The organism is Kitasatospora sp. NPDC004614, assembly GCF_042873675.1.
Classification (GTDB): domain Bacteria; phylum Actinomycetota; class Actinomycetes; order Streptomycetales; family Streptomycetaceae; genus Kitasatospora.
In genome coordinates this window covers 559,782-614,505 of the sequence record NZ_JBIALR010000002.1, presented here as the reverse complement: position 1 = coordinate 614,505, position 54,724 = coordinate 559,782, and the positions used below count along the sequence as shown (strand labels likewise).

At 68.8% G+C, this 54,724-nt stretch carries 69 protein-coding genes, 1 tRNA gene and 2 pseudogenes (2 of these 72 only partly in view); 41 read left to right on the top strand and 31 right to left on the bottom strand.

Translation table 11 applies throughout. The features are described from left to right. From ACFYST_RS08420 to ACFYST_RS08365, 12 genes are all read right to left on the bottom strand, one after another. Window positions 1–820, bottom strand: the 5' end (the start) of a protein-coding gene (locus ACFYST_RS08420) for a DEAD/DEAH box helicase family protein (RefSeq protein WP_387860913.1). The gene continues 2,672 nt to the left of window position 1, outside the view; only the first 820 of its 3,492 coding nucleotides appear in the window; it begins with the start codon at window positions 818–820; its stop codon lies off the left edge, out of view. A 64-nt stretch (window positions 821–884) separates the two neighbouring features. Then, window positions 885–2,099 carry a restriction endonuclease subunit S gene (locus ACFYST_RS08415; RefSeq protein ID WP_387860912.1) on the bottom strand — a complete coding sequence of 405 codons (1,215 nt, stop codon included), beginning with the start codon at window positions 2,097–2,099 and terminating at the stop codon, window positions 885–887. Then, entirely contained in the window at window positions 2,096–3,616 is a 1,521-nt protein-coding gene (locus ACFYST_RS08410; RefSeq protein ID WP_387860911.1) for an N-6 DNA methylase, read from the bottom strand. The genes ACFYST_RS08415 and ACFYST_RS08410 overlap by 4 nt, the downstream gene beginning before the upstream one ends. Window positions 3,617–3,712: 96 nt before the next feature. Next, complete coding sequence (locus tag ACFYST_RS08405) at window positions 3,713–4,093, bottom strand: NUDIX hydrolase (protein WP_387860910.1); 381 nt, start codon at window positions 4,091–4,093, stop codon at window positions 3,713–3,715. A 123-nt stretch (window positions 4,094–4,216) separates the two neighbouring features. Then, complete coding sequence (locus ACFYST_RS08400; protein WP_387860909.1) at window positions 4,217–4,783, bottom strand: ATP-binding protein; 567 nt, start codon at window positions 4,781–4,783, stop codon at window positions 4,217–4,219. A gap of 149 nt (window positions 4,784–4,932) precedes the next feature. Beyond that, a complete protein-coding gene (locus ACFYST_RS08395; protein ID WP_387860908.1) occupies window positions 4,933–5,667 on the bottom strand; it encodes a class I SAM-dependent methyltransferase in 735 nt (244 codons plus the stop codon). Between the two features lie 35 nt (window positions 5,668–5,702). After that, complete coding sequence (locus ACFYST_RS08390; protein WP_387860906.1) at window positions 5,703–6,389, bottom strand: class I SAM-dependent methyltransferase; 687 nt, start codon at window positions 6,387–6,389, stop codon at window positions 5,703–5,705. A 43-nt stretch (window positions 6,390–6,432) separates the two neighbouring features. After that, complete coding sequence (locus ACFYST_RS08385; RefSeq protein WP_387860904.1) at window positions 6,433–7,800, bottom strand: hypothetical protein; 1,368 nt, start codon at window positions 7,798–7,800, stop codon at window positions 6,433–6,435. Between the two features lie 2 nt (window positions 7,801–7,802). Continuing rightward, on the bottom strand, window positions 7,803–8,567 hold the full coding sequence (locus ACFYST_RS08380; protein WP_387860902.1) for an HD domain-containing protein: 765 nt from the start codon (window positions 8,565–8,567) through the stop codon (window positions 7,803–7,805). 43 nt (window positions 8,568–8,610) lie between these two features. Further along, on the bottom strand, window positions 8,611–9,195 hold the full coding sequence (locus ACFYST_RS08375) for a hypothetical protein (RefSeq protein WP_387860901.1): 585 nt from the start codon (window positions 9,193–9,195) through the stop codon (window positions 8,611–8,613). 150 nt (window positions 9,196–9,345) lie between these two features. Further along, window positions 9,346–9,645 carry a hypothetical protein gene (locus ACFYST_RS08370; RefSeq protein ID WP_387860899.1) on the bottom strand — a complete coding sequence of 100 codons (300 nt, stop codon included), beginning with the start codon at window positions 9,643–9,645 and terminating at the stop codon, window positions 9,346–9,348. A gap of 80 nt (window positions 9,646–9,725) precedes the next feature. Next, window positions 9,726–10,235 carry a nucleoside-diphosphate kinase gene (locus tag ACFYST_RS08365; protein ID WP_033346890.1) on the bottom strand — a complete coding sequence of 170 codons (510 nt, stop codon included), beginning with the start codon at window positions 10,233–10,235 and terminating at the stop codon, window positions 9,726–9,728. Between the two features lie 426 nt (window positions 10,236–10,661). Between ACFYST_RS08365 and ACFYST_RS08360 the strand changes: the two genes are divergently transcribed. The 3 genes from ACFYST_RS08360 to ACFYST_RS08350 all read left to right on the top strand — a co-directional run bounded on the left by ACFYST_RS08360 (window position 10,662) and on the right by ACFYST_RS08350 (window position 12,532). Then, window positions 10,662–11,327 carry an NUDIX hydrolase gene (locus tag ACFYST_RS08360; RefSeq protein ID WP_387861112.1) on the top strand — a complete coding sequence of 222 codons (666 nt, stop codon included), beginning with the start codon at window positions 10,662–10,664 and terminating at the stop codon, window positions 11,325–11,327. Then, a complete protein-coding gene (locus tag ACFYST_RS08355; protein ID WP_387860898.1) occupies window positions 11,324–11,737 on the top strand; it encodes an NUDIX hydrolase in 414 nt (137 codons plus the stop codon). Before ACFYST_RS08360 ends, ACFYST_RS08355 begins: the two co-directional genes overlap by 4 nt. A gap of 165 nt (window positions 11,738–11,902) precedes the next feature. After that, the gene (locus tag ACFYST_RS08350) at window positions 11,903–12,532 is read left to right on the top strand and encodes a GNAT family N-acetyltransferase (protein WP_387860896.1); all 630 of its coding nucleotides are present in this window, start codon (window positions 11,903–11,905) and stop codon (window positions 12,530–12,532) included. 509 nt (window positions 12,533–13,041) lie between these two features. Here ACFYST_RS08350 and ACFYST_RS08345 read toward each other — a convergent pair. Then, a pseudogene (locus ACFYST_RS08345) lies at window positions 13,042–13,386 on the bottom strand (helix-turn-helix domain-containing protein); the annotation flags it as partial. Between ACFYST_RS08345 and ACFYST_RS08340 the strand changes: the two are divergent. After that, window positions 13,361–14,698: a tyrosine-type recombinase/integrase gene (locus ACFYST_RS08340; RefSeq protein ID WP_387860894.1), complete on the top strand. Its 1,338-nt coding sequence runs from the start codon at window positions 13,361–13,363 to the stop codon at window positions 14,696–14,698. The pseudogene ACFYST_RS08345 and the gene ACFYST_RS08340 overlap by 26 nt on opposite strands. 81 nt (window positions 14,699–14,779) lie before the next feature. Here ACFYST_RS08340 and ACFYST_RS08335 read toward each other — a convergent pair whose 3' ends face one another. The 5 genes and pseudogenes from ACFYST_RS08335 to ACFYST_RS08315 all read right to left on the bottom strand — a co-directional run. After that, window positions 14,780–15,862, bottom strand: a complete 1,083-nt coding sequence (locus tag ACFYST_RS08335) for a hypothetical protein (RefSeq protein ID WP_387860892.1) — start codon at window positions 15,860–15,862, stop codon at window positions 14,780–14,782. Continuing rightward, window positions 15,859–16,446, bottom strand: coding sequence for an RNA polymerase sigma factor (locus ACFYST_RS08330; RefSeq protein WP_387860891.1), 588 nt, complete (start codon window positions 16,444–16,446; stop codon window positions 15,859–15,861). The genes ACFYST_RS08335 and ACFYST_RS08330 overlap by 4 nt, the downstream gene beginning before the upstream one ends. Further along, window positions 16,443–16,694: a hypothetical protein gene (locus ACFYST_RS08325; protein WP_387860889.1), complete on the bottom strand. Its 252-nt coding sequence runs from the start codon at window positions 16,692–16,694 to the stop codon at window positions 16,443–16,445. The genes ACFYST_RS08330 and ACFYST_RS08325 overlap by 4 nt, the downstream gene beginning before the upstream one ends. Before the next feature lie 373 nt (window positions 16,695–17,067). After that, window positions 17,068–17,141, bottom strand: a tRNA-Thr gene (locus tag ACFYST_RS08320). A 107-nt stretch (window positions 17,142–17,248) separates the two neighbouring features. After that, a pseudogene (locus ACFYST_RS08315) lies at window positions 17,249–17,482 on the bottom strand (LysE family transporter); the annotation flags it as partial. A gap of 43 nt (window positions 17,483–17,525) precedes the next feature. Between ACFYST_RS08315 and ACFYST_RS08310 the strand changes: the two are divergent. Next, window positions 17,526–19,253, top strand: coding sequence for a recombinase family protein (locus ACFYST_RS08310; protein ID WP_387860888.1), 1,728 nt, complete (start codon window positions 17,526–17,528; stop codon window positions 19,251–19,253). A gap of 58 nt (window positions 19,254–19,311) precedes the next feature. Here ACFYST_RS08310 and ACFYST_RS08305 read toward each other — a convergent pair whose 3' ends face one another. Next, a complete protein-coding gene (locus ACFYST_RS08305; protein WP_387860887.1) occupies window positions 19,312–19,500 on the bottom strand; it encodes a hypothetical protein in 189 nt (62 codons plus the stop codon). A gap of 118 nt (window positions 19,501–19,618) precedes the next feature. Then, on the bottom strand, window positions 19,619–20,011 hold the full coding sequence (locus ACFYST_RS08300) for a hypothetical protein (protein ID WP_387860885.1): 393 nt from the start codon (window positions 20,009–20,011) through the stop codon (window positions 19,619–19,621). Window positions 20,012–20,414: 403 nt separating this feature from the next. Here ACFYST_RS08300 and ACFYST_RS08295 point away from each other — a divergent pair, with 403 nt between their 5' ends. From ACFYST_RS08295 to ACFYST_RS08255, 9 genes are all read left to right on the top strand, one after another. Then, window positions 20,415–20,717, top strand: coding sequence for a hypothetical protein (locus ACFYST_RS08295; protein WP_387860884.1), 303 nt, complete (start codon window positions 20,415–20,417; stop codon window positions 20,715–20,717). Beyond that, window positions 20,714–21,145, top strand: coding sequence for a hypothetical protein (locus ACFYST_RS08290; RefSeq protein WP_387860883.1), 432 nt, complete (start codon window positions 20,714–20,716; stop codon window positions 21,143–21,145). The genes ACFYST_RS08295 and ACFYST_RS08290 overlap by 4 nt, the downstream gene beginning before the upstream one ends. After that, window positions 21,142–21,330, top strand: coding sequence for a hypothetical protein (locus ACFYST_RS08285; RefSeq protein WP_387860882.1), 189 nt, complete (start codon window positions 21,142–21,144; stop codon window positions 21,328–21,330). Before ACFYST_RS08290 ends, ACFYST_RS08285 begins: the two co-directional genes overlap by 4 nt. A 289-nt stretch (window positions 21,331–21,619) precedes the next feature. After that, window positions 21,620–22,549 (top strand): mucin-2, encoded by a 930-nt coding sequence (locus ACFYST_RS08280; protein WP_387860880.1) that lies wholly within the window; start codon window positions 21,620–21,622, stop codon window positions 22,547–22,549. Beyond that, entirely contained in the window at window positions 22,546–23,226 is a 681-nt protein-coding gene (locus ACFYST_RS08275) for a hypothetical protein (protein WP_387860878.1), read from the top strand. The genes ACFYST_RS08280 and ACFYST_RS08275 overlap by 4 nt, the downstream gene beginning before the upstream one ends. Further along, window positions 23,223–23,669, top strand: a complete 447-nt coding sequence (locus ACFYST_RS08270; RefSeq protein WP_387860876.1) for a hypothetical protein — start codon at window positions 23,223–23,225, stop codon at window positions 23,667–23,669. Before ACFYST_RS08275 ends, ACFYST_RS08270 begins: the two co-directional genes overlap by 4 nt. Window positions 23,670–23,824: 155 nt before the next feature. Continuing rightward, window positions 23,825–23,959 (top strand): hypothetical protein, encoded by a 135-nt coding sequence (locus ACFYST_RS08265; RefSeq protein WP_387860874.1) that lies wholly within the window; start codon window positions 23,825–23,827, stop codon window positions 23,957–23,959. Then, window positions 23,956–24,399: a hypothetical protein gene (locus tag ACFYST_RS08260; RefSeq protein WP_387860872.1), complete on the top strand. Its 444-nt coding sequence runs from the start codon at window positions 23,956–23,958 to the stop codon at window positions 24,397–24,399. Before ACFYST_RS08265 ends, ACFYST_RS08260 begins: the two co-directional genes overlap by 4 nt. An 85-nt stretch (window positions 24,400–24,484) precedes the next feature. Continuing rightward, on the top strand, window positions 24,485–25,321 hold the full coding sequence (locus ACFYST_RS08255; protein WP_387860870.1) for a hypothetical protein: 837 nt from the start codon (window positions 24,485–24,487) through the stop codon (window positions 25,319–25,321). A gap of 176 nt (window positions 25,322–25,497) precedes the next feature. Here ACFYST_RS08255 and ACFYST_RS08250 read toward each other — a convergent pair whose 3' ends face one another. The 3 genes from ACFYST_RS08250 to ACFYST_RS08240 all read right to left on the bottom strand — a co-directional run bounded on the left by ACFYST_RS08250 (window position 25,498) and on the right by ACFYST_RS08240 (window position 26,826). Then, a complete protein-coding gene (locus ACFYST_RS08250; protein ID WP_387860868.1) occupies window positions 25,498–25,650 on the bottom strand; it encodes a hypothetical protein in 153 nt (50 codons plus the stop codon). Window positions 25,651–26,177: 527 nt separating this feature from the next. Further along, window positions 26,178–26,495: a hypothetical protein gene (locus ACFYST_RS08245; protein ID WP_387860866.1), complete on the bottom strand. Its 318-nt coding sequence runs from the start codon at window positions 26,493–26,495 to the stop codon at window positions 26,178–26,180. 130 nt (window positions 26,496–26,625) lie between these two features. After that, the gene (locus ACFYST_RS08240) at window positions 26,626–26,826 is read right to left on the bottom strand and encodes a hypothetical protein (RefSeq protein WP_387860864.1); all 201 of its coding nucleotides are present in this window, start codon (window positions 26,824–26,826) and stop codon (window positions 26,626–26,628) included. Between the two features lie 342 nt (window positions 26,827–27,168). On the opposite strand from ACFYST_RS08240, the gene ACFYST_RS08235 reads away from it, so the two are divergent. From ACFYST_RS08235 to ACFYST_RS08225, 3 genes are read left to right on the top strand one after another with little or no spacing between them, the layout of a single operon-like run. After that, on the top strand, window positions 27,169–27,684 hold the full coding sequence (locus ACFYST_RS08235) for a helix-turn-helix domain-containing protein (protein WP_387860862.1): 516 nt from the start codon (window positions 27,169–27,171) through the stop codon (window positions 27,682–27,684). Window positions 27,685–27,687: 3 nt separating this feature from the next. Beyond that, window positions 27,688–28,944 (top strand): PBSX family phage terminase large subunit, encoded by a 1,257-nt coding sequence (locus tag ACFYST_RS08230; protein WP_387860860.1) that lies wholly within the window; start codon window positions 27,688–27,690, stop codon window positions 28,942–28,944. Beyond that, entirely contained in the window at window positions 28,931–30,397 is a 1,467-nt protein-coding gene (locus ACFYST_RS08225; protein ID WP_387860858.1) for a phage portal protein, read from the top strand. Before ACFYST_RS08230 ends, ACFYST_RS08225 begins: the two co-directional genes overlap by 14 nt. Here ACFYST_RS08225 and ACFYST_RS08220 read toward each other — a convergent pair. Together ACFYST_RS08220 and ACFYST_RS08215 are read right to left on the bottom strand one after the other, a co-directional pair. After that, window positions 30,390–31,394 carry a hypothetical protein gene (locus ACFYST_RS08220; RefSeq protein ID WP_387860856.1) on the bottom strand — a complete coding sequence of 335 codons (1,005 nt, stop codon included), beginning with the start codon at window positions 31,392–31,394 and terminating at the stop codon, window positions 30,390–30,392. The genes ACFYST_RS08225 and ACFYST_RS08220 overlap by 8 nt on opposite strands. Window positions 31,395–31,479: 85 nt before the next feature. Beyond that, complete coding sequence (locus ACFYST_RS08215; protein WP_387860854.1) at window positions 31,480–32,274, bottom strand: hypothetical protein; 795 nt, start codon at window positions 32,272–32,274, stop codon at window positions 31,480–31,482. A gap of 132 nt (window positions 32,275–32,406) precedes the next feature. On the opposite strand from ACFYST_RS08215, the gene ACFYST_RS08210 reads away from it, so the two are divergent. The 9 genes from ACFYST_RS08210 to ACFYST_RS08170 all read left to right on the top strand — a co-directional run bounded on the left by ACFYST_RS08210 (window position 32,407) and on the right by ACFYST_RS08170 (window position 38,681). Beyond that, window positions 32,407–34,623, top strand: coding sequence for a phage minor capsid protein (locus tag ACFYST_RS08210; RefSeq protein WP_387860852.1), 2,217 nt, complete (start codon window positions 32,407–32,409; stop codon window positions 34,621–34,623). Window positions 34,624–34,770: 147 nt separating this feature from the next. Continuing rightward, window positions 34,771–35,130 carry a hypothetical protein gene (locus ACFYST_RS08205; RefSeq protein ID WP_387860851.1) on the top strand — a complete coding sequence of 120 codons (360 nt, stop codon included), beginning with the start codon at window positions 34,771–34,773 and terminating at the stop codon, window positions 35,128–35,130. Window positions 35,131–35,417: 287 nt separating this feature from the next. After that, the gene (locus ACFYST_RS08200; RefSeq protein ID WP_387860850.1) at window positions 35,418–35,588 is read left to right on the top strand and encodes an Rmf/CrpP fold protein; all 171 of its coding nucleotides are present in this window, start codon (window positions 35,418–35,420) and stop codon (window positions 35,586–35,588) included. 101 nt (window positions 35,589–35,689) lie between these two features. Continuing rightward, window positions 35,690–36,385, top strand: coding sequence for a hypothetical protein (locus tag ACFYST_RS08195; protein ID WP_387860849.1), 696 nt, complete (start codon window positions 35,690–35,692; stop codon window positions 36,383–36,385). A 19-nt stretch (window positions 36,386–36,404) separates the two neighbouring features. After that, window positions 36,405–37,409, top strand: coding sequence for a major capsid protein (locus ACFYST_RS08190; protein ID WP_387860848.1), 1,005 nt, complete (start codon window positions 36,405–36,407; stop codon window positions 37,407–37,409). Beyond that, window positions 37,409–37,618 (top strand): hypothetical protein, encoded by a 210-nt coding sequence (locus ACFYST_RS08185; protein WP_387860847.1) that lies wholly within the window; start codon window positions 37,409–37,411, stop codon window positions 37,616–37,618. Before ACFYST_RS08190 ends, ACFYST_RS08185 begins: the two co-directional genes overlap by 1 nt. Window positions 37,619–37,630: 12 nt before the next feature. Then, complete coding sequence (locus ACFYST_RS08180) at window positions 37,631–38,014, top strand: hypothetical protein (RefSeq protein ID WP_387860846.1); 384 nt, start codon at window positions 37,631–37,633, stop codon at window positions 38,012–38,014. Next, window positions 38,011–38,331, top strand: a complete 321-nt coding sequence (locus ACFYST_RS08175; protein ID WP_387860845.1) for a hypothetical protein — start codon at window positions 38,011–38,013, stop codon at window positions 38,329–38,331. Before ACFYST_RS08180 ends, ACFYST_RS08175 begins: the two co-directional genes overlap by 4 nt. After that, a complete protein-coding gene (locus ACFYST_RS08170; RefSeq protein WP_387860844.1) occupies window positions 38,328–38,681 on the top strand; it encodes a hypothetical protein in 354 nt (117 codons plus the stop codon). Before ACFYST_RS08175 ends, ACFYST_RS08170 begins: the two co-directional genes overlap by 4 nt. Before the next feature lie 16 nt (window positions 38,682–38,697). Here ACFYST_RS08170 and ACFYST_RS08165 read toward each other — a convergent pair whose 3' ends face one another. Continuing rightward, window positions 38,698–38,919, bottom strand: coding sequence for a hypothetical protein (locus ACFYST_RS08165; RefSeq protein ID WP_387860843.1), 222 nt, complete (start codon window positions 38,917–38,919; stop codon window positions 38,698–38,700). A 100-nt stretch (window positions 38,920–39,019) separates the two neighbouring features. Between ACFYST_RS08165 and ACFYST_RS08160 the strand changes: the two genes are divergently transcribed. From ACFYST_RS08160 to leuE (ACFYST_RS08105), 12 genes are all read left to right on the top strand, one after another. Next, window positions 39,020–39,436 (top strand): minor capsid protein, encoded by a 417-nt coding sequence (locus tag ACFYST_RS08160; RefSeq protein WP_387860842.1) that lies wholly within the window; start codon window positions 39,020–39,022, stop codon window positions 39,434–39,436. Window positions 39,437–39,446: 10 nt separating this feature from the next. Further along, window positions 39,447–39,935 carry a phage tail tube protein gene (locus tag ACFYST_RS08155; protein ID WP_387860841.1) on the top strand — a complete coding sequence of 163 codons (489 nt, stop codon included), beginning with the start codon at window positions 39,447–39,449 and terminating at the stop codon, window positions 39,933–39,935. After that, the gene (locus ACFYST_RS08150; protein ID WP_387860840.1) at window positions 39,932–40,435 is read left to right on the top strand and encodes a hypothetical protein; all 504 of its coding nucleotides are present in this window, start codon (window positions 39,932–39,934) and stop codon (window positions 40,433–40,435) included. Before ACFYST_RS08155 ends, ACFYST_RS08150 begins: the two co-directional genes overlap by 4 nt. 292 nt (window positions 40,436–40,727) lie before the next feature. Next, window positions 40,728–43,166 (top strand): phage tail tape measure protein, encoded by a 2,439-nt coding sequence (locus tag ACFYST_RS08145; protein ID WP_387860839.1) that lies wholly within the window; start codon window positions 40,728–40,730, stop codon window positions 43,164–43,166. 3 nt (window positions 43,167–43,169) lie between these two features. Beyond that, window positions 43,170–44,498, top strand: coding sequence for a hypothetical protein (locus ACFYST_RS08140; protein ID WP_387860838.1), 1,329 nt, complete (start codon window positions 43,170–43,172; stop codon window positions 44,496–44,498). 15 nt (window positions 44,499–44,513) lie between these two features. After that, on the top strand, window positions 44,514–45,665 hold the full coding sequence (locus ACFYST_RS08135) for a hypothetical protein (RefSeq protein ID WP_387860837.1): 1,152 nt from the start codon (window positions 44,514–44,516) through the stop codon (window positions 45,663–45,665). Between the two features lie 26 nt (window positions 45,666–45,691). Then, the gene (locus tag ACFYST_RS08130; RefSeq protein WP_387860836.1) at window positions 45,692–46,789 is read left to right on the top strand and encodes a hypothetical protein; all 1,098 of its coding nucleotides are present in this window, start codon (window positions 45,692–45,694) and stop codon (window positions 46,787–46,789) included. After that, window positions 46,790–47,515: a hypothetical protein gene (locus tag ACFYST_RS08125; protein ID WP_387860835.1), complete on the top strand. Its 726-nt coding sequence runs from the start codon at window positions 46,790–46,792 to the stop codon at window positions 47,513–47,515. It begins immediately after the preceding gene. Window positions 47,516–47,571: 56 nt separating this feature from the next. After that, entirely contained in the window at window positions 47,572–48,357 is a 786-nt protein-coding gene (locus ACFYST_RS08120) for an N-acetylmuramoyl-L-alanine amidase (protein ID WP_387860834.1), read from the top strand. Window positions 48,358–48,386: 29 nt separating this feature from the next. Next, window positions 48,387–48,617, top strand: a complete 231-nt coding sequence (locus ACFYST_RS08115) for a hypothetical protein (RefSeq protein WP_387860832.1) — start codon at window positions 48,387–48,389, stop codon at window positions 48,615–48,617. Beyond that, window positions 48,614–48,931 (top strand): hypothetical protein, encoded by a 318-nt coding sequence (locus ACFYST_RS08110; protein WP_387860830.1) that lies wholly within the window; start codon window positions 48,614–48,616, stop codon window positions 48,929–48,931. The genes ACFYST_RS08115 and ACFYST_RS08110 overlap by 4 nt, the downstream gene beginning before the upstream one ends. Window positions 48,932–49,050: 119 nt before the next feature. Further along, window positions 49,051–49,710, top strand: coding sequence for a leucine efflux protein LeuE (gene leuE, locus ACFYST_RS08105; protein ID WP_387860828.1), 660 nt, complete (start codon window positions 49,051–49,053; stop codon window positions 49,708–49,710). 183 nt (window positions 49,711–49,893) lie between these two features. On the opposite strand, the gene ACFYST_RS08100 is transcribed toward leuE (ACFYST_RS08105), so the two are convergent. Next, the gene (locus tag ACFYST_RS08100) at window positions 49,894–50,100 is read right to left on the bottom strand and encodes a DUF397 domain-containing protein (RefSeq protein WP_387860826.1); all 207 of its coding nucleotides are present in this window, start codon (window positions 50,098–50,100) and stop codon (window positions 49,894–49,896) included. Continuing rightward, a complete protein-coding gene (locus ACFYST_RS08095; RefSeq protein WP_387860825.1) occupies window positions 50,084–50,887 on the bottom strand; it encodes a helix-turn-helix transcriptional regulator in 804 nt (267 codons plus the stop codon). The genes ACFYST_RS08100 and ACFYST_RS08095 overlap by 17 nt, the downstream gene beginning before the upstream one ends. A gap of 191 nt (window positions 50,888–51,078) precedes the next feature. On the opposite strand from ACFYST_RS08095, the gene ACFYST_RS08090 reads away from it, so the two are divergent. After that, complete coding sequence (locus tag ACFYST_RS08090; RefSeq protein WP_387860824.1) at window positions 51,079–51,390, top strand: hypothetical protein; 312 nt, start codon at window positions 51,079–51,081, stop codon at window positions 51,388–51,390. A 230-nt stretch (window positions 51,391–51,620) separates the two neighbouring features. Further along, window positions 51,621–51,887 (top strand): hypothetical protein, encoded by a 267-nt coding sequence (locus ACFYST_RS08085; protein WP_387860822.1) that lies wholly within the window; start codon window positions 51,621–51,623, stop codon window positions 51,885–51,887. A gap of 395 nt (window positions 51,888–52,282) precedes the next feature. On the opposite strand, the gene ACFYST_RS08080 is transcribed toward ACFYST_RS08085, so the two are convergent. Beyond that, window positions 52,283–52,549, bottom strand: a complete 267-nt coding sequence (locus tag ACFYST_RS08080) for a GntR family transcriptional regulator (RefSeq protein ID WP_387860820.1) — start codon at window positions 52,547–52,549, stop codon at window positions 52,283–52,285. Between the two features lie 170 nt (window positions 52,550–52,719). Between ACFYST_RS08080 and ACFYST_RS08075 the strand changes: the two genes are divergently transcribed. Then, the gene (locus tag ACFYST_RS08075) at window positions 52,720–53,196 is read left to right on the top strand and encodes a hypothetical protein (protein ID WP_387860819.1); all 477 of its coding nucleotides are present in this window, start codon (window positions 52,720–52,722) and stop codon (window positions 53,194–53,196) included. Here the strand turns inward: ACFYST_RS08075 and leuE (ACFYST_RS08070) are convergent. Further along, window positions 53,193–53,762 (bottom strand): leucine efflux protein LeuE, encoded by a 570-nt coding sequence (leuE, locus tag ACFYST_RS08070; protein ID WP_387861111.1) that lies wholly within the window; start codon window positions 53,760–53,762, stop codon window positions 53,193–53,195. The two genes, ACFYST_RS08075 and leuE (ACFYST_RS08070), sit on opposite strands and share 4 nt — an antisense overlap. A 191-nt stretch (window positions 53,763–53,953) precedes the next feature. Beyond that, window positions 53,954–54,724 carry the end of an alpha/beta hydrolase gene (locus tag ACFYST_RS08065; RefSeq protein WP_387860818.1) on the bottom strand. It continues 816 nt past the right edge of the window, so the window shows 771 of its 1,587 coding nt (coding positions 817–1,587); the start codon falls outside the window, past its right edge; its stop codon occupies window positions 53,954–53,956.

Genomic DNA, 54,724 nt, shown 5'->3' with positions numbered 1-54,724 from the left:
TTCCGTCGTCGTCCCACAGCACATAGTCGACCTTGCCCTTCCCGGAAGGCGCGGCCGAGTCAGGCAGCCCATCGACCGGGTACTCGCGGTCCTGGGACTGCTCCAGCGCCCAGCCGGCCTCCTTGAGCAGGAGGTCGATGATCAGAGCGCGGGTCTCGGCCTCGTTGTAGTCGTGGGTGTCGGGCTGGGCCTCATTCGCTGCCTTAGCCGCCTTGATCTGCGCACGCAGTTCGGCGATCTCGGCATCGAGGTCCTGGTTCTTCTTACGCTCGGCGGCCAGGGCAGCGTCCTGCGCGGCGTACTTCTCGGCCAGCGCTTTCAGCTCGGCCTGCTTGGCGATCCGCACCTCGGCCAGCACCGGGCGCGGGATCAGCGCCGTGTTGAACGCGAGGACAGACGCCGGGAGATTGGCCGGGTCGAGGGTGTAGGTATGGGCCATCCAGTACATGACGTGGAATAGCTCCGCTACCGTCCGCACCGCATCCTTCGACGCGATAGCTGTCTTGCGGTGCACGGCGATATTGCCCTGGCGGCGGATCACATCCATCTTCGCCCTGATCGCCGGGCCGGCAGCCTTGACCAGCGTTGGTTCGGCGATCAGGGCAGCCAGATCGGTGTGATAAGGCGGCTTGAGCGCATCGTCCGCCTCGAACAGCCACGTGAGCGCAAGCTCCAGTACCCGCCGTGCATAGAACACGGACGCCCGCGGGTCCGCGTGCGCCAACCGCTCAGCGCGCACGGCCTCGCTGTGCAGCTCCGGCCACTCAGCTGCTAAGAACGAGAAGTTACTTTGCGGCGCAGGCGTGCTGCCATTACTCACGGTGATGCCCTTTCCTAACGCGTTGTGGTGAGAGGAGGACGGTGCGGACCCTGCGGTGACGCCGCTACGTGGCCGAGGTCAGAGCAGACGCACCCTCGTCAGACCACAGCTCGCTGCGGAACGCGCGATGCCGGATCGATGCAAACAGCCTGTCGAGCTCGGCAAGGTGCGCGCGGTGGGTCAGTTTCAGTTTTTCAACAGCGAGCATCCGGTCGGCAAATTCTTGCTGCAGCCGCAGCGGCGGTTCCGCAATGTCAATCGACTTAAGCTCATTCGCATTAATATTGGCCATCCCGATAATACTCTTGCACATATTGCGCAAGACCCGCTTTGCATAGGGAGTGTTCATGAAGGCGGCCAAATATTCGGGGTGATTTCGAGAATTCATGCGCACCCGGACGAGATACCCGGCATAGGCGACAGGTTCTTCTCTCCGATAGATAGCAGTCTTTCCGACAAGATCGGCACTGTTGGTGCGATTGAAGAGCACGTCACCCTGTCGCACGATATGCCGATCGCCCACCGCTAGGTGATCCATGTATTTAAGATCACTCAGATCGATCTCCCCCGCTCGCGTCAAGTTATTCATACGCAAGACAGGAATCGTTCCTGATAGGTCAGCCTTAGCGCTCGTGCCGTATGTCGTCGAGTCTACGAGATCGGCGACCTTCCGGATCGGCCAGCTCTTCGGGTTGGTGGCCGGATCGCCGAACATGTCGATGAAGATGGACTGGGCAATATCGTCAAGGAGACCGAGGGCTCTGCGGCGCTTGATGCGCAGCGCATCCACATGGTCCAGCAGTGCCGCAATGCGATTCTGCATGGGCAGCGGCATGTCAGGGATAGCCAGATCGGCAAGGAAAGCTTCAGGGACGCGGCGCTGTCCAGCGCTGCCCGTCATGCGGGCCTCGCCCTGCAAGCGAATAATCGGCTGCCGCAAGAAGTGAAGCAGAAAGCGCGAGTCGAAACGTGACTCGTCCGGCCGCACGACATGGAACTCCGTGGAACCAGCCCCGCGAGCATGCGCAAGATTGGCCTGCGCAATCTTTCCATTCTCGAAGCACGGAGTAATTTTGGCCACCAGCAAGTCGCCATTGGCGAACTGGGTGTAACCCTTCGATACTTCCCCGAACTCCCGGTCCGCACCCTTGCCTGTCGTGCCGCGCTCTGATACATCGGCCATGCCGAGGAACGAAACAATGGTGTGCTCGTGAGGACGATCTGTAAGGCGGGGATTGATTTCCGCTGCGTCTGCGAGTTTGACAGTGGAAATGCTCATCCCAGCATCTCCTTCAGTTCGCTCATACCCTGCTGGATCTCCACCTCAATACCCGCCAGCTCGTCGATGAGCTCACGGGGCGCCCGATGGTCGATCTCCTCATGGACGATCTCCTTGTACCGGTTGAGGCTCAGGTCGTAGCCTTGGGCGGCAATGTCAGCCCGCGGCACACAGAAGCTCTGCTCGGTTCGCGCCCGTTCCAGTTCGCTGCCGTTTCGCCGGCGCCAACGCACCAGCACGTCAGGAAGGTTATTCTTCGCGTGCTCGTCCTCGCTCAGCACGCCGTCGCCGACTAGCGGCCCGAACTTGTCCTCCGGGAGCAGCGGGGTGCGCTTGTCGTCAAGGCTCCAGCCGTCTGCCGTGACCTCGTAGAACCAGACATTGTCCGTGCCACCGCTGTTCGTCTTGGTGAAGAACAGGATCGCTGTCGACACCCCGGAGTACGGCCTGAACACGCCGCTTGGCAGCTTCACCACCGCGTCGAGCTTGTGGCCCTCGACCAAGAGCTTCCGGAGCTCTTTATGAGCCTTGCTGGCGCCGGTCAGAACGCCATCCGGCACGATGACCGCCGCCCGACCTCCGGGCCTAAGCAGCCGTAGGAACAGAGCGAGGAACAGTAGCTCGGTCTTCTTGGTCTTGACCACCTTCTGCAGGTCGGTCGCCGTCGCATCGTAGTCGAGGCTGCCGGCGAAGGGCGGGTTGGCAAGGATGAGCGAGTAACGGTCGGCCTCACCAGCCGCGCTCTGGGCGAGCGAGTCGCGGTAGCGGATGTCGGGGTTCTCCACCGAGTGCAGCAGCATGTTCATGCTGCCAATGCGGAGCATGGTGCTGTCGAAGTCGAAGCCGTGGAACATGCTCTCGTTGAAGTGCTGCCGCTGAGCCGGCTCGAACAACGCCTCTCGGTGTGTGCGCTCAACGTACTCGGCGGAGGCAACTAGGAAGCCTGCGGTGCCGCACGCCGGGTCGCAGATCTCGTCGCCCGGCGCCGGGGCCATCATCTCGACAATCAACTGGATGATGTGCCGGGGCGTACGGAACTGGCCGTTCTGGCCAGCCGTGGCGATCTTGCCCAGCATGTACTCGTACAGGTCGCCCTTGGTGTCCTTGTCGCCCATGTCAATGTCGTTCAGAATGTCGACGGCCTTGGCGAGCAGGTTCGAAGTGGTGACGGTGAAACGAGCGTCCTTCATGTGGTGCGCGTAGGTGGAGTCATCACCGCCCAGCGTGCGCAGCCAGGGGAAGACACCGTCACGCACCCGGGTGAGCATGTTCTCGGGAGACTCGTTGACGAACACCGACCAGCGCAGGACCTGCGTCTCGTCGGTGTAGATCGGGTTCTCCACCGGCTGCCTGGTACGGCTGGCCTTGTTCCTTTTGGCCTGTTCCAGCAGGTCGAGACGCCGGATGAACATCAGGTAGGTGATCTGCTCGATCACCTCCAGTGGGTTGGAGATGCCGCCGGACCAGAAGGCGTCCCACAGTCGGTCGATCTTGCTCTTCAGCTCACCCGTAATCACCTGAAGCAGGTTAGCGGAGTCCGCCGACAGTCGTGTCCAAGAGCGATCAAGACCCAGCTGGCAGCGAACCATGGTGGGGTATCCGTCGCTGGCGGGTCACCCCAGGTAGGGGTAGGCGCCGACGAGGTAGTCGCCGATCTGCTGGCGCATGCTGGCGTCGATGTCGTACTGGTCGAGGTCATCGGGCCGAACGAAGCGGACGCCGTCGGCCTCGTCGTTGATCGTGGGCTCACCACCGACAGGGCGGCCGGTGTAGGTGTTCTCATACTGCTGGCGGATCTCGCCGTCGGTGCAGGCGACGATGTGGTTCGGGTTGGTGTAAACGCTCAGGAAGCCGGTGATCTCAGCGACGATGCCCGTCTCCTCGAGGCACTCGCGCACGGCCCCTTGGTCGTCGACGACAAGCACGTTGCTGGCGGGGATGAGAGTGTTGGCCTTGGGGGCATTCGGGTCGTTGTAGTACTCAGTCCTCCCCATCGGCGGTCTCCTCCTGGCCGGCGTCCAGCGTCGCTCTTCGACTCAAGCGTTCTGAGCGTAGTTCGCGCCGCATCGGCCGGTGGTCCGACCTGTCGATCCTGCCGCCTTGGATCTCGTCCTCGGCTACAGCTCTCGCAGACCAACCAGCACCCTGCCGATCAGCAGTGGGTCGGAGATCGGGCCGGTAGCGTCGGTGGGTTGCCCACGTTCCTTGGCCTGCCCTGTGCGGCCCGGACCGGACTGCCCGGAAGCGTGAAGGAGAAGTTCCGCCCAGACGACCTTCCCGACCGCCGTGGCGGGGTGGTAGTAGCCCCAGCGGTTGGCCATCTCGCTCACCAGGAACAGCCCGCGTCCGCCAGTGGCCTCCACGCCCACCTCTCGCCGTACTGGCGGCCGGGGATCGTGGTCTGCGACTTGGACGAGCAGGCCCGTTCCTGTCAGCTGGAGTCCGAGGGTGAAAGTGCCGACGTTGGCCAGGCTCGGGTATCCGGTGCTCTGCGGCTCGTTGTCGGCCGGATGCCGGACCGCGTTGGTGGTGAGCTCGGAGACGATGAGGTTGGCCGTCTCGATGACAGCGCCCGGGATCTGCCACCGGCGCAGGATGTCGGCGGAGTGCCGGCGGGCCCAGGGCACGGCGTTCGGGGTATCGGCCAAGGTCAGGTGGCTGATGTACGGATGGCCTTGAGACATGAGGTGCCTCCCGCTCGGGCTGCGTAGGCGTGCAGGTGCCAGCTGTTGGCGTTGATCAGTGGTCCCGCCGTCCCGTGGTGGCCGGATTGCCGGCCACCACGGTCAGAGGTCCTGTGCGCTCCCGTGCGGATCGCTCGCGGGCTACGCGGCTACTTCGTGGCGACCACGTAGACGCTGGCCCACTGGCGCTTCGGGTTGGCCATCGTGGGGTCGAAGGTCCACGGCTCGACGGTGCGGAAGCCCGCCTCGGTGAAGAGCTGGGCGAGCTTCTCGTGGTCGTACGCCCAGTAGTGGGGGTTGTAGGTCGGGTCGTCGTCCTGGTCGCGGAAGACGTAGTTGATGAGGTCGAGGTAGGTGTTGATGTCGTCTCGGCACTGCCGCTTGGCGTACCACCGGTCGATCATCTCGGCGGCCCGGTCCGGCGGTGCCGGGTACTGGTTCAGAACGAAGGAGGCGTCGGGGACGCCGGTGATGAGCTGGCCGCCGGGCGTGAGGACGCGGTGGGCCTCGCGGGCGTAGGACTTGGCGGAGCGCGGGTAGTCGATGTGCTCCAGGAAGTGCTCGGAGAAGATCGTCTCGGCGCTGGCATCGGCGAGCGGGATGCCCTCGCGTACGTCCCACAGGAGGTCGGCCGGCGGGACGATGTCGATGTTGAAGAAGCCGTCGATGCGGTGTCCGCCACCGCCGATCTGGACCTTGGCGGGGCCGGGCATGAGGACACAGTCGGGCAGGGCGGCGACGCTGGCCCGGTGGTGGCGGTGCAGTTCGACTTCCTTGACGGCCGCCCGGAGGGTCCGGGCGAGACCGTGCGTGGTCGCGGGCGAGTCGAGGGCCTGTTCGAGTTGGGCGAGGAGGGCTGTTATCTGCTGGTCGTGCGGGCTCATCGAGGGTCTCCCTTCCTGGGGCGCCTGGGTGGTGGTCAGGTGGTTCGCGAGCTGAGCTGGTCGATCTTCCACAGGCCCAGCCCGTTGCCGGGGTGGTGCTGGCCGCCGTCCGTGAAGTCGGTGTCGAAGTGCTCGACGGGCTCGGGCAGGTGGAACGGGGCCGCCTGAAGGTTGAGCGGGCGCCAGTGGGTGTCTGCGGTGTCGCGGTTCTCGGCCACACCGACGTAGGTGGTGGCGAGCAGGTAGGTCGAGCGGCTGGCGGTGACGCCGTCGAGGAACGCGAGCACCTCGTGGTGAGTGAGGTGGACGAGGCAGTCCCGTGCGATGACGAGGTCCGCAGTCGGGATGCCGTCCCTGCTCAGGTCGGCCTGCCGGAAGGAGATGCGCTCGCTGCCGTGCCGTTCCTGGTTGAGCTGGACGAGGTCGGGGACGACGTCGAGGCCGACATAGCCGTCCAACTGATCGAACCCGTCGACCTGGCGGATCCAGTTGACGTCACCGCATCCGGCGTCCGTGACGGTGCGGATCGGATAGCGCGCGAGAACCGAGGAGAGGGCGGCCCGGACGGCCTCGGTCTGACGGATCTCGGAGCCGGGACCGGAGACCGACTCGGGAGATCCCCAGTGGTTGGTGCGGTAGATCTCGGTGAAGAGCGTCTCGGCGGGTTGCGTGGGTGCCGGCCAGTCAGCGGTGGACTGGGTGGCGGGGCCGTGGGTGGGCATGCGTCTCCTCTGCGATCGGTCATCGAGGGGCGTGGGGCAGCGGTCAGCGGCTGCTGTTGCGCATGAGCGTGTACTTGATGTCGACCAGGCGCGGCGCGATGCTGAGCGCCAGCTGCTCGGTCGGGTGGAGGTGCCCGGCGTCGTCCGGCTCGGCACGCCAGACGCGGTAGTCCAGGTTCGGGTAGGCCGGGTTGATGCCGATCTCGCCCTTGGGCATCGTGCCGTTGAACGGCACGACGATGTCCATGTGGTTCCAGTAGTTCCAGGCTTGCAGGGCCTTGTGCTGATCGAAGTAGAAGTAGAAGTCGGGGTAGCGGCCGAAGCTGCGGAGTTCGCGGTGGATGAGGTGGCCGAGCAGCGGGCCGAGCTGGGTAGCGAGGCTGTCGAACTCCCAGCGCGTGCGGTGCCAGGCTTCCGGTACCTGGCCGCTGGTGAAGAGCCGGGCGGCGACGAGGTAGCTGATCCGCTCGACCAAGTAGGTGCGAGCGTGGTCAGCGTCGATGGTCGGGTCCACCCGCTGCAGAAGCGTCGCCAGCTGCTGCGGGCGGGGGCGGAACCTGGCGAGGTTGAACTTGCCGGCCATGTCCGGGAAGGAGGCGAACAGCATCTCCTTGTAGAGCCAGTTGTTGAACTCCCCGAGGTCGGACAGCTGTCGGGTCCGTTCGGAGGTGGAGTGGAGCATCAGGTACTCGGCGAGGGCCTCGAAGTAGAGGTAGCCGAGGATGGGCAGCCGCGGGATGGCCGCATCCAGCAGCTGGAAGAAGCCCTCCGTGGCCACGGTCGAGCCCTGGTAGACGATGCCAGCGGCCAGGGCCAGGAACGCGGCCGAGTTCTTGATCCGGCCGACGACGGTCTCGCGCAGGTGGTGCCGCTCGGTCTTGCTGAGCAGGTACTCCAGGTCGGTGTAGATCTGCAGGTGGATCGAGCCCAGCCGCAAGTAGTCCACGCCCGCCAATCCGCGGTACGCCTGGGGCGGCGCGATGATCTCGAAGATCAACGGTGTGGGCGCACGTCCGCTCAGGCCGACCTTGGCGAGGGAGGCCGGGGCCTCCTTGGTGAGGACATAGGCGGCCAGGTTGTGCATGCGGAAGCCGTGCTCGGTCGGTGTGAGCGGCGCGCAGTAGATGCTGCCGACGAGGCATCCACCGGAGGGGTAGAGCACCCCCTCCTCGCTGATCTCTTCCAGGGCGTGGGTGACGTGGAGCAGGTGCAGCTCGCCGTCGCTACTCAGGCTGTCGAAGAGCGCATTCTTGCGGAGCAAGCTGCCGTTCGGCGTCTCATCGGTCAGGCGCTTGTGCCAGGCGGCCGTCTGGGCTGCCAGTGGGTCGTCCTGCCCGGCGTCGGGCAGCAGCGCGGAGTCGAAGAAGGCGTGCGCGTCGGCCCACAGGTCGTAGGCGTTGCGGAGGCTCACGGCTACACCAGCCCCTTCTCGGCGAGCGCGAACAGGACGGCTTCGGCGCTGCTGGCTCCTGCGAGGTGCGCGGTCTCGGAGACGGTGACGAGGTCGAAGGCCACGGCGCGGAGCTGGTCGAAGGCCGGCTCCCGAACGTGACGCGCCTCGGGCCACCAGCTGAGCTTCGGTAGGCGGTAACGGTCGAGTGCGTCGGCGGCCTTGACCAGGTCGCAGATGAGTTCGGCTCGGTAGTAGTCGACCTGGTCGTCCAAGTCGAAGGCCCAATACGGCACGTCGTGCAGGCGGATGGCGGTAGCGGCCTGGATGATCCTCCGGGGCGTCGCTACCAGACCGAAGTGGCTCCAGACGGTGTCGGCGTTGGCTGCCAGCCAGATGGCGGCGCGAGCGCCGTGGCCACGGTCGTCCTTGTCGTGCAGGCGCTGGCAGTCGTGGACGGCAGCGGCCATGACGACCGTGGCAGTGTCGGTCTCGTCCAGCTCGTGGATCTCGGCGAGCAGGGCGGCCAGCCCAGCGGTTCGCATGCTGTGCCGGACGCCGTGAAGCGAGTCGTGGAGGCGGGGCTCCGCCATCCACGACGCCGGAAGTGCGGACCGGCTCAGGAGGTGCTTCGTGGCCGGCCGCAGGGGTGGCGGCCAAGCCACGCCGAGGTCGGGCCGATTGGCCCTGATCCATTCGACCGTGGCCGGGTCCATGTACTGGTGGTGCGGCAGCTGCCGTCGGGCAGCCAGGTCGACCAGATTCGTGGCCCTCGGGGTCGTGCTCATCTGTGCCCACCCCCTTCTGGTGGTCTACCGCGGTGACAGGCTCCTACCGGATCGGCGCGGCCTGTGCCTCGCGGGCCTTGCGCTCCTGCTCGGCGGTCTCGAACGCAGCGGCGAAATCGGCCAGTTCCTGCTCGCTCATCAGCGGCACGCCGAGTTCGGCGGCGACATCGATGATCTGGGCGCTCGCCTCGTCGCGGGCAGCGTCCGAGGCACCGTCGTCGAGCAGCACCTCGAACTCGGTGTGGTAGCCCCATGCCTCGCTCCACTTGAGCGCGATCTCCACGCCCTGGTAGCGGAAGTTGTGGCGAAAGTTGAACGCCTCGTGCATCGCGTCCTCGAAGCCGAGGGCGTTGAACACCTTCACGGCCACCGGGACATCCTCGCGGGCGATGGCGAACTCGGTCTCGGGAAAGGCGGCGCCCTGCCCGATTCTGCTGCCCTTGAGGGTGATCTTGGCGGTGCCAGCGGCGATGTTGTCCGTGACCTTGAGCAGCTGCTCGGGCAGCACGTAGAAGTAGATGTGCTTGGCGTCGTCGCCCAGGTCCTCGCCGTCTCGGCTCAGACGGTCCATGAGCCGGTCGTGGGTCTCCTTGTCGAAGCGGGCACGCATCTCGATCTCGACAGCCACGGTCGTGTCTCCTCGATTCAGGCATGGCGAATCCAGCCGAACCAGGACGGGTGGGCCCCTGGCTGGTCCGGATGGGGCGGTATGGAGTTGGTGGTTGGTAGCGGGTGGTGCGGCCAGCTGCTACTTCGTCGGCCGCACCACCCGAGATGGTCAGCCCAGGTCGCCGAAGCGCTCCCGGATCACACCGGCGTGCAGGTAGTTCGGCAGCGGGACGCCGCCGACCGCCACGCGGGTGGTCGCCACCTGGTCCTCGGTCTCGCTCTGGAAGCCCTCCAACAGCTGGAGGCACTGCTGCACCCACTCGCGGGACTTGGGCCAGTCGCCGGCGTCCCGCAGCCGGACCGCCAGCGCGTAGGCGGTCTCGGTTGCCGCCCACCGGTCGGTTGCCAGCTCACGCTGGAAGATCGACTCCAGTTCTTCGGCGGAGGCCAGGCGGGTCTGGTTGGTCATGGTGCCCTCTCAGATCAAACGGTGGTGCCCCGGTGGTGATCAACGCAGCGGCGTCCCAGCAGTGACGCCGCCGTCCGCCATCAGTTGGTGAAGATCTCAGCCAGCGTTCGGTACTCGTGCAGCTCGTCCTTGTCGAACCACAGCTCGACCTCCTGCGCGGCCTCCTCCTTGTTGCCGGAGGCGTGAACCAGGTTGGCCACGGCCTTACCGACTGCCACGCTGCCCGCAGAGCTCATGTGCGAGAGGTCGCCGCGGATGGTGCCGGCCGGAGCCTGGTTCGGATAGGTGCTGCCCACGATCTTCCGGACGGTGGCGATGGCGTCGTAGCCCTCCAGCACCAGGGCGATGACCGGCCCCTGCTGCATGAACGTGGCCGTGAGGTTGTAGACCTCGGCCCCGAGCCGCTCTTCGAGGTCGAAGTAGTGCTTGCGGGTGAACTCCTCGTCCATCCACTTCATCTTGACGCCGACGATCTTCAACGCGGCGTCCTCGAACCGCGAGATGATCCTTCCCCCGAGGCCGCGCACCAGCGCGTCGGGCTTGAGCAGGACGAGCGTGCGCTCGACCGTGTGGACCTGGTCCTCGGCCATCAGTTCCCTTTCGGCTTACCGGCATACGAACATGACGCTCAATCAGTTCGCGATGAACTGAGGTTACCGGCGGCGGCGAGCCACTTTTGGCGCTCCAGCGCGCCCTTCGAATGAGTGAACCTGGTGCGGTTCAGCGGGCGCTCGCGCCACTGCACCGCCCGCACGGCGGTCTCGCGGGCCGAATCGCCCAACTCGCTGTCCTGCTTCGGGTGCTCACCTAGAATCTCCGAGGGGTTTGGTACGACTGCTCTGGCTCTCCCGGAACCGCCCCCAAGGCTCAAGTGGACTGGATCGCAACGGCCTTGGGATACGACTGCAAGTCTTCCGGCTTCCACGCCGCGCGACGATGAAGCACCGATGCAGTCGATGTGCATCTTCGACGCATACCCCGCGCATCAGAGCGGCCACGACGGAGAGGGAACGGCGTTGGACGTCATCGAGGTCTGGAGCGGTCGTTACGCCTGCCTGCTTCAGTCCGCTCTTCGCCTCACCAACGAGGTGTTTGCCGGCCAACTCGGGATCGCTGTAAGGACGGTGGCCACATGGCACGCCGATCCCTCCGTGGTCCCGAGAACGGAGATGCAGCAACTCCTCGACGCTGCATACGAGAAGGCCCCGAACGCGGCCCGCCAGCGCTTCGCGCTCTTGGCGGCGAGGGAGGACACCGGAGGAACCCGTGAATCCGGCACGCCGGCTGCCCAAGCGTTACGGGTAGCCATCTCGGTCGTCGTCCGGCAGAGCGATGTCCTACTGGTCTGCCGACGCGACGACGACACATCCGGAATCACCTGGCAGTTCCCGGCCGGGGTGATCAAGCCCGGTATGAAGCCGGAGACCGCGACCGTCTGGGAGACGCTGGACGAAACGGGAGTCCACTGCGCGGTCCGCCAGAGCCTCGGCAGCCGCCTCCATCCGGTGACGGGAGTGCTGTGCGAGTACTTCCTGTGCGAGTACCTGGCCGGTGAGGCGACCAACAGCGACGCCGTCGAGAACGTCGACGTGATGTGGGTTCCTCGAAACTCGGTGACCCGTTTCATCGACGCCGATACGATCTTCCCACCCATCCTGGCCGCCCTGGAGGAGCAGACGTGACACAGCAGACTGCCGAGGAACGCCGGGGAATCGCCGCCGCGATCGTGGTCCACGAGGGCCGCGTACTGATGGTCCGGCGGCGAGTCAGCGAAGGCCAGCTCTCTTGGCAGTTCCCGGCCGGTGAGATCGAGCCCGGCGAGTCGCCCGAGCAGGCGGCCGTCCGCGAGACAGCGGAAGAGACCGGGCTCGGTGTGTCCGCAATCAAGTTGCTGGGTGAGCGAGTACACCCGAAGACCGGCCGACTGATGTCATACACAGCCTGTGATGTCGTCAGCGGCACTGCCGAGGTGGTCGACACCGAGGAACTGGACCAGCTCGCATGGGTAGCTCTCGCCGAGATCCCCGAGTACGTTCCGTATGGGTTGTTCGAGCCGGTTCAGGAGTACCTGTACGCCACCCTTGATCGCTGATCAGACCTCGACGGAACGGCCCTGCGGGCGACCCGCCGGTTGGCGTGTCGCCCGCAGGGCCGTTGGCCTGGATTCGGGTGGCTTCCGGCTACTCGCGATACTGGCGTTCACCACCGCTCCGACGCCGGTCCTCGTTCGGTGACCGCGCAGATAGGCTCCGCGACCATGACCCCAGTCCACCTCGCCGGCTCCCGCCTGACACTGCGCGAGATCGAACACGCGGACGCCGACGCCCTCCTGGCCATCTACGGCGACCCCGAGGCCACCCGGCACCTCAGCTTCGAACCCCGCACCCGAGACCAGGTCCAGGCGATCGTCGACCGCTCGATGAACTCAGCGAAGGACAGCCCGAGGACCGAGTACGGCCTCGCCGTCGCCCACCTTGGTGAGCACCGACTGATCGGGTACGCGCGTCTGGCAACCGAACCCCAGCAGGCCGCCACCATCGGCTTCGCCCTCCACCAGGCGGAGTGGGGCAAGGGACTCGGCACCGAGACCGTCCGCCTCCTGTGCGAACTCGGCTTCAACGTCCTCGGCCTGCACCGCATTTGGGCCGCACGCTCACCGCTCAACGAAGCGTCCGCGCGAACGCTCCTCCGTGCCGGCATGACCGAGGACGGGCGCATCCGCGACCACGTCTTTGTCCACGGGGCCTGGCGCGACTCGATAACCCACTCGATCCTGGAGCACGAGTGGACACCGGTCGACGGCCTGGGGGCCGACAGGGTAGTCGCGTCCGATACTGCGGAGATGCCGCGGGTTCCCAGCAGCTCGTCCGACGACAACGCGCCATAAGAGAGGTGACGTTGTGCTGCGGGCGCGGCACCTGGACCAATCCACACACGGCCGCCGCAAGGTCAAGGCCACGCCGCCGCCTGTCCGTTCGACCAAACGCTCGTCCGCGTTCAACGACGCGGCGTCGACAATGCTGGACGACGACGCGAGCCTCTGCTACTACGCCGTGGACCTACCCGTCCCAGCGCGTACCGTAGGCCCCTTGAAGAACACGGGGGCGTAGCCGTCCATGTGCGGTTCCGCCCGTTGCATCCGGTGCAGCGATCCTCATTATGGCGTAGTGGCACGTCGCCTTCTTTACGGCCTGCAGATCGTTGCACTGCTTCTGCTTATGGTGGGCTGGAGCAGTGTCAGTAGTGATCGCGCAGGATGTGATCCAGGTAGACCTGGAGCTGGTAGATGTGCGAGTCGCTGAGCTCGTGCAACTTGACACCGATCCCGAGGATCGTTCGCTCACGCACGGGAACTCTGCGCTCATACTCGGTCAAGGCGACTCCAAGCAGGACGGCCGTCTGCAAATTCGGATGCGCCAGGTCGTTCTCGATCTGCGAGATGTGTCCCGCCGAGACCCCCACGTCATCCGCGAGTTGCTGCTGGGTGAGCCGGAGCCTGGTTCGACGACGACGGGTTCGACGGCCTGCCGGTAGGCGGTCCGCAGGTGGGTGAGGACGAACAGGGCGGTGGACAGCAGGGCGGCGGCTGCCGAGCCGTCCTTTCCGCCTCCGGCATACAGGAGTTCCTTGGCGGCCGAGCGGAGGGCTGCGGCCTGCTGGTGTTTTGGCGATACCGGAGAAGGGCGACCCAACCGGCCAACTGGCAATCAGCGACTTGCTCGAAGCCTGCGCGGCGGCCAAGGAACCGTTGCCGGACTACGACGAGACCCTCCGCCGGTTCAAGACCGGGCAGACGCTCAACTCGAAGATCACCGTTGCTGAATGGCTTGACCGCTGGCTCGCCGGGCGTAAGCGCCTCCGGGTCACCGGTCTCAAGCGGTACGAGTGCGACGTCCGCGTCCACCTCAAGCCCCACATCGGCCACCTCCGGCTCGACAAGCTCCGGGTCCACCACCTGGACGCGATGTTCGACTCGATCAACGAGACCAACATCCTGATCCAGGAGAAGAATAGCCAACGGCGGTCCGTCCAGACCGAGTTGAGGTCCATCCCGCACCGCGGCGCGGAGAACCGCGCCCGCCGCAAGTGGCTGCGGGCCCAGCTCGACCAGATGCCGCCCTTCCGCCGCATCACCGGGCTCAACACCCAGCCCCACATCAAGGCCACCGGCCGCGCGGCCCTTAACGTCGCCATCGCGCAGCAAGTGATGTCGCCGTTCAACCCGTTCGAGCACGTCGAGCTGCTGCCCGGCACCAAGCCGAAGGCGCTCATCTGGACCGAGGAACGGATCGCTCGCTGGCGGGAGACTGGCGTCAAGCCGAGCCCCGTCATGGTCTGGACCCCCGAGCAGACCGCCACCTTCCTCGACTTCGTCGCGCACGACCGGCTGTACATGCTCTGGCGGATCATCGCCTTCCGTGGCACCCGCCGTGGCGAGGCGTGCGGCGTCCGCTGGGAGGACTACTCCGCCGCACAGCGCTCTCTGGCCATCGCCACCCAGCTCGTCCAGGACGGCTGGGAGGTCCTGGAAGGCGCACCGAAGACCAACTCGGGCGTCCGGGTGCTGTCCCTCGACAAGGGGACCTTCGACGGCCTCGAAGAGCACAAGGTCCGCCAGGAGAACGAGCGCGCGGCCTGGGGCGACGCCTGGCAGAACACCGGCCGGATCTTCACCAATGAAGACGGCTCCATCCTCCACCCGGGCAAGGTCAGCGACCTGTTCGACCGCCTCGTCGAAGCAGCCGGGCTGCCCCCGACCCGCCTCCACGACCTCCGGCACGGCGCCGCGACGATCATGCTGTTCGGCAAGATCGACCCCAAGATCGTGGCCGAGACCCTCGGGCACTCCGACACCCGGATCACCCGGGAGGTCTGCCAATCCGTCCTCGACGACCTCAACCGCGAAGCCGCCGAGAAGGTCGCCGAACTGGTCCCGCACACCCGCCGACCGCTCGCCGCCGTCCCCGACGACAGCACCGCGCGGGCGATCCCGCAGATGCGCCCACCGACCCGCCCGGCCGAGACCACCACCGACGAGGCGAAGACGGCCTAACCCTCAAGGTCGGCGAACGGCTCCGCGACAGCACGAACGCTGTCCCGGAGCCGTTCTGGCGTGGCCTTCATCGTTCCCTGGTCAGATCGTGGCGAAGTCCCGGACCGTCGCCGACCCGGAGCGGATGACATAGGTCCAGCTCCCCGGAGGGGTCTCCTCGGACTGGCTGCGGATGCCGTCCACGTCGACGTTCTCCGGCCAGGACGTACCGAACTCGGACCACCGGACACCGGCGAGGTCGATCCCACGCAGGTCGGTACCGCTCAGGTCGGTACTGGTGAAGTCGTGGAGAAAAGCGGTGACGGCTTCGGCCGTCGCCAGAGGGATGTCCCGATCCAAGTGCCGGGCCATGGTCTTGCGGGCCTCCATGACACAGGTCGCGACGAGGTCCTCGGCCCGCAGGTAGGCATGGTCGATCGCGGCGACGGGGGACCTGTCCGTTTTCGGGCGATGTACCGCTTCGGGATCCGCCAGCCAGCGCAGCACTGCGGATCGGGCACAAACCACGGCGTAGTCGAATTCACGGAGCCGGTCGCGGACAGAGGACGAGAGGACGAGACCGTCCCCGTACTGTCGACCGACCTTCTCGACGACTGAGGCAGTCTCCGAGCAAAACTCCCGGATCCGGGCGAGTACGTACTCCAGATGCCGTTCGATGATCTCGGCGCGCCGGCGCGCCTGCGGCGACCGGAAGTCGGTGCCCAGATCCTCGTCGAGCCTGGTCGCCTGGGACTGGTCCACCGTACCGACGAGGCGGAGGACTCGCTGGAGGACCCCGTCGGCGTGGATCACCGTCGGGAGGTTCCGCACGAGCAGGCGCTCACGGGGATCGGTCAGACCGATGATGTTCAACGCGCCCTGTTCCAGCGGCTCCATGCTTGGTTCGAGGGCTGCGGGGGTCAGCGGGGTCAGCAGGATCTGTGCCAGGCCCGCTTCCACGTCCATCACTTTGCCGAGCCGGTCGCTGAAGGAACGGGCGTACCGCTCGATGAGAAGCTCGTCGCGCGCGGCCTCCACCATGTCCGCTTCGAGCGCCTTGAGGTCCTGCTTCCGCTTAAGCTGGGCCTTCTGCATGATGTCGGCTTCGAGCGCCTTGAGGCGCTTCCTCCCCTTGCGCTGCCGCTTGAGCTGGGCCTTCCGCATGATGTCGTCCCACTTGGTCACTGTCCCTCCCCCTGTTCGACCATCCTCTGCCTGACGGTGGCGCGCGCTTTCTTGAGGCTGGAGCGCACCGCTGACGAGCTCATTCCTCCGCCGATGACCTCGGCGATCTCCGCAGGAGTGAACTCGGCGATGGCCCAGCTCAGTACCTGCCGCTGTCGAACCGGTAAGGCCCGGACGATCTGCAGCATGATGTGTCGGGTCTCCAGCTCCCGGATCGCGTCAGGCTGCGGAAACAGGGCCGAGGGCTCAGAAAGCTCATCGTGGGACTCTTCCCGGCTGGCTTTCTTCGACCGACGCAGGAGGCTGTTGGAGGCGGCCCGGAAGACCCAGGCTCTCCGGTGTGTCACTCCTCGCCAGTGCCGGTGGATGTCTCCCATCACGTCCTGCACGATGTCCTCAGCACCCGTGCGGTCCGCGCCCTGGTTCAGCAGGAAGCCGACCAGTTGCGGAGTCGTCGACCGGTAGAAGTCGGCGAACGCGATGTCGACTTCCATCTGGTCGTTGATCGTGCCGCTCAAGGGACGCGCGGCCGGAACAACTCCTGCGGGCTGCTCACTGCTTTCGGCTTGGCCGTGATCACTCACGCCTGCCCGCCCTCCGCCACCGGACCATCCGACCGGATCATCAACGTGATCCGGTGCCCGGCAGGGCTCACGTCTTCCAGAACCGCTTGCCTGGTAGCAACCAAGGTGACGGCGAGCCTGTCGAGCGACCGGCGGTACGTGGTCTCCCGGCGTTCCCTCTCCCTGAGCCGCAACCACAGTGCCATCACGACGGCGCCCTTGCCGATCATCGCGGTGGCCACGATCGCCACCGCTGTCATCCCGTCCACGACGCTCCCCTCCTCGGCCGGCGAACCACAACCGCGGCCCGCCAGAAGTTAAGGGGCCTTTGGATCCGGCTTCGTGAACTCGCGCAACCATGATCTTCTGCCGTCTTCCGAGGAGAGCGATTCACAGGCCAGCCCCGCGCGAACCCCAGCCCCACCAAGCTGTCGTTGTAGAGGTCCGACAGGCCCGTGTCCATGCACGCAAACGGGCCCGGCGCCTCTCCGGCCACACCTTGCAGTGCAATTGCGCTGGTGGCCACACTTCGGCCGCACCTGGCCTCCGGCGGAGCAAATCGACGCGGACGGCAACCAGCCCCAGCGCCCGAGAAACGACAAAGGCCCAGGTCAGCGGCTATCTGACCTGGGCCTCTCTCTGAGCCGCCTATGGGATTCGAACCCATGACCTACGCATTACGAGTGCGTTGCTCTGGCCAACTGAGCTAAGGCGGCACCGCTGCCGGGAGAGACCGGGCTGGTGGGCCCAGGGTCGCATTGGCAACGCGGGTCAGTCTACACAGTTTCCGGGGGTGGTCCGTACGCGGTGCTGGGTGGGCGGGTCAGGCGGAGGAGACGGCGAGCTTCGCGGCGAAGCCGGCGAAGAGGACGGCGACGGAGGAGGTGAGGCCGGCGGAGAGGCGCTTGCGGCGGCGGAAGGCGTTGGCGAGGGAGGTACCGGCGAAGATCAGGAGGGAGAGGTAGAGGAAGGAGAAGGTCTGCAGGACGCTGCCGAGCAGGGCGAAGGAGAGGGCGGGCGCGCCGTAGCCGGCGTCCACGAACTGGGTGAAGAAGGTATCCCCGAGCTAGACATAATCGTCTGACACGAAGGGGGCCGGCATGAGTCCGGAGACGTTCGCGGGCGCGCGCGACCCGCACCGTCCGTACGCAGGGATGCGAGGCGGACTGTACGCCCGCAAGAGCGAGTACCGCGGCAAGAAGAACAGCCGCAAGCGGTCGGTCGCGGAACAGCTCACCGCCGGGCGGGCTGACGCTGAACGGCTGGGCGTTCAGGTCGGGGAGCAGGGAGAGTATGTCGACGACGGCGTCTCGGCTTCGCGCCACGCGGCGAACCGGGAGCGGGGCGACTTCGAGCGATTGCTTGACGACATCGAGCACAAGCGGCTCGGCATCGTGTTCGCGTGGGCGTCGACGCGGCTGCAGCGCGACCTCGCGGTCTATGTCCGACTCCGTGATGCGTGCGCCGCCGCTGGGGTGCTGTGGTGCTACGGCGGCAAGGTCTACGACCTGTCGAACAAGGACGACCGGTTCCGGACCGGCCTCGATGCGCTGGTCGGCGAGCGCGAGGTCGATGAGCTGCGCGACAACGTGATGCGCGCGCTGCGATCGAACGCGGTGGCCGGCCGTCCGCAGGGGCGTGCGCCGTACGGGTACCGGCGGGTGTACGACGCGAAGACGGGCGCATACCTCCAGACGGAGCCTGAGCCTGACGAGGCGAAGATCGTCGAGGAGATTTGCGAGAGGGTCGCGGCGGGTCAGGCTTACGTCACGATCGCTCGGGACCTGAACGCCCGGGGAGTGACTCCGCCCACCGAGTTCTGGTCTTCGAAGCAGGTTGAGCGAGCCTCATGGATGCCGGTTGGCGAGCACCCCGCGCATGCGGAAATCAGGGCCGAGGTGATCCGCCGGTTCGCCAAGTCGGAGCTGCCGGTTACGGAGATCGCCAAGGAGATCGCCAAGGACTTCAACGAGCGCGAGGTGCCTCTGATCATGGCACGTTGGTATCCCGCGACGATCACCCAATTCGCCAGCGACCCACGCTACTTGGGCGTTCGCACCCACCACGGCATAGCCACGAACACTGAGGCTTGGCCGCGGATCACCGACCCGTCAACTCATGCCCAGTGCCTCGCCGTGATCGACAAGCGCCGCAAGGTGAAGACCTACAACACCCGCCCCGGGCGCGCGAAGTACCTCCTGCCCGGCAACGCGGTGTGCGATGACTGCAGCGCACCCCTGTTCTCTGGAGTGAACGGAGCGAAGAAGACCGCCACCCGCCAGGGCACGAGAAAGCGGCGCCTGAACTGCATGGCTCCTGGCGTTGACGGCAAGAAGGGGTATCACGTCAGCTTCGACATGGAGCTCGCCGACGACCACGTCAAGAACGAGCTGTTCGATTGGCTCGCGTCGCCGGGATTCATCGAGGCGTACGTCAAGAGCGACGAGGAGCGGGCCGGCAAGGTCTCCGACGCTGAGGGCGAGATCAAGGTTCTGACTGCGCGGCTGGAGTCGTTCAGGCAGAGTGCGATCAACGGCACGATGAGCGCCGAGTCGTTCGCGGTGATCGAGGCCGGCATCCTGCCCAAGATCGCGGAGGCCGAGAAGACCGTCATGAGTCTGCGCGTCCCGTCGGTGGTTCGCGGGATCGCCGGTGCGACGCGAGAGGAGATCGCAACAGCCTGGGAGCAGATCGACCTTCCGCAGCAGCGGCTCATCGTCGAGACGCTGCTCGAAGTTCGGATAAAGCCGGTCGGCCGGGGGATCAAACCGGAGTCTGCGGCTCCCTACGTGTTGGTTCGCCCTCGGAAGCTGGCCGCAGCAGCGTAGGGAAAAGGTCGGGCCGCACAGCGTTTGCTGTGCGGCCCGTTGCCTATTCCGGAACGTCTCACCGGCTGTCTCCGTCCGATGCACTCTCCGGGCCCCGGCCAGCGAGCCCGTTCAGCGCCGTCTCAATGGCGGCGGCGCCGGTCGGCGTGATGTGGCGGTCGTCAACCGCGAGCACGAGGTGCTCGGCGGTGGCGCGGACGACGGCCGGCGCACCGGTGTCGAGTCGGACGCGAGTGACGGTGATCATGCAGGTTCCCCTCCTTGCGGGCAGGTCACAGCCCTCGATTCGCAACTGTGTACGAATCGAGGGCCACAGGCTACCCCCGGGAAACAGGGCGGGTCATCTACGTTCCTTTACCAATTCGCTACTGTCCGGATACAGATCCGGATGCCCAGCCGCGCAGCATCTCCTCAACCTTGGGCATGTCCGATCGACGCAGCCCGGGCACGTGCGCGACCACGACACCAACCCGCTCGTCGCTGACCCCGAACGGGTCGCCGGCCACGAGGCCGACATACTGCTCGGCCGCCGCGATCTGCACCTCACGCTCGGTTCGCCCGACGGCTGCGGCCACCGCTCTGACGATCCAGGGCGAGATCTTGACCGACTCGCCGTGGGCGATCTTCCACAAGACGTTATGAGTCAGCGCCTGCTTGGTCTGCGGGTCGATGGCCTTCTCGGCGAGCGACCGATAGGTCACACCCTCGCCTGCGACGGCGTCGCGCACCATGTCGGTGAACGGCGTTGATTCCCACATCGTTTCTCATCCCCGTTCATGTCTCGTTACGCGAACATGCTCATTGAAGCGCACACACACCCGGCTTCACCAGCCGAGATATGCGTTGACGGCCACCCATGGCCGCCCTAGCTTTGCTCTTGTCTCGAAACAGAGACAAGCTCGATGCGCTGAACTGCAGGTTCCTTCGCCCCGCTTGTCTCTGTTCTGGAACAGAACCGGCAGGGGGAACGATGTCCAACACAGCAACGGCTGGCCAGGCTGCACCACCGCAGGCGTGGCCCAACCCCACTGACGATCAGGTGTCACTGATCGCCCGCATCCTTGCGCCCCACATTCACCGGGCGCGCGCAGAGCGCCACACCGCCGGACAGGCCACCGCCGCTGTTCCCGTTCACCGAGCCCACGCTGAGCGGATCGCAGCATGAGCGCCGCGACGGTCGAGTTTCTCGGCCCCCCTCCGCCGGCGGAGACCAAGCACAGTCGGATCGCCCGCGAGCTGCAAACCCGTCCGGGCGAGTGGGCCGTCGTTCAGCGCACGGCCAGCATCGGACGAGCGTCCTCCGCCGCACAAGCAATCCGCTCGGCAAAGCTGCTCGCCTACGGCCCGCCCGGCACCTACCAAGCCGTCGCTCGGACCGTTCAGGCCGGCCGGGCCACCGAGCACCGGGTCTACGCACGGTTCGTCGGCCGCCGCCCGCCGGTGGTGGGCGGTGCGACCTCGTGATCCGCGCCCATCTCCACCCGGACCGGCATACGGTGCGGCTCGACGTCACCGACGCTGCCGAGCGGCTGCTCGACGAGGTCGCGGTCGCGTTCGTCGAGGACGAGCAGCACGTCGCGGCTCTGCTTCGGGAGCTTGCAGCAGCGGCCGGCCACGCCCGGTCGCGGGCAGCCGACCCGGGCGCCCCCGATCACGTCGTCGACCATGCCCGGGGCGCCCGGGATGCGGCCCGAGACCGCACCCGCCGCTCGCTGCGGGCCGCGCTGCACCGGGCCCGGTCCGGGGTGGCCGACCTGCTGCCGGCCCTTGACGGGCTGCTTGCCGTTGACCTGACCTACCGCCGCGCGCTGGATCTCGGGGAGCGGCTCGGCGAGCTGGCCCTCGAAACCGTGGCCGGGCGCCGGGCTGTCGAGCGGGAGGTGCGGTCGTGAATGGCCGTCAGCAGGCGCCCGGGCACGGGCTGCACCTGGCCACCGCGGTCGCGGCCGTCGACGTCGAGGACGTCCGGCAGGCGTGGCGGGCGGCGCAGGCTGCCGGCGAACCGCGGTGGTACCTCGACCTGATCGCTCGTGTCGGGCGGCGCCGGGCCGGCGAGTTGTCGAGGGCGGTCGCGTGAACGGGCCGACCGTCGTCGAGGACGTCGTCGAGGTGCCTCTGCAGCTCGCCATCGACGGGAGCGCGCACCCGTACCCGACCCGCACCGCGCCAATTCGCCGGCGGCGGCGCCGGCCGCGGCCAGCGGTCGAGAACCGGCCCGCGCCCGGGCCCGGTCAGCTCGACGGGCTCGGCGCCGACTCGTGAACCCACCGTGCGCCCCCAACGTCCCGATGTTCCACGCCAACACCTGGGGCATCCCGCACGCCGGCCGAACCTATCCGCCCCCACTACTGAGGACCTGACGAGCCGTGACGTGGTTCAAGATCGACGACACCGCCTACTCGCACCCGAAGGTGCTCACCGCGGGCAACGCCGCGTTGGGCTTGTGGCTGCGCTGCGGCGCCTACGCCGCCCAGCACCTGACCGAGGGCCGTATCCCGGGCGTGGTCGCTGGCATGTTCGGCACGGCACCGCAGGCGGCGCGGCTCGTGCGGGCCGGCCTGTGGCACGCGACCGGGCACACCTGCCCGCGCTGCCCGGTCGTGCCCGCGGGCGACTTCCTGATGCACGACTTCCTGCACTACAACCCGTCGCGGGCAAGCGTCGAGGGCACCCGGCAGCGGGAGGCCGACCGCAAGCGGACGGGCCGCAAGACGCAGCGGGCGCGCCGCGAACAGCCGGCCGATCCTCCGCCGTTCGGCGCCGATCCAGCCGCGGGCGGAGGCGATTCCGGTCCGGATTCCTCCCCGGATTCTGGCGAAAGTGCAGGCCACGGGCCCGTGTCCGGCCCGGACGGGTCGGGGGTGTCCGGGTGGTCCCGGCCCGACCCGACCCGACCCGGTGAGGGTGGCGGGGGCAGTAGTGAGAGTGCAGACCGTAGGGGGCTGCGCTCGACGAACTCTCTCTGCGCTCTGCCCGCCGACTGGGAGCCCGACGACGCGCTGCTCGCCTGGGCCGCGGCGTCCGGGAACCTGCAGCGGCTCGGCCTCGACGGCATCGACGCCGCCACCGCGAAGTGGCGCACCTACCGGGGCGCGGGACCTGCGCGGACCGTGCAGCAGTGGCGGCTCGACTGGCAGCAGTGGATCACCAGGGAGAGGCCCGAGCAGCCTCCCGCCGGCCGCCGCCTGCAAGCCGTGCCCACCGGCGGCCCCACCCGCGCCGAGCAGCACGCCGCCGCGCTGCAGGCCGCCCTCGACCAGATGAACACCACCAGCAACCAGGAGGGCACCGCATGACCCCCGACGAGTGCGCCGCGCTGCTCGCCTACGTGGGCCGCCTCGACCCGCGCGCCGCCCAGCTCGACCCCGCGGAAGCGGCCGGCCAACTGGCCACCTGGTGTGAGCTGTTGCGGGACGTCCCCGCGACCGCCCCGGGCGGGTGGGACGCCGCGGCGACCGCCCGAACCCACATCACCACCTCGCCGTTCCCGATCCTGCCCGTCGACGTCGCCCGCCCCTGGGCCGCGCACCGCCGCGCCCTGCTGGAGCGGCACACCGACCCGGCGCCAGCCGTCGACCCGGACGACGTCGACGGCTACCGGGCCGCGATCCTGGCGCAGCGCACCGCGGTTGCCACCGGGCAGGCCGCGCCGTCGACGTCGCGGCAGCTGACCGGCGGGCCGCACCCGAGCGTCGCCGACGTGCTCGCCGGCCGGATGCTGCCGCCGGCCGCGGCGGACGCGCTCGCCCCGTACCGGCCGGTGCGAGCCGCCCGGGAGGCTGCCGCCGCGGCGGGCCAGCCGGACGCGCTCGCCGTGGCGTGCGAGTGGTGCCGGGCCCGGGCGGGCGAACCGTGCCGGCGGCGCACCTACTCGCGCACCAACCGCGCCGGCACCTGGCACCGGCGCACCACCGCCCACCCGTGCCGGATCGAGGCGGCCGAGCGCGCCGCGGGTGCGGAGCGTGCCGCGTGAGCGCCTACCGCCGCAGCAACCGCCCCCGCGACACCGGCAACCAGCGCGACCACCGGATCACCGCCACGTGGCCGACCGGCCCCCGGCCGGTGCTGTTCAGCTCGCCCGACCGGCGCCGCGTCCTGCGCGTCGCCCGCAAGCTCGCCGACGCCGGCGCGGTCGTCCTGATCGAGGAACACCTCGGCGGGGGCGCATGGCGCCTGCTGCAGCGCCTCGACGGGCCCGCGATCCTGCGCCAGCGCCGCGCCACCGAGCAGGCCCTCGCCGAGACCGCCCGCCAGGTCGAGGCCGACCTGCTCGCCGCGCAGGCCGACCACCGGCAGACCGCCGAGCGAGAACGGCAACTCGATGCCGTCGCGGCCGTCATGGTGCAGCCTCCCGTGCCCCGCGACGGAGGCAACCCGCGTGCCCGAACTGTCGCTCGCGGTAAGGGAATTCGTTGATTTCCACGCCGCGACCGGTCGATGCGCCCCCCATGCGCGCGGGTGTCCGCGCCCACCCTTCCGAAAGGTCACAGCCCGTGTCCCTCCCCCCTCGTGTGCTCGTGCATGAGACCCGCGCCGCGCGGGTCCTGCCCGCGCCGTCCCCCCTTCACGTCGTGGCCGAGACGCTCGACACCGTGCGCGCCGAGCTGCGCGCCGCGGGCCGCCCGGCCGCCGACGCCGCCGTGACGGTCGACGCCGCGGGCGCGCTCGTCGTCGAGCACGTCCTCGACCCGCGGGACGCCCGGTGAGCGCCCCCACCGCCGGCACCCGGTCGGACGTCGAGTCCCTGCTGTTCCTGGTCGCGCAGGCCGAGCGCGGCCCGCTGCTGCCCATCGAGGCCGACCTGCTGCGCGCCGCCGTCCGCGACATGGACCGCTACCGCCGGTGGTGCGAGCAGTGGAGCGCCCTACACATGCGGCTCAGGCGCACCGCCGCCCAGCGACTTCGGGCACTGCGGCGGGCACTGGTGCGGGCGCAGCACGGGCGCGCCGTCGAGGCCGAGCTCGCCCGCGTGCGCGCCGAGCAGGCCCCGGCCGACCCTCAGCAGTACGAGCAACTGCTCGCCGCGCAACTGCTCGACGGCTGGACCATCGCCCGCGCCGCCGCCCGCCTCGACCCCGTCACCCGCCGACACCTGGTGGACGTCGCGGCGAACACCGCCAACACCACACAGGTTCCGGCCCCCTGAGACCGGCCCGGGCGCCCCCGTACCGCGACAGCGGGGCGCCCGGGCCACCAACTCACCACCCGCACAAGGACTTTGGAGAGCATCCGTGCACCCTTCCGCCCGCGTCCGCCGAGCGGTCGAGCAGCTGCGTACCGTGCGCAATTCCTGGGGCGCGCTGCTCGTCGCCATCGAGACCCCGCCCGCCCCGGAGTGGCCGCCCGCCCAGCTGTCCACCCACCTCGCCCGGCAGGCCGCCGACGAGGTCGAGCTGCTCGTCGCCGACCGGGCGCCGCTCACCCTGCGCCAGCACCCCGCGCCGGCGAACCTCGACGCGCTCGACGCCGCCGTGCGCGTCGAGACGCTGCTGTTCGACCTGGCGGACACGCTCGCCGCCGCCGTGCAGCGCCCCATCGGGGCCCGCCGCACCGCCGCCCCGGGGCGGCCCGCCGGCCGCGCCCTCGACGAGGTCGACACCGACGACCCGCGCCGCTGGACCTTCCGCAGCCTCACCGATCCGGGCAGCCGCCGGCACGGCCTGCACTGGGCCGCGGTGTGGGTCGAGGGTCGGCTGCTCGACGAGGACACCGCCCCGGAGCAGCACGCCGGCGCCTACAGCCGCGGGCTCGCTCTGTTTGACGTGCTGCCCGAGTACCTGCGACACGAGGCCGCGCGGGTGGCCGGGCAGTGCGAGCGCATCCTGCTCGCCGCCCTGCAGCTCGACGCCCGCTCCACCGCCATCGGCCGGCCGTGCCCGTGGTGCTCGGGCGAGCTCACCCTGCACACCGACCCCGACCGCACTCCGCAGGTCACCTGCTCCACCGGGCCGACCTGCCCCGCCCCCACCGACACCGACGAGGACGAGCGGCGCACGTGGCGGGGCGCCGAGCTCGTCGAGCTGCTCGCCGCCCTCGACAACCCGCCCGCCGCCGGCCGCGCGGCGTAAGGAGCCGCCTGCCGACAGGTGCGGGCACCGTGCCCGACACTGCGCCGGCATGGCGCGTGCTGCTGTGGACCGGCCGCTCTCGACGCGACGAGGGCGCCATCGCTGTCGCCGGGCGCGCCCGAAAGAACTCCACAGACTTACGGCCCGTCACTCTTCCCCGGTGACGGGCCGTTGCTCTACCGGCGGCTGCCCGCCCGCCGCACTGGCACCGCGATGGCGGCAAACCCGGTGCCGAGCAAAGTCATGGCCGCCGCATCGAGCTGCGGGTGTCGGACCAGAATGACGACCATCACGCCTGCCGCCAGCCCCGATCGGGCGAGCTCGATCACGTCAGCCGGCGCCCACTTCTCACCCGTCGATCCGCCCGACGGCCTGTCACTACTGCCCACTCCAGAGCTCCCCTTTCAAAGCCGGTGTTCCGGCTGATCCGTGGGCGGCGCCGCTCCGCAACCAGTCTGACAGGCACGCCAGGTCGGATGAGGTCGTGATTTGAACCACACTTCATACTTTGAAGGCGCGGCACGAACGGCACCCTTTGAGCACTTTTGGCGTACCTTTCCCCAACCTTTGATTCCATTGCCCCGGCGGGAAAACTCACCCAAATCTTAGGTTCACGCCCCCGCCAAGGTGGCCCCCACAAGAAGGGTGAAGGTCTTCGCCTTCGATTGCCTCGTATAATTTTCTTTATCCGAGGCTAACCGGCGTTAACAGGGGCGATGACGTGGGTGAACCCGCCGCCGACACCGACCGCAACGAGGACCGCCGCCCGCACGCGGCGAGCAAGAGGCACGACATCATCGCGCCGCGATCGGCCGAGGCAGCTCGACCGCGTCAAAGATCACGGCCGGCCTGACTGTCAGTCGGTTCCATCGGCGGCGCCCCGAACCTGACCGAAGAACGCGAGCAGGTCGAGGTCGGCAAGGTCGTCCAGGTTTTCCGCCGCGTCGACCCGCAGACGGCCAACGGGCAGTGGACCCCAGGGCATGACGATCACCTCGACGCCGACACCGTCGAACGCGGCGACGACATGCAGGCCACCCTCGACGAGCTCGCGCAGGAGGTCCTCAACGAGGAGATGCCCGCCGACAAGCGCGACGCCACCACCGCCATGTGCGCGCTGCCGCGGACCAGCCACCCCGGAGGCGACGTGGACACCGTCGTTGCCGCGGAGCACACCCGGAACTGATTCTCGAACAGGCTTGCGCCGTTATCGGTCCGTGACCTAGAGTTGGAGGCGCTTCCGGCGTGCCCGGAACGCGAACCACCGGGCCTGCCGTCGCCACCGCGACGACGGGCCCGACTCGTCACCCCACCCCGGGCCGCCACTGCGGCCCCAGGAACCCGAACCCCGCCCCCAGCAGCGCACCCGTGGTCGCATCGAGTTCGCGGTGCACCACCAGCACAGCCACCAACACGGCCGCCACGGCGACAACGCGCGTGATCTCCACCGCCACACCCGTCGCCCGTGCCGGCGGGGCCGGTTCGGACTGTTCCACCTCGTTCAACAAGAGCTCCCCGACTCGGGGCCGGTCTCCCGGCCGATCAGTGGGGCGGCGCCGCTCCGCATCCAGTCTGACACCACGTCAGAGCTGCCCTGACGTGCAATCTTGCACGCATCCCAGTTTCGAAGACAGCACCCGGCGCCCCTCCTGCGTTACCAAGCGCGCTACCGGGTAGCAACCGTCGAATCAAAGGGTAATTCACCAAAAAAACCCTTGATCTAAACGTTGATTAGACGCAATAGTCGCACCCCCTACAGTTTTCGCGGCCTCCAACCTTAGAAGCTAAGGCCACTACTACATAAATGCAGAACAGCGGCACTACGGCGTTACGGGAGGTGGTGTTCCGTGCGCGAGCCCATCACCGATCACGACCGCGACGAGGTCCGTCGCCTGCACGCGTTGGGGAAGAGCCGCAACGCCATCGCCGCCGCGATGCACCGCAGCAAATCAACGGTGTCGAAGATCGCTTTCGAGCACGGCCTCGCGTTCAGTGGCGGCGCCCGGGTCGCACCGGCGACTGCCGCACGACAGGAGGATCTCGCCGAGCTACGCCGCGACCTGACGGCCCGTCTGTACAGGCGGGCCGCCGCGAACCTCGACCGGGTCGAGGCCGACGAGTACGTGCGGGTGGAACTGCTGCCGACCGGCGACACGGTCGAGGTGATCTCGGAGCACCCGCCAGCACAGGATGAACGCCACCACTCGCAGGCGATCGGCGGCTACCTGACCAGCGCGGCCCGGCTCGCCGAGGTCGACGCCGGCACGTCCGGGCACGAGGTGCGCAGCATGCTGACCGACCTGGCGAAGGGCCTTCGCGCGGCGCTCGCCGACGAGCCCGAAGGGGCGGTCGACGGGGGGTGAGCCTTGCTCAACTCCCTTCCGCTGTCGCACAAGCAGCTCCGGTCGGTGGCGCAGGCGCAGGCCCGGATCAACATCTGGCACGGCGCCGTGCGCAGCGGCAAGACCGTGGCCTCGTTGCTGGCCTTCCTCTTGGCCGTGGCGGAGGCGCCGCCGTCCGGGTTGATCGTCGTTGTCGGGCGCAGCCTGCAGACGATCGAGCGCAACGTGCTCGAACCCCTCACCGACCCGGCTCTGTTCGGGCCGGTCGCGGCGCAGATCCGGCACACCCGCGGCGCCACCACCGCGGTGGTGCTGGGCCGCACCGTGCACCTGATCGGCGCGGCCGACGCCCGGGCCGAGGGCCGGCTGCGCGGCCTGACCGCGTGCCTGGCCTACGTCGACGAGGCCACCCTCCTGCCCGAAGCGTTCTGGGTGCAGCTGCTCGCCCGCCTGTCCGTCCCCGGGGCGAAGCTGCTGGGGACGACAAACCCCGACAGCCCGCGCCACTGGCTCAAGGTCGGCTACCTCGACCGCGAGAGCCAACTCGACCTGAACTCTTGGCACTTCGCGCTCGCCGACAACCCCTCGTTGTCGCCGTCGTACGTCGCTTCGCTGCGCGCCGAGTACGTCGGCCTGTGGCGGCGCCGGATGGTCGACGGCGCGTGGGTCGTAGCTGAGGGCACGATCTACGACATGTGGGACGAGCAGCAGCACGTCGTCGACGACCTGCCGTCCATGGTCCGGCACTGGCTCGCCGTGGACTACGGCACCACGAACCCGTTCGCCGCTGTCCTGTTGGGGCTCGGCGACGACAACCGGCTCTACGCGTGCGCGGAGTGGCGCTACGACTCCCGCGCCCGGCGCCGGCAGATGACCGATGCGCAGTACAGCGCCGCCCTGCGTGGCTGGTTGGACGCGCTCGGCGTCGAACCCGAGTGGACGTTCGTCGACCCGAGCGCCGCCTCGTTCCTCGCCCAGCTCTGGGAGGACGGGCACCCCGGCACGGCACGGGCCCGCAACGACGTGTTGGACGGCATCCGCTCGACGTCGACCGCCCTCGACTGCGGCCTGCTGCTCGTGCACCGCTCGTGCGAGGGGCTGCTCGGCGAACTCCCCGGCTACTCCTGGGATGCGACCGCCGCCGCGGCCGGCGAGGACAAGCCGATCAAGCGCGACGACCACTCGGTCGACGCGCTGCGGTACGTCGTCCACTCCACCACCGCCGAGTGGCGGCACCTGGTGCCCGATCTGCTGCAGGAGGTGAGCCGTGCCCCTGCCTGAGAACGGCGCACCGTGGCCGCCCCGACAGTGGGCGCCCGAGCTCGCCGACATGGCCATCGACGCCGCGTGGTACTCCGGCGACCGGCGCAAGCTCGCCGCCGTCCACCACGGGGCCGAGCACCGCGCCGACGGCCGGCGCCGCCTGTGGGGGCGCAGCCGCACACCTGCCCCCGGCCGCCGCGAGCAGCGGCTGCACATTCCGATGCCCGCCGACGTCGCCCGGAAGTCCGCCGCGCTGCTGTTCTCCGAACCGCCGCGGCTGACGGTGTCCGACACCGCGCTGCAGGACCGCCTCGACGAGCTCACCGGCGACCGGGCCGCGCGCCTGCTGCTGGAGGCCGCCGAGGTGTCCGCCGCGCTCGGCGGGGTGTACCTGCTGACCGCGTGGGATGCCGAAATCGGCCCCCGCCCGCTGCTCACCCACGTGCACGCCGACTGTGCGCTGCCTGAGTTCCGGTACGGCCACATGGTCGCCGTGACGTTCTGGCAGGAACTCGACCGCTCCGGTGCGACTGTCCTTCGTCGTCTGGAGCGGCACGAGCGCGGCCGGATCGAGCACGGCCTATACCTGGGCACCCCTGACAACTTGGGCCGGGCGGTGCCGCTCACCGAGCACCCGAGCACGGCCGCCGTGGTCGACTCCCTCGGGCCGTCCGGCGCGATCGAGACCGGCATTCAGCAGCTCACCGCCGCCTACATGCCGAACATCGGGCCGAACCGCACCTTCCGCGGTTCACCGCTGGGCCGCTCGGACCTGCAGGGCCCCGCTCGGGACCTTTGCGACGCCCTCGACGAGACGTGGTCGAGCTGGCTGCGCGACATCAGGCTCGCCCGCGCACGCCTGATCGTCCCCAAGGGCTACCTGCGCGACCGCGGTCCAGGGATGGGCGCCGGATTCGACGAGGACCAGGAGATCTGGTCGTCCCTCGACATTCCGCCGACCGAGGCCGGCGCGGGCATCACCATGGCGCAGTTCGCCATCCGCGTCGAGGAACACAAGAACACCGCCGACGCGCTCGTACGGCAGATCGTCGAGGCCGGCGGGTACAGCGCGAGCACGTTCGGCCTCGACGGCGGGCCAGCCGCGACCGCGACCGAAGTCGAGGCCCGCGGCCACGACTCGATGGTGACCCGGAAGACCAAAACCCGCTACGCCGCACCGGCGTTGGCGGACATCACCGAGGCCATGCTGCAGCTCGACCGCTCGCTCGGATTCTCCACCCTCACCCCGGAGCGGCCGGCGATCACCTTCGGGCCGGCCGTCGCGGAAGACCCCGCGTCGACCGCACAGACCCTGTCGCTTCTGGCGCAGGCACAGGCCGTCTCGACCGAGACCAAGGTGCGCCGCATTCATCCGGACTGGGACGCCGAAGCCGTCGCGGCCGAGGTCCAACGCATCCACACCGAGACCGGGCAGGGCGCGCCCGACCCGGTCCCGGCGTTCGTCAGCTGAGGGAAGGCGGCACGCCGATAAAGGCGTCGCCGTCGGGGTAGGCGATGCCGATCCCGTGGTCGTCGAGCAGTTCGCGCAGATCCTCGTCGGGCAAGGAGGGGAGCAGCACGACGCGCCGGGGCGGCTCGGGGTGCTCGTCAGTCTTCACGTAACGGCTGTAGTCGAGGAGCTGACCCAAGGCCATCCGGACCGCCTCACGAGTCGACGTGCCCTTGAGCTCGTACAGCACGTGGTCGGTCGCGTCGTACAAGTCCGTCAGCAGGGTCGACGTGCGGCCCTTGATCTTGATCTGGAACCGACCGACGGTGTGCTGCTTCGCCGTCAGATACGCCTCGAACAACTCGCTGAGACCCGCTTCCCGGCGCTCAGCTTCCACCTCCGGGACCGCAGCCCGCTTGCCCTTCTTCTTCGTGTTCTTCTCCGACTCGACGAGCTTGCACGCCGTGATCGCCGCAGCTACGAGCTTGCCACCGGTGGTTTCGGCCGGCGGGATCTCGTCTTCGGCGACTCGCTGCACGGTGCCGACCGGGCGCAGCCGGAAGACGATCGCGCGGCGCGGCTGCTTGTCCTCGTCGAGGGACTCGCGGACGACGTAGGGCGTGACGGTGTCGAGGGTGAACTCTCCGACGTACCGGTGCCGCTTGGTACCGGTACCCGGCACCGTGTCGACCGCGACGAACAGGTGCAGGCGCCGGCCGGCCTTCGCGTGGTCCCGGACGGACGCGTTGTTGCCGCCGTACCTGCCGGTGAAGGTCTGGTGTCCCTTCTTGCCGGCGCCCGTGTACTCGAAGATCGGGCCGAACTCGTCTTCTTCGGCGAGCCAACCGTCGTGGTACCCGAAGGTGATCCCGACCTCGTGGTCTGAGAACAGAGTGATGTTCTTCGGATCGAGTGAGGGCACGATCCCGCCGCTGTTCCGGCTGCCTCCGTAGACAGCACAGATGTCCGGGCGGGTGCCGATCTGTCCGAGCTTGAACTCAGCGGGCGCATTCGTCATGGCCCCAAGGTAGCGGCCTGTAGTGACAAGGCCCTGGCCCAGTGCCACTGTGAGCGAATGGGAGCCATTGCATCGCCAACCTTGACTACGGATTGAACGTCTTTCTGGATTTTAGGCGAGCATCATTGCCACAGAACGCGTAAAAGAACTCACTGAATTCAGGAATCAACACCTCGCCACCCCTGACATCATCATTCAGAACACAGAGCACATCCGCTACATAGCGCGCTATGGCTGCACACAAGAAGGTGGTTTGCTGTGCGACGTATTCAGAGTCCATTTTGGCGCCGAAAATCTCCCCCGGGGTTGATAGCGCGTCGCCCGTCTCCGTGAACATGCCCCCCATCACCACCACCTGATCTCGAAGCATGAAGTCAGAGAGGGCAGAATCTCGCTCACGCCGCGCAACCTGCCTCGCCGACCGCCCGGCCAAGAGAGGCTTTCCCACTTCTGAATACCAACGACCAATCGGGTCCATGGGCTTGGCCTTGGTAGACCCAGTGAGAACATCGAGGCCGTGATATCGGTCAAATCGCGCGAAATCGGCAAGTATTCCTACAATGACGCCAATTAGTGGAGAGTCCGGCAATTCCCACTTGAATCGATCCGAACCCATCGACGATCGAACATCTCCCACCGCCTCCAGCAACTTCCGCAGGTCGTGGCCGTAAGCCTTTCCAAAACTAGCAGAATCCGGGAAGGCTCCAAGATGAACCCGGTGATTCACAAGAAGCGTTAGCTTAATCAGCCTTTCCAAGCCGATCGTGTAATTAAAGAACGCTCCATAATAGAGGCCCGGGTAGTGACTGTTCGACTTTCGCAAGTACGTCAAACCGATGCCGATCGACTGAGCCGACAAGCCAGCCTCCTGGCTGAGCAAGCGCCATTCTGTACCTAGCTCCCCCACGGGACCCCCTCTGTCCACTTGGACTGCTTCAGCCTGATTGTCCTGGTTCGCTGCTGTCCGCGCTCGGTTTTTCCGGAGGTGCTGTCAGTGGGGGTGTCGGCGTGGATGACTGAGGACTTGGCCGACCGAGTGCGGTCGCTGTACGACGATGCCGAGCAGAGGCTGCTCGGCATCGTCGCCCAACAGCTCACCGCCGGCTATGAAGCCCCGGGGTGGGCCGTCGCCAAGCTGCAGGACGTGCAGCCGCTGCGCCGTGCGGCGCAGGCGGTCATCGACGCGCTCGGAACCGCCATGACCACCGAAGTGCACGACGTGGTCGCAGAGGCGTACAACCGCGGCGCCCGCGCCGGGCTCGCCGAGCTCGGCGCCCTGACGGACGTCGACGCCGCTCGCATCGCGGAGTCGACCCCGGCCGGCCGCGCCGTCGACCGACTCGCCGCCGAGACTGTCGAGTTGGTGACCGCCACCCACCGCGGCATCCTGCGCGGCGTCGAGGACGGATACCGACAGGTCATCTCCGAGATCAGCGCCACCCCGCTACTCGGCATCGACACCCGCCGCCAGGCGTCGCAACGGGCCATGGAGCGGTTCGCCGACCGCGGCGTGCGCTCGTTCGTCGACCGCTCCGGCCGCCCCTGGCGCATGACGTCGTACGTCGAGATGGCGGTACGAACTTCCGTCGGGCGAGCGGCAGTTGAAGCGCAAGGCGATCGGCTGCGCGCGGCCGGCGTCGACCTGGTCATCGTGTCCAACGCGCCCCGCGAGTGCCCGCTCTGCAAGCCCTGGGAGGGCAAACTCCTCTCCCTCGACGGGCCGGACGGGCGCCGCGAGGTCGAGGTCGAACACGCCACCGTCGACGGCCGCGTGCTGCGCGTGTGGGTCGCGGGCAGCGTCGACGAGGCCCGCCGCGCCGGCCTGCAACACCCCAACTGCCGTCACTCGCTGAGCGCTTACACCCCGGGCGTGACGTCCATCGTCCCGCCGATGCGCTCGGACGGCACGGAGTACGAAGCCGGCCAGCGGCAGCGCGCGATCGAGCGGCAGATCCGGAAGTACAAGGCCCGGGCCGCTGCCTCCCCCACTCCCGAGGGCAAGAAGGTAGCCGAGCAGCGGGTGCGGGAGTGGCAGGGCCGGATGCGCGAACACCTCGCCCAGCACCCGAACTTGAAGCGTCTGCGCTACCGGGAGCAGCCCGGGGCCGGCAACCTGCTGGAGCGGCGCGGGCCGATCGCGCCGGATGCGGTCGAGGCCGCGAAGGTGCGGGCCGGCGACCACCTCGCCCCGCGCGAGATGAGCGACGAGGAGCTCGGCGCCGCGATCCGACACGGCAGCCTCGACGCGCGCGACCGCGCCCGGATCGAGGCAGAGGCGAACCGGCGCGACGAGCAGCAGCTGCTCGACCGCGTCCGCCCCGGCGGCGGTCGGGTCGTTGCGGACCTGACCGGGTTCGGCGATGACGAGCTCGCCCGCGCCCTCCCGCTGCTCGACGACGAGGGGGTTCTACGCGTGGCGGCCGAGATGGACCGCCGCGACGTCGACGCCACGCTGCCCGGCGCCCGCCGCGACCTGATCGGCATGTCCGAGCAGCAGCTCGCCGAGCGGGCCCGGCACGCCGCCGGCGACGAGCTCGCCCAGCTCGCCGCCGAAGCGGACCGCCGGCAGCTGCTCGCCGCCACGTTCCCCGGCGGCCGGCTGCTGGCGGACCTGTCGGCGGTCGGCGACGAAGTGCTCGGCTGGGCCGTGCGCTACGCCCGGCCCGACGAGGCCGTGCGGCTCGCCGCCGAGCTCGACCGCCGCTACCCCGTCGAGGCACCGGCCGCGCACGCCGGCCGCGGCATCGAGGCGCAGCTCGCCGACGAGGCCGCCCTCGACGAGGCGCTGCGCCCGGTGCCGAACCCGGACGACTGGTCGCACCTGTACGCGGACACTCCGGAAGACCCGCACGCCGGGCTGAGCGCCGCCGAGCGATGGCTCGCCGAACGCGAGGCGTTCGAGCAGGTCAACCGGTCCGCGTACACCCGCGAGCAGATCCGGGAACAGTACGCCGACCACGTCTATCGGCAGTGGCTCGACGCCGAGGAGTGGTGCCGCGGTGTCCTGCTCACCCGCAAAGCCGAGCACGACGGCGTCGACGCCCGATCACTGTTCTCCGGACCTGCCCACATCGCCTACGCCCGGGCATCCGAGGAGCTCAAACGCTACTGGTCGGAAGCCTCCCCACGCTTGACGCTCGCCGAGTACAGTGAGCAACTGACCGGCATCCGAAGCACCGTGGCGGACACCGCACGCAAGGCCAAGAGTGACCAGCACAATCGGTTTTAATCAACTTGGCTTCCGCTGACGCGAAAAGTCCACTAACGATCAAAAGGCAAGCAGGAAACTGCCAGTCGACTTCGATGCCGGGCAAGCAAATAGCAGTTGGGGGGAATTTTGCAGCCCTGGATCCTGACACTCGGACTGGCCGCTTTCGTGTCTGGCGTTCAGACATTCATGAAGCTCGTATCACGAGAGCCTCCGCCCGGGAAAAAGCACGGACTCACCATCGAAGATGCCGTTTTCTGGATCGACTGGACCGTAACCGCCGCAGTGGCTTTCTGCGCAGCAATGATCGGCGCGAGCATTCAGCATAAGCCGATGGATATAGTCACAGTCACCCTTGGGATCGCTGTCCTTTTTTTCGGAATAGCAGTCTTTCCTGTAGTTGTTCGCAGCGTCTGCTATGACGGCTCCGGCGCCATCAAGGGGTGGGTGTATGTTGTCGCTGCAGATGCAGTGGGGATTGTCATTCTAATGTCCTCTGTTGCTGCCGGGGTGAAGACTTATGGATAATCGAAACCGGGATGAGAACGACCGGCGAAGCAGCCCTACGCGAGTAGCCTCCATACTCGCAGTACTGGCGACATCTATCGGCGTACTGATAGCCCTCGCCTCTATCCTAATCAGCTCTGGCCGAGGAATTGGTGACACAGTCGCCTCCGTCCTTGCCGCAGCGACCGCCCTAATCAGCATCGTCATTTCAGTTGCCAGAAACATGCGCAAGTAAGAAATAGCAGGACATTTCCTCTCGCCGGAAATTATGGCGACCCATAAATGAGGTCAACCCAGAAGGCGGATAAGTGGATTTCCGGGCAAGTTCGGTAAGGGCGGCGCAAGCAGGCCAGCAGGCCGCCCGCGGTGGCCAGAGCGTCACCGCCTGCCCGTACGGCCGCGACGACCTGCTGCGTACCGCGTGGCTGCGCGGCTACCGGCAGGGCAGCGACCCCGCACTGATCAGCGACGAGAGCTGACCAACTCGCCTACCAGGTAGGCCACTTGAAGGGCCCGCACCGGATTCCGGGGCGGGCCCTTTCGTATGCCCGCATCCCCGAGCACGGAGGGTTCAACACCCATGCCCGCACTGCCCGTTCACGCCCGCACCGGCCTGCGCGCCGTCGGCCTGCGCCGCGACGGACGCCCGATCTGGCCCGTCCTGGGCGGCAGCGACGACGGCGGGCCGCCCGCCCCGGCCGCCACCGACCCCGGCGCCCCGGCACCCACCGCTCCCCCGGCCCCGCCCACCGCCCCGCCGACACTCGCCCCGGTCGGCCCCACCGCCGAGCAACTCGCCGACGCGCAGCGTCAGGCCACGGAGGCGACCGAGCAGCGCGACCAGCTGCAGAGCGCCCTCGACGCCATCCAGCGGGCGATCAACCCGGACGCCGGCCCCGCCGCCACCGACCCGGTGCAGCTCGCCGCCGCGGTTGCCGACCGCGACCGGCAGCTCGCCGAGCAGGGCGAGCAGTTGCGCGCCGCGCGCGTCGAGCTCGCCGCCCACCAGGGCGCCGCCGACGCCGGCGCCCGCCCCGACCGGCTGCTGAACTCCCGAGCGTTCGCCGCCGCGCTCGCCAAGCTCGACCCGGACGGCGACCAGTTCGCCGACCAGTTGCGCGCCGCGATCACCGCCGCGGTCGACGCCGACCCCGACCTGTACCGCGCCACCCTCGTTCGCCCGGCCCGCTCCGGTGGCGAGTTCCGCGGCTCCCCCCAGACCACCCCCCAGCCCGCCACGCTCGCGGACGCCATCGCCGCCCAGTTCAGCGGCTGACCACGAAGGAGGTACCCCCATGGCAATCACCCTGGCTGACGCGCAGCTGAACACCACGGACGCCGTCGACTTGAAGGTGATCGACGAGTTCCGGAAATCCTCGTGGCTGCTGGACAATCTCAAGTTCGACACCGCCGTGAACCCGGCCGGCGGCGGCGCGACGCTGACCTACAACTACACCCGCGTCATCACCGAGCAGCCGGCGAGCTTCCGCAAGATCAACTACGAGTACCCGAAGACCGCCGCCAAGCGTCAGCGGTACTCCGTCGACCTGGCCCCGCTGGGCGGTGCGTTCGAGATCGACCGCACGCTTGCCAACCTGGGCCCGGCCGCCTCCAACGAAGTCGCGTTCCAGATGACGCAGAAGGTCAAGAGCGCTTCGGCGTTCTTCTCCGACCAGGTCATCAACGGCCAGCGCGTCACCACCCCCGGCAACGAGGAAGGGTTCGACGGGCTCGACATCGCGCTCGCCGGTTCCTCCACCGAGATGGGTGCCGGAACCTCCGTCAACTGGACCGGCGCCGCGCTCGGCTCCGACAGCGGCAAGGCGAACGACGCTCTCGACCTGCTCGACGAGTTCCTGTCGCTGCTCGACGGCACCCCGAGCGCGCTGCTCGGAAACGCCCAGCTGATCGCGCGGATTCGCAGTCTGGCGCGCCGTGCCGGCTACTACACCCGCGCCGAGAACTCGTTCGGCCAGACGATCGAGTCGTACAACGGCATTGCCCTGGTCGACCTGGGCGCGAAGTCGGGCAGCGCCGACCCCGTGATCCCGATCGAGTCCCGTGACGTCGCCGGCGCCGGCGGGCAGATCACCGGCCTGTCGGACCTGTACGCGGTGCGCCTGGACGTCGACGGCTTCCACGGGGTGTCGACCACCGGCAACGCCCTCGTGCGACAGTGGCTGCCCAACTTCGACTCCGCGGGCGCCGTCAAGGTCGGCGAGGTCGAGCTCGGCCCGGTCGCGGTCGTGCTCAAGGCGACCCGGGCCGCGGCCGTCCTGCGCAACGTCAAGGTGCGCTGATGGCCTACGCGATCACGTCCCCGACCAGCGGGGAACACCGCTCCGTCGCCGGCGTCCACTTCGCCGACGGGCGCGCCACCGTCGACGAGCTGTCCGCCGGCGCCCGGCTGTACTTCCAGCGGCACGGCTACACCGTCGAGCAGCTCGACGACCCGGCCACCACCGCCCCGCCCGCCCCGGCCAAGGGGCGCGGCGCCGGAACGAAGTAGAAGGGGGTGGCCGTGGGCACCTACGCCACCCCCGAGCAGCTCGCCACCTACACCGGCAAGTCCGCCCCGGCCGAAGCCGAGCGGCTGCTCGCCCGCGCGTGTGCCGACATCGACGACGCGCTGCTGACCGCCTGCTACCCCGTCGACTCCACCGGCGCCCCCACCGACCCCACGCACGCGCAGGCCCTCGCCGACGCCGTGTGCGCGCAGGTCGAGTACTTGCTCGCCGCGGGCGAGGACGGCACCGGCGCGTCGGCCCGCTGGTCGTCCGTCTCCGCCGGATCGGTCAGCCTGTCGGCGAGCAGCTCGTCGCCGGCCGCGCTCGACCTGGCGCCCCGCGCGCTGCGCGAGCTGCAGCGGGCCGGCCTGACCGGGCACGGGGTGAACGAGTGGTGACCCGCATACCGGCGTGGCTGCTGCGCCACCGGGTCACCATCGAGCGGTACCGGGGTGACTCGGCGTACGGGCCGCTTTACGACCCGCCCGACGAGGACGTGCCCGCGCTGGTTGCAGAAACGATCCGCCTCGTGCGGGCGCCGGACGGGCAGCAGGTCGTCAGCTCGGCGCAGCTGCTGCTCGACCTCGACACCGACGTGCCCGCCGGCTCCCGCATCACCCTGCCGTCGGGCCGGACCACGGTCCCGATCAGCATCGCCACCGTCGACGCCCCGGGCCTTCCCGTGCCCGCACACCGGGAGGTAAGCGCCGAGTGAGTCCGCAGCGATCCCGCGTCACCTGGACCGGCGACGCCGTCCTGCGCGCCGAACGCACAGGCGCGGCCCGGGGGTTGCTCGCCGCGGCCGAGCACGTCCTGCAGCGCTCCCGGCAGCTGGTGCCGATCGAAGAGGGCACCCTCGAACGCTCCGGCACCGCCAGCATCGACGAGCAGCAGCTGACCGCCGCCGTCTCCTACGACACCCCCTACGCCGTGCGCGTCCACGAGGACATGACCGCCCGGCACGACCCCGGCCGCAGCGCGAAGTACCTCGAACGCCCCCTCAGCGAGGAGGCCGGGACGGTCGAACAGATCATCGCCGCCGCAGTGCGGCGCGAGCTGCGCTGACCGCCCCGGCGGGCTGCTACCGCACCGCGTCGAGCGCGGCCCGCGCCGCCTCGAACTCCTTCTCCGCGGCGTCGACCTCGTCGTACGCCGCCTGCAGATCCCGGGCGTTCGTCCCGGGCACGTCCTGCCACTCAGGCAGCGCACCCGTGGTGGCGAACTTCGCTGCCGCGTCCCGCGCCGCGTTCACCCGCGCAAGCGCAGCGTCGTACCGGGCCTGCGGGTCAACTTCCTTACTCACCAGTGGAGTTCCTTCCCGTTGGTTGCATCCACGGAGTGAGTGTAAGTGCCAGCAGGCGGGCCGCCCGAAAGCGTCCGCCCCGTAGCGAACAAGGAGGGCAGTGGACCCGCTCGACTCCCTCGCCCGGCACCTTGCTGTCGCTGGTCTGCTCGTCTACGACCCGACCGGCGCGGCTGGCGACACCTTCGCCGAGACAATGCCGGCCGCGCCCGACCGCGCGGTGCAGCTCACCCTCTACGGTGCTGGCGAGCCGGACCCGTTGAACGGGTGGGACGAGCGGTCGCTGCAGGTGCGGGTGCGCGGCACCGCCGACCCCCGCATCTCCCGCTCCCGCGCGGAAGCGATCTTCTCCGCCCTTCACGGGCTCGCCGGCGTCGAACTCCCCGGTGGGCTCTGGCTGGTGCTGTGCATCGCACAGCAGACCCCGTACCCGCTCGGCGTCGACTCCGCCGGTCGGCACGAGCACGTCGTGAACTTCCGCCTCGACATCGAGGCCACCAACCCCCGACCTTTCTAGGAGGTGACCTATGCCCACCTCCACCGCACCCCGGCCGATCGACGCCCGCGGGTGGATTTTCGAGGTGCAGGACATCACGGCCGAAACCGAGACGTGGCTGCCGATCCGGCTGCTGAACTCGTTCACCCATAACCCTGGTGAGAACGAGGAAACCGAGGACATCACCGCGTTCGACGACGACGGTTACTACTCGCAGGACGTCATGCAGCGCGGCGCGACCATCGCCCTTGAGTCCAAGTACGCGGCCGACAAGACCGGCCAGCAGGACGCCGGGCAGGCGTACATCGACGGCGAGTGGGCGAACCGGCTGGGCGCCGACTCCCACAACCCGGTGCGTTGGCGCCACCGCTCCCAGACGTCGTGGGTGTTGTGGGATGCCACCGTGACCCCGGGCGAGCAGGGCGGCGGGACCAACGAGAAGACCTCGTGGAGCGCCACCATCACCCGGTGCGGCAAGCCCGGTACGGCGCCGGTCGCGGCGGGCGGGGGTGGCGCGTGAGCCTCGACGACGAGCTCGACCTCGACCAGGTCGACCACTTCGCCGGCGTCTCCGTCGACGTCGCGGACTTCGACGCGTTCTTCGCCGAGCAGCGCCAGCGCGGGAGCGGCGGCGTGCCGCTGCGCCTGTACGGGCGCGAGTACCGGCTGCCCGACTCCATGCCGTTGATGTTCTCCCTGCAGATGGAGCGGCTGCAGCACTCCGAGAACCCTGCCGACGTCCGGGCGATCCTGCGGACCCTGGTCGGCGAGGATGCCCTCGACCACTGGGCCGGCAAGGGCATGACCGACCGGCAATTCGGCATCGTGCTGATCTGGTCGGCGGCGAACGTCCGCTCCCCCGGTTCCGTGAGCATGGAGCGGGCCGCCATCCTGTACGACGAGCAGTCCGCGGCGAAGGCCCGGGGAAAAGCCGCGCCGGCGCCGGCGCAGAACCGGGCGGCGCGCCGGGCGAAGCCGAAGAAGAAGGGTCGGGCGGCGGCTTCTGGTCGGCCGTCCTGACGCACTGGTCGGCGGTCGAGGCGGATCTCGCCCGCACCTACCACCTGAGCGCCGAGCAGATCGGGCAGCTGACGGAGCGCCGGTTCGTGGTGCTGCTCGGCGGGCTCGACGAACACTCCCGGTTCCGCGCCCTGTGGAGCCGCACCCCCCGCGTGGTTGACGACCCCGCGGACATCGCAGCGATCACCGGTCTACCCGCCGGCGGGTAGCGAGCTGCAACAAGTCGAACACCACGGCTTCCCTCCTTCGAGTCATCCGGCGCAGGTTGCGCTCGGCGAGGGGGTGAGCAGCCTTGGCGCTCACCGTCGGCGAGCTGCTCGCCGTCATCGACGTCGACGACTCCGGCGCCGAGCAGGGCCTGCGCCGTACCGAGCAGGGCATGCGCCGAACGGCGCAGGTCGTCGAGGACGAGGCCCGCCGCGGCGGCCGGGCGGCCGGGCAGGAGCTCGGCGACGGACTCGCCGACGAGGCCGAGAAGGGCGGCAGCAGGGCGGGCGCCGGCGTCGCGGATGCGCTCGGCAAGGTCAAGGGCCTGATCATCGGCGGCGCGATCGGCGCCGCGGTGATGGCCGGCCTGACCGAGGCCGTCGCGCAGGACAAGGCCACCGATCTACTCGCGGCGAAGCTGGGCGCGAGTTCGGCGCAGTCCGCCGAACTCGGCAAGGCCGCAGGCGCGTTGTTCGCCGGCGCCTACACCGACAGCGTCGAGGCCGCGAACGAGGGCCTTCAAGCCCTGTGGCAGCAGGGCCTCGTACCGGCGAACGCCACCTCCGCCGAGCTGACCAAGGTCGGCGGGCGGCTGCAGCAAGTCGCCGACATTCTCGGCGAGGACGTCGGCCCGACCGCGACCGCGGTCGGGCAGATGCTCAAAACGGGAATGGCCAAGAGCGCCGACGAGGCGTTCGACATTCTCGTACGCGGCGAGCAGCTCGGCGCCAACAAAGCCGAGGACTTGCTCGACACGTTCAACGAATACCCCACGCAGTTCCGGGATCTCGGAATTGGCGGGGCGCAGGCGATGGGCCTTATCCATCAGGGCCTGCAGGCGGGTGCCCGCGATGCGGATATCGTCGCGGACGCTTTCAAAGAACTTAATATCCGCGTCAAGGACGGGAGCGCGGCCGACGGGCTCAAGTCCCTTGGCTTGAACGCTGACAAGATGGCGTCAGCGTTCGCCAAGGGCGGGCCGGCCGCAAACGCGGCGCTTGATCAGTTGATGGACCGGCTTCGCCAGGTCAAGGACCCGACGGAGCGTTCACGGCTCGCTGTCCAACTTCTGGGCACGCAGGCCGAAGATCTCTCGCAGGCGCTTTTCTCCCTCGACCCGTCGGCCGCGGTCGCCTCCCTGGGCGCCGTCGACGGGGCGGCGCAGCGGGCCGGCGACACGATGCGGGACAACGCATCGACGAAGCTCGCCGTGTTCACGCGGGGGCTGCAGCAGGGCCTCGTCGAGGTGCTCGGCTCCGAGGTGGTGCCCGCCCTGATGACGGGCGCCGAGTGGGTCGGCCGGGTCGGCGGCACGCTCAAGAGCGGTGCCGGGTTCGTCCGCGAGCACGGCACGGCGTTCTCGATCGCGGCCGGCGTGATCACTGCGGTGATGCTGCCGACGCTGATCGTGCTGGCGGTGCAGGCCACCGCAACCGGCGTCAGCGTCGTTGCCTCGTGGGTGGCGCAGGGCGTCGCAGCCGTCGCCGGTGGCGCCCGCTTTCTGGCCACCAACGCGGTGATCCTGGCGGGGTGGCTCGCGCAGGGCGTCGGCGCGGTCGCCGCGGGGGCGAGCGTCGTCGGCGCGTGGGTGCTGATGGGCACTCAGAGCCTGCTGCAGGCAGCCCGGATGGCTGCGGCGTGGGTGATGGCCATGGGGCCGGTCGGCTGGATCATCGCGGCTGTCGTCGCCCTGGTCGCGCTGGTCGTCGCCAACTGGGACACCGTCAAGAATGCGACGGTCGCAGCCTGGGATTGGATCTGGACCAAGATCAAGGAAGTCGCCGGATTTCTCGTCGACCTCTTTATGAATTTCACCCTTCCCGGATTGCTGATCAAGCACTGGGATTCGATCAAGTCCGGCGCGTCGACCGCCTGGAATGCGGTGGTGGATTTTTTCTCCGCCATTCCCGGTCGCATCGTCCAATTTTTCCTTAACTGGACCCTTGTCGGATTGATTATAAGGCACTGGGATTCGATCCGTTCCGGCGTGGCAGAAAAAGCGGGCGCCCTGCTCGACTTCGTGCGCTCACTGCCGGACCGGATCGCGGACGGCGTCGGCAACCTGGGCTCGCTGCTGGTCGACAAGGGCCGCGACGTCGTCCGCGGCTTGTGGTCGGGTATCCAGTCCATGGGGTCGTGGCTGCGCGACACCCTGATGAGCTGGGCGAAGAACCTGATCCCCGGCCCGATCGCCAAGGCGCTGGGCATCCGATCGCCAAGTCGCGTCATGGCCAAGGCAGTTGGCCGCTGGATTCCTGCGGGCATCATTCGGGGGATCGAGAGCGGACGGGGCGCACTCACCCGCACCATGCGCAACCTGGTGGACGTCCCCACCCCGCCGGACATCACTGCCTCGCTCGGCATCGCCCCAACTCCTGTGGCTGCGGCCCCGGTTGGGGGCAGCGCGTTCGGGATGGGCGGGGGGCCGCTGGTGCAGATCGACAACTGGCACGCGGCGCCCGACCAGTCGCCCGACCAGACCGCCGCCGCGCTCGCGTGGCAGATGAAGGGCCGGGGGTGGTGAGCCATGCCTGCCGGCGACCGCGTCACCGCCCCCGGTCACATTCAGTTCGGCGACCTGCTGCTCGGCCCCGGCACCCCGTACCGGTGGCGGGAGTTGCCCGGGTGGGAGGACTCGCCGGCCGTCGACTCCGGCACCACCCCGCGGCCGTCCGCCCACGGCGCCTACCCGGGCGACCTGTGGGCGCAGCCGCGGACGATCACCGTCGACAAGCTCACCATCCGGGCGACCGCGTCCCGGATCGGCGCCGCAGTGTGGGAGTTGAAGGCGGGCACAGCGCTGAGCGAGGACGAGCAGCCGCTCGTCGTGATGCTCGACGAGCGCGGGCCGCTGCTGGTGTGGGCGCGCTGCCTGCGCCAGGCGATCCCGATCGGGAAGGGCTACCGCACCGGCACCGTGGCGGGGTGCGCGCTGCAGTTCGAGGCGAGCGACCCCCGTCGGTACTCCCTGGCCGAGCAGTCCGCGGAGACCGGCCTGCCCCGGGACGAGGCCGGCCTCGACTGGCACGTGTCCCCGTCCGCCCCGGTGCAGGTGCTGCCCGCGCTGCAGGCCGCCGGTCAGGTCCCGCTCACCGCGTGGTGGGCGCTGCAGGGCCTGGCGCTGGGCAGCGCCGCCGACGCGGCGACGGTCACCGTCACCGCCGCCACGTCGAACAACCCCGCTCAGCTCGCGTGGGTCGGCCCGGCCGGCGGAACCGCCGCGTTTCCCGTCCGCCCGGGCGACACGGTGACCTTCCGCGCGCTGCAACTACCTGCGGGCGCGGAGGTCAACATGGAGTGGGCGAACGCGGCGGGCGACTACCTGTCCAGCAGCTACGGCGCCACCGCGGATCAAGTGACCGGTACCGCCCCGGCCGGCGCCGCCTACGTCCGCCCGGTCATGGAGTGGTCGGCCGTCCCCACCCCGGCAACCGTGCCGATCGGGGCGTCGACGCTCACCATGCCCAGCCCGCACGACGAGAGCCTGCTCTCGCTCGATCTCGGCTCTGCCGGGTCGGCCGGCACCCTCGCCGTCACCAACGCGGGCGACGCGCCCGCCCCTGCGGTGCTCGCCTTCCGCGGGCCCGTAACTGGGCCGTCCCTCACCGACACCGCCACCGGCCGCACGTGGTCGTACGACATCGAGCTCGCCGCGGGCGACGAGCTGCTCGTCGACGGCGCCACCGGCGAGGTGACCCTCGCCGGCGCCTCCCGGCTCTACACCACCACGGGCGCCCCCGAGCAACTGCTCGTCGTCCCGCCCGGACCGCGCGAGTTCGCGTTCCGGGCTGCGCCCGACACCCCCATCCACCCCGCCGCCCGCGCCGTCCTGCGCTGGCGACACGCCTACTGGTAAGGAGGTGGTGTCGCCGTGACCGTGCGCGCCGTCTGGCTTCCCCCGGCCGGACAGACCCGGGCCGACACCCGCGCCGCCCCCACCGGCACCATGACGCCGGCCGGCCCGCTCACCACCGCCCCCGGCATCGTCCCGGGCGGCAACCCCCTGAACCTCACCGGCACCGCCGCCATGCAGGCGCAGCTCGACGTCGGCCGCGCCGTCATCCAAGGCACCACCGCGCAAGGGGCGTACGCCGTGGTGGTCACCGCCCCGGAAGTCCTCACCTTCGGCCCCGGCCACGCGCAGTACGACCGGTTCGACCTGGTCGTGCTGCGCGTGTACGACACCCTCTACGACTCGACCGGCAAGAGCCTGGCCGTGGTCGAGATCGTGCCCGGTCAGCCGATCGCCGCGCCGCAGCCGCCCGCCGCTCCGGCGTGCTCGCTGCCGCTGTGGCAGGTGAAGGTGCCCGCCGGCATCTCCGCCGGCACCGGCGGGATCACCTGGGCATCCGCGATCACCGACCTGCGGGTGTTCACCGTGGCGGCCGGTGGAGTCCGCCCCGACGCCTCCACCGTTCCCGGTGCCTACGTCGGGCAGCTGCGGGACACCGGCGCCCGGATCGAACGCTGGTCGGGGACGGCGTGGGTGGCCTACCCGGCCGCGCTCGGCGGGATCGCGCCGAGCAGCCTCGCCGCCGGCTCGTACGTCGGTCAGCTGCGCGACTCCTCCTATGGGCCGGAGCGCTGGAACGGCTCAGGCTGGATGCCGTTCGCCCCCTGGACCGTCTACACACCCACCTGGACCGGCGTCACCATGGGGGCCGCCACCGCCCACGGGCGGTACTGCCGGATCGGCAAGCGCGTGGACGTCGTCGCCGACCTGGTGTGGGGAACCGGCTCCGCGATCCCGGCCAGCAGCCAGGTATTCGTCAGCCTGCCGTTCCCCGCCGCCGCGTCCCCGGGCGGCGTCATCGGCTGGCAGGGCGTCGGCAAGTTCGCCCAGCCCGCGGACTACTGGCACAGCCTGATTGCCGTCGTCGATCCCGGGCAGAGCAAGGCCCTCCTGTTCGGCATCGCCGACAGCAACAACGCGTGGGTGGACATCAGCGCCGGCGGCAGCCACTACGCGTGGACACAGAACGGCGCTTCCATGCGCATGCAGGTGACCTACGAAGCCGCATGAGGTAACTCGCGCGTGGGGGTGGTCAGTTGCGCACCCCCTACCGCGTGTTGATCTGCGATCTGCGCTCCGATCAGCTGCTCGACGTCCTGCCGCTGTGGGACGTCGCGTTCGACGAGTACCTCGGACGGACCGGCACCCTGTCGGCCGCCGTCCGGATCACCGACCGCCACATCGCCGCCCGCGTCCGCGACGCCCTCGTACCCGGGCGCACCGCCCTGTGGGTGGAGCGCGGCGCCGACCTGTGGTGGGGCGGAATCCTGTGGACCACCAACCTGGGCACCGACACCCGCGGATACCTGGCGCTGCAACTGCAGGCCGCGACCTGGGACAGCTACCTTGCCCGGCGGGTGCTGTACGACTCCCAACTCGCCGAACAGATCGACCAGTTCGACATCGTCCGCGACCTGATCGACTACGCCGCGGCGAAGCCGGGCGGCGACATCGGCATCGAGTTCGACACCGCACTGTCCGGCGTGCTCCGCGATCGGGCCTACTCCCGGTTCGACCTGCCGATCATCCGCGACCTGATCGAGCAACTCGCCCACGTGGAACGGGGGTTCGAGTGGCGCATCGCATCCGTGCGCGACCCCGACACCGGCCGGCGGGTCAAGCTGCTGCAGATGGGCAGCCCGGTGATCCGATCCGGCGTCCACGACGTGGTGCTCACCCACCCCGGGCCGATCCTGACCTACGCCTGGCCCACCGACGCCACGCGCCAGGCCAACGCCTGGCAGAGCCGCGGCAGCAGCACCAACCGGAACCAGACCACGGAGTCAACTCCCCTCATGTCCGAGCTGGTTGTCGACGAGAGCGACGTCGAGGCCGGGTGGCCGCGCCTCGACGGCAGCTCCGACTACTCCACCGTCGAACAGCAGGACACCCTCGACGAGCACGCCCGGGCCGACGCCGTCGCGCGACTGCACCCCCTCACCGTCCCCGAGCTGACAGTGCGCCTGGACGGCCAGATCACCCCCGCGCTTCTCGGCGCGACCGCCCGCGTCCGGATCACCGACCTGTGGTGGCCGGAGGGCATGGAAGACCGGTTCCGCATCGTCGGATGGTCCGTCACCCCACCCCAACGCGGCCGACCCGAGTCGGCCAAACTCCTATTGGAGGCAAGCTAGTTGGCAGCCATCCCGCAGGATCTTCTCGACCGGCTGCGCGCCGTCGAGCGCCAGGTGCGCGAGCTCGCCGGGCGCTCCCAGATCCGCCCGGCCCTCGACCAGATCCAGCACGGACAGGTCATCATCGGCGAAGGCGGCACGCTCACGGTGAAGGACGCCGACGGCACGGCCGTCCTTCACATCGGCGACATTCTGCCGGCCCACCCGGACGGCACCAAGCAGTACGGCGTCCTGATGCGCCGCGAAGACAACTCGCTCGCCCTGTCGCTGTGGACCGACGGCACCGTGCCGCAGGGCCTCGACATCTGGGACTCCCGCGGGAACACCATCTTCTCCGAGGACCGCGTCGCCGGCGGACTCGCCCGCCCGTACCTGGAGACGCCGCTGTACCCCTCGGGAGACCTCGAAAAGTACGCCTGGACCACCGAAAGCACTCCGGACCCGATCATCTCCGGGACCCACTGGCGCCAGCACCCGAACCTCTCCGTGCGCGGCTACCTGCAGGCCGACAACGGCACCGTCGGCCGCTGCCAGGTGTACGTCAGCGGCCAGCCCTGGGGCGATGTCCACGAAGTCAACAGCGACTGGACGTTCTGGGTGGACGGCTCCAAGCCGGTCGCCGGCACCGTCAATCAGAGCCTCGACATCGAGATCCGGGCATGGCGGGTGTCCGGCAACGGCCGCGTCCGCGTCTGCGCGGACTCCTGCACCGGCCGTCAGTCCTAACCCCCTCCCGCTTCCCTTACCCCGCCCCCGCGGCCACCCGGCCCGGGGGCTTTCGCATGTCTGGAGACACCTTGGCACGCTTCCCCGGCGCCACCTGGCGCCCCGTCATCAACCGCACTGCGGCCGGCCGAAGTGAGCAGCGCGGCCTCGTCCTGCACGTCCAGGACGGCAACGGCAGCCTGTTCGGCTGGTTCAACACAGCTTCCAGCAAGGCAAGTTCTGACTTCTGGGTGTCGAAGTCGGGCACCATCGAGCAGTACGTCGACACCGGCAACGATCGCGCGTGGGCGCAGGCCGCCGGCAACAACGTGTACGCATCGGTCGAGACCGAGGGATACCCCTCCGAACCACTCACCGTCGCACAGATCGAGGGCGTCGCCCAGATCTACGCCTGGGGCGCCCACCTCTGGGGCTGGCCCCTGCGAGTCGTCGACACCACCACCGACCGCGGCCTCACCTGGCACGGCGCCGGCGGCTCCGCGTGGGGCGGACACCCCGACTGCCCGGGCGAGATCCGTAAGGCGCAGCGCGGCGCGATCATCGCCCGCGCCGCCGAGCTGCTCGGTGCCCCGCCCGCGCCCGCCCCGCCAGCCCCGGCGCCGACCGCCCCGACGTGGCCCGGCCGGTACATCTCCCTGCGCTCCCCGTACATGCGCGGCGACGACGTCCGCCGCTGGCAGGAACGGATGCGTGCCCGCGGGTGGCAGCTCGACGTCGACGGCGTATACGGCCCGAAGTCCGCCGCCGCCGCCCGCGCCTTCCAGATCGAGAAGCACCTCGACCCCGACTCGATCATCGGCCCCGCCACCTGGGCCGCCGCCTGGACCGCCCCCATCACCTGATCACCCGCCCTGAGAGGAAGCGACCCGCTTTGACCGACAGCACCCGCCGCACCATCCGCACCGGCCTGCAGACCCTACTCGGCCTGCTCGCCTCGCTCCCCCTGCTCGTCTCCACTGCCGGCATCCCGCAGACCGTGCCCGGTGTTGCCCTGGCGCTCACCGTCGCCACCGCCGCCACCCGCGTCATGGCGCTCGACGTCGTCGAGCAGCTGCTGCCCCGTTGGCTGCGCACCCCGCCCAAGGAGGACACCGACCAGTGACCGACCCGACGACCGGCGTCGCCCGCCTCGACGCCCTCGTGCTGTGGTGCGGCGCGGTCGTCGCCATCGCCGGCGCCGCCGGCCTGCTCTGGCGCTCCGCCCGCGGCGCGCACCGGCTCGCCCGCCGCGTCGAGGAAGTCGTCGACGACTGGGCCGGCACCGACGAACAGCCCGGCGTCATGACCCGACTCGACCGAATCGAGGACAAGCTCGCCACCGTCGAGCACGAGCTGCACCCCAACAGCGGCAGCTCGCTGCGCGACGCCGTCGACCGAGTCGACCAGCGTACCGCCCGCCACCTCGACCCCCCGTAGGCAGCACTGCGCCCCCTGTTCCGGCCGTGGCCGGAACAGGGGGCGCCTTCTTCGTTGGACGACTTTCCCCGGCGCTTACGATGACTCGTCTCCCCACCTCCGCGCCGGAAGGAACCGCCGTGTTCGGCGTCACAGACCTCGGAACTTACATACTCGGGGCGCTAGTCATCGTCCTGCTGCCGGGCCCGAACTCCCTCTACGTGTTGTCAGTCGCAGCTCGGAAGGGCATCCGAACGGGGTACAGCGCCGCTGCTGGCGTATTCGTCGGCGACCTGACACTGATCTCCCTGACATCACTCGGCGCCGCCTCCCTGCTGCGCGCGAACCCTGCCGTGTTCGCCGTGGTGAAGTTCGGCGGCGCTGCCTACTTGCTGTGGCTCGGGATCGGAATGTTCCGATCAGCAATCCAGCTCTGGCGCGAGCGGAACAACAGCAGCTCCACTGCCGAGGACATGCCGAACGTCGAGTCAGCGTCGGAACGGCCGTTCCGACGAGCCCTGATCATCAGCCTGCTCAACCCCAAGGCGATCTTGTTCCTTCTCTCATTTTTCACACAGTTTGTTGACCCGTCGTACGAGTTGCCCGCGCTCTCCTTCGCCCTGCTCGGCGGCATACTTCAGACGTTCAGCGTGCTCTACCTGACGACCTTGATCCTCGCAGGAACCGCTCTGGCAACGGCCTTCCGCCGCCGGCGTCGACTGTCAGCCGGCCTGACAAGCAGCGTCGCTATCCTCTTCGCGGGATTCGCCGCCAAGCTCGCAGTGTCGTCGGCCGCGTGACGGCGACAGCCGAGAACACTGCCCGGTTCGAGTAAAGGTGTCCGTGGGCTCGGACGCTGGGCCCCGTGCGATGCCCCGCAAGTGGCGCGGGTGAGTACGACCGGCTTGCCACGCAGGCACAGAGAAGCCCCCGGCAACGCGCTGCCAGGGGCTCAACTGTCGAGCAAGGATCGCAAGCTGGTGTCAGACGTCACCGAACTCGCCGTCTACGACGGCCTGAACGAACCTCTCAAGCGTTTCGACAGAGAAGCGCAAGCGCGGGCCGTCAGGGTCCTTCGAGTCGCGCACTGCCCCGTAGTGGCTCGTGTCGAACTCGACGCAGCCGCCACCGCCGTTCGAGTAAGAGGACTTGCGCCAGGTGGCGCCCGGCGGGTCAAGGTCGTTTTGCATGGCGTTCGAGTTCCTTCCTTGCCTCCCGGATCAAGGCCAAACTGTCCAGTTGGCTTAGCGCGTTGACCTGTAGTCGATCGTATCTACTGACCCACCGAGCCACGGTGTCGGCATCCTGCTCTAAGTAGCCCCGCTGCAGGGTCTCTGTGTAGCCAACAAGGGACCGGTTCGGCAGCGTCAGGATCGTAACTGGGTGGGACAGCGCTCGGTCTTCAGCGAGCCTGTGTGGCGCGATTTGAAGCACCACGTTGGGGCGCGCACTCAGCATCTCAAGGTGGTACAACTGCCGAGCCATGACCGCGGGCCCACCGATCGGCCGGCGAAGCGCTGCCTCATCAAGCACCACATGTATGGGTGCTCCGGTGCTCAGCTTAAGTTGACGCTGAGCCAGTAGGGCAAGTCGTTCATCCGCCTGTTCGCGCGTGGCCTCACCCCGGCGGACGATCGCGCCTTCGTAAGCGGCGCTGTATTCCGGTTCCTGCAGAATGCCCGACACCATATCGATGTCGAAGATCCGCGATCCGATCGCTTCGCGCTCCCGGCGCAGGTACTCAGAGAAGCCCGGAAGCAGTGAACCGCTCTTCCAACTCCAGTAGAGCAGCAGGAGAGTGCCGTTGGTCTGCAGCGCGTCGTCCACGCGCTCTACAAATTTCAAACTTGGAGCCTGTTTCGCCCCTTCCACGTTTGAGATGTACACGTTGGAGTACTGGACCTTGCCACCTAAACCCACCTGGGTCAGCCCCATCGCCACCCGCGACCTGGCAAGTTGCACGGCAAAGGCATGCAACGGAGATGACGTTGGATCAACTATGCGGCGCGCCAATGCCGTTACCTCTTTAAAGCGTGAGCAACTAGAGATTTGAAACGCTACCGATCGTAGTTGCCCGCACGCCATCCTGGTTACACACCGACGACGGAACGGAGCAGGCGGTGACCACCAAACACACGCCCCGGTCGGCGGCTGACCCTAACCGAGCGATGCGGCAACTGCGCGGGAACCTCTCACCGAGGGAGTTCGCCGCGCTGGTCCGCCGGGCCGCCCGAGAGATCGGCGAGCACGTGTCCTGCGACGCGCGCTACATCGGGCGAGTGGAGGCCGGCGAGATCCGCTGCCCGAACTACGCCTACCGGCGGGTCTTCAAGCACATGTGGCCGGAGAAGTCGTTGGCGGATCTCGGATTCGCCCCGCACAGAGTGGTCCGTCGTCGCCGGTCCGCGAAGTCGGAGCCGGCACCCCTGTCGAACCACAACCCTCCTGTACTGCCCGCCTCGCCACGGTCGACAACGTAGGTGAGGCGGGCGACCAGTCCCCACCCGGCACGGCTCCCTCGGGTGTGCCTGCAGCCCATCTCCCCGTACACGGCGAGGGGCCTACCAGTACAGGCCCCCCGACCTGCGCTAGTCGGCCGGACCGGTCCGCAACATCCGCACAACGGTAGGCCCGCCGAGCGCGGGCCCCGCGCCCCTGCGGCGCCAGCCGTGCACCCGTGCGATGTCAACGAACGGAAGCTACTCACCCGATGGCCCATGAACCGAAGAGTGTCGAAGACCGCGCCGAATGGATCGCTGACGCCCTGCAACGACTACTCAAGCGTCCTGCGCTCATCAAGGAGATCGAGGGCGGCGGCCGTGAGGTCACGATCCGCATCGACCAGGACTCCGTACCAACGAACGCAATGACGCTGGCAGTAATTCGCATCCTCGGATGCGGCGACGACTACGGACACTCGAAGACTGCACGCTGGGAGCGCGTGTGGGCCAAGGTCTACCCGATCGAAGGAGATTGATGAGGTGCAACAGCAGTGACACCTACTCTCACCCCCGTCCCGCGCTTCGTCCGTGACGAACCCAGCCTGAAGTGGCAGGCGGTCAGCGCAGATAAAACCGGCGTGCTGGTCGCCGAGTCGAGCAACGGAGTGAGCCTCACCGTGGCCGTCGACTCCCGCCGTCGCGTGGTCGTCCTTGACCCGGACGCATGGGCGGACCTCTGTGACGCCATCAAGTCCGGCAAGCTGGATGAGCTGATCGGGGGGCGCATTTTGTGCAGCGACCCGAACCGGCCTCTGAACCCCGCGGCGCCCACGAGCGATCCCGCCTCCACCCTGCCGCCCGGGAGGCTCCTTAGCGCCGAGTCACCGGGCCAGGCGAGCCCCGTTCCGCTGGCCAGTCAGCCGGCCGAGACTCAGCCGTTCTCCGGCCCGGGTCGCTGCTCTGGCGGCACGACTGTCGATCCCTTGCCCCACCGGGTCGTAATCAATCCGGCGTCCTGAAGGGCCTTCAGGGCCCTTCTGACAGTACCCCGCGCCATGCCGAAGCGGGCAGCCAGCATGGTCTCGCTGGGAAACACCACACCATCGCCGTCGTAGTCACCGTTCCGGATCTCATTGGCCAGCTCGTACGCAGCCTCCATGTACGGCGGAGTACGACGGGCAGAAGGGGTCTCGGGCATGGGAGCAGCGTACGGAGGACAGCCTCTCACCTCCACTTGCACATGTAGACGTGTAGACAGGTGGACAACTTGTACGAGTGGTAATACGGTCGAGCCTCACAACAGAAAACAAGCCCCGCGAGCGACTGGCATCGCTCCGGGGCCATGGCCGAAGTCCAGGGAGACTCGACATGACCGACACTACCGTGCGGGCGCTGATTGCGTTCCTGCCCCTGCTGCTGGCCGGCTGGGCGGCCTGGGCGCTGTCCGCTGACCACGACAGGCCGAAGGGTCGCCACCGCGCCGGAGACCGACCGTTGAAGCCCTTCCTGATTGAGCTGCGCGGCCAGCGCCTCGACAGCTGGGCTCAAATTGAGCAGACGGGAACACCCAGTTCTACGCAGACCAACCCCCGACGGGTCACTGCCAGCCACCCCCGGCAGCAGGTGACGGAGCGAGTCAGGGCCCTTGAGGCACGCGCGGCAGACCGGGACGCAACCATCGAACTTCGGTTGCTGCCAAACGCGACGATTGAGGTCGTTCCCCGCTGGGTGCGCCGCTTCGAACAACAGCAGCAGGCCGCACGGCGAGCAGCGCTCGAAGCGGCTGCTGCGGGACTCCCGGACACGGGCTACACCTACCCGGGCGCTCACGCGCTCGCCAGCTAGCCACCGAGAGCAGCAAAGCCCCGGCCCTCACAGGCCGGGGCTTTGAGCTGTCGCGTATGGTCCACAACTTGACCATGGGTCAATGCAGTTGATGGGCCGATAGACAGTTGGGCATACAATCCTGTCTTACTCGGGATAACAAAGGAGAGCAGGAAGAGGATCGCCTTGGGGTTGAGCAGGCTTATGACCAGCGCGCGGCGGAACGGCCGCTCGGTGTCCTCGTCGGTGGGGTCGGCGGCGGAGGCGGTGGAGACGGCCGACCGCTCGCGCCACATCTGCCGGGCGGCGCGCAGCATGCCGAGGCCGATCCACAGCAGGTAGGCCGCGCCGCCGAACTTGACCACGGCGAAGACGGCGGGGTTGGCGCGCAGCAGGGAGGCCGCGCCGAGCGAGGTGAGGCTTATCAGGGTGAGGTCGCCGAGGAAGACGCCGCAGGCGGCGCGGTAGCCGGTGCGGACACCCTTGCGGGCGGCGACGGAGAGCACGTAGAGGGAGTTGGGTCCGGGCAGCAGGACGATGACCAGTGCGCCGAGGACGTAGGTGGTCAGGTCGTGGACGCCGAGCACTGCGGTCTCCAAGGTGTCCGGGAGGCAGGAACGCCGAAGGGGCTGCGCCATGTTAGCTCCAGCCCCTTCAGTCACATACGCCCCTGACAGAACCGTCCGTCATCCGGACAGAACGGACCCCGGCAGCGGACCCCGGCAGCGGATCGAGGACGGATCCGAGGACGGATCCCGCGACGGCTCCCGACAGACCGTCAGTCCTTGCAGACCTTCCCGTTGTCGGGCGCCGCCCCGCCGAGCAGGTACCGGTTCACCGCGTCGTCGATGCAGGTGTTGTGCCGCCCGTACGCGGTGTGCCCGTCGCCGTCATAGCTGAGCAGCCGCCCGGACTCCAGCTGCCCGGCCAGGGACTTGGCCCAGGCGTAGGGGGTGGCGGGGTCGCGGGTGGTGCCGACCACGACGATCGGGTCAGCACCGGCCGCGCGGACGGTGTGCGGGGCGCCGGTGGGCTTGACCGGCCAGTACGCGCAGCTGAGCGCCATCCAGGCCATGTCGCGGCCGAAGTGCGGCGCGGCCTTCTCGAAGTCCGGGAGTGCGGCGGTGACGGCCGCCGGGTCGGTGAACGAGGCCGGCAGGTCGAGGCAGTTGACGGCCATGTTGGCGTACATCAGGTTTTCGTACGTGCCGTCCTCGGAGCGGCTGTAGTACTCGTCGGCGAGCCGCAGCAGCCCGCTGCCGTTGCCGCCCTGCGCGGTGGCCAGGGCCGTGCGCAGGTGCGGCCACAGGGCCTCGGTGTACATCGCCTCGGCGACGCCGGTGAGCGCCTGGGCCTCGGTGAGCGGGCGGTTGGTGTCGGTGGGCATCGGCTGCGCGTCGAGCTTCTTGAACAGCGCGGTGAGCTGGTCGCCGGCCTCCTGCTCGGTGTGGCCGACGGGGCAGTCGTCGCGCTTGACGCAGTCCTTGGCGAACGCCGTCCACGCGGTCTCGAAGCCGCCGGCCTGGGTGAGGTTGCCGGTGCGGGCGTC

Bases quoted from the DNA above. Each gene is read 5' to 3' on its own strand.
- ACFYST_RS08185 (WP_387860847.1), top strand. From the start codon at position 37,409: ATGGCCTACGCGATCACGTCCCCGACCAGCGGGGAACACCGCTCCGTC.
- ACFYST_RS08075 (WP_387860819.1), top strand. From the start codon at position 52,720: ATGACCGACACTACCGTGCGGGCGCTGATTGCGTTCCTGCCCCTGCTG.
- ACFYST_RS08405 (WP_387860910.1), bottom strand. From the start codon at position 4,093: ATGGGGAGGACTGAGTACTACAACGACCCGAATGCCCCCAAGGCCAAC.
- ACFYST_RS08380 (WP_387860902.1), bottom strand. From the start codon at position 8,567: ATGAGCACGACCCCGAGGGCCACGAATCTGGTCGACCTGGCTGCCCGA.
- ACFYST_RS08210 (WP_387860852.1), top strand. From the start codon at position 32,407: ATGACTGAGGACTTGGCCGACCGAGTGCGGTCGCTGTACGACGATGCC.
- ACFYST_RS08140 (WP_387860838.1), top strand. From the start codon at position 43,170: ATGCCTGCCGGCGACCGCGTCACCGCCCCCGGTCACATTCAGTTCGGC.
- ACFYST_RS08400 (WP_387860909.1), bottom strand. From the start codon at position 4,783: ATGTCTCAAGGCCATCCGTACATCAGCCACCTGACCTTGGCCGATACC.
- ACFYST_RS08190 (WP_387860848.1), top strand. From the start codon at position 36,405: ATGGCAATCACCCTGGCTGACGCGCAGCTGAACACCACGGACGCCGTC.
- ACFYST_RS08350 (WP_387860896.1), top strand. From the start codon at position 11,903: ATGACCCCAGTCCACCTCGCCGGCTCCCGCCTGACACTGCGCGAGATC.
- ACFYST_RS08395 (WP_387860908.1), bottom strand. From the start codon at position 5,667: ATGAGCCCGCACGACCAGCAGATAACAGCCCTCCTCGCCCAACTCGAA.
- ACFYST_RS08085 (WP_387860822.1), top strand. From the start codon at position 51,621: ATGGCCCATGAACCGAAGAGTGTCGAAGACCGCGCCGAATGGATCGCT.
- ACFYST_RS08300 (WP_387860885.1), bottom strand. From the start codon at position 20,011: ATGTGGGAATCAACGCCGTTCACCGACATGGTGCGCGACGCCGTCGCA.
- ACFYST_RS08275 (WP_387860878.1), top strand. From the start codon at position 22,546: ATGACCCCCGACGAGTGCGCCGCGCTGCTCGCCTACGTGGGCCGCCTC.
- ACFYST_RS08390 (WP_387860906.1), bottom strand. From the start codon at position 6,389: ATGCCCACCCACGGCCCCGCCACCCAGTCCACCGCTGACTGGCCGGCA.
- ACFYST_RS08090 (WP_387860824.1), top strand. From the start codon at position 51,079: ATGCGGCAACTGCGCGGGAACCTCTCACCGAGGGAGTTCGCCGCGCTG.
- ACFYST_RS08155 (WP_387860841.1), top strand. From the start codon at position 39,447: ATGCCCACCTCCACCGCACCCCGGCCGATCGACGCCCGCGGGTGGATT.
- ACFYST_RS08370 (WP_387860899.1), bottom strand. From the start codon at position 9,645: ATGACCAACCAGACCCGCCTGGCCTCCGCCGAAGAACTGGAGTCGATC.
- ACFYST_RS08305 (WP_387860887.1), bottom strand. From the start codon at position 19,500: ATGATCACCGTCACTCGCGTCCGACTCGACACCGGTGCGCCGGCCGTC.
- ACFYST_RS08365 (WP_033346890.1), bottom strand. From the start codon at position 10,235: ATGGCCGAGGACCAGGTCCACACGGTCGAGCGCACGCTCGTCCTGCTC.
- ACFYST_RS08220 (WP_387860856.1), bottom strand. From the start codon at position 31,394: ATGACGAATGCGCCCGCTGAGTTCAAGCTCGGACAGATCGGCACCCGC.
- ACFYST_RS08080 (WP_387860820.1), bottom strand. From the start codon at position 52,549: ATGCCCGAGACCCCTTCTGCCCGTCGTACTCCGCCGTACATGGAGGCT.
- ACFYST_RS08415 (WP_387860912.1), bottom strand. From the start codon at position 2,099: ATGAGCATTTCCACTGTCAAACTCGCAGACGCAGCGGAAATCAATCCC.
- ACFYST_RS08195 (WP_387860849.1), top strand. From the start codon at position 35,690: ATGCCCGCACTGCCCGTTCACGCCCGCACCGGCCTGCGCGCCGTCGGC.
- ACFYST_RS08100 (WP_387860826.1), bottom strand. From the start codon at position 50,100: ATGCAAAACGACCTTGACCCGCCGGGCGCCACCTGGCGCAAGTCCTCT.
- ACFYST_RS08295 (WP_387860884.1), top strand. From the start codon at position 20,415: ATGAGCGCCGCGACGGTCGAGTTTCTCGGCCCCCCTCCGCCGGCGGAG.
- ACFYST_RS08310 (WP_387860888.1), top strand. From the start codon at position 17,526: ATGAGTCCGGAGACGTTCGCGGGCGCGCGCGACCCGCACCGTCCGTAC.
- ACFYST_RS08120 (WP_387860834.1), top strand. From the start codon at position 47,572: ATGTCTGGAGACACCTTGGCACGCTTCCCCGGCGCCACCTGGCGCCCC.